Below are 57,671 nucleotides of genomic sequence, written 5' to 3' on the forward strand. Positions count from 1 at the left end.
CTCGACGCCCTCGCGCAAGCGCTCGGCCACGCGGATGCGCAGGCGCTGAAAAAGGTGGTGGCGCAAATCCTGAAGGATGCCGATATCGGCACCTATTTCAGCAAATACGTCAAAAACCCCACCGACATCCTCAAGCATGTCTCGGAAATGATCACGCCGAACCGCTCCGGCAACAATATGCGCAATGTCGATTTTCCGGATATCGACCTGATCGTCCGCAATACGCTTGAAAACTATATGACGGTCTGAAATGGGGTGGGGCGTCTCGACGCCCTCGCGCAAGCGCTCGGCCACGCGGATGCGCAGGCGCTGAAAAAGGTGGTGGCGCAAATCCTGAAGGATGCCGATATCGGCACCTATTTCAGCAAATACGTCAAAAACCCCACCGACATCCTCAAGCATGTCTCGGAAATGATCACGCCGAACCGCTCCGGCAACAATATGCGCAATGTCGATTTTCCGGATATCGACCTGATCGTCCGCAATACGCTTGAAAACTATATGACGGTCTGAAATGGGGTGGGGGCCGCGTCAAGCCGGCCTCGCTTCCTGCGACTCACCAGCCGGGATGGCGCGACCACTCGGTGCGATCCGGAAAATTTCCGGATTTCGGCCGGCGCGTTTCGGTGAGCCGCCAGGCTGATTTCCCACGTGCTGCGCTTGCCGACATCATAAAGCGATGAAAACACGATATTTTTTATCAAGTTTGGAATCGCTCTAAATTCCGCCCGGATTCCTGGCTCGAATTTTTTGTTGACAGCAATTGTCCGCTTTTGCTTTATGATGAAATTCAGTGCGTTGCGTATCACGGGCAGGCGAGATGCTGGTTTGTAGCTGCAATTTCATCACCGACAAAGACATCCAGGAAACCATCATCGGACTTCTGGATGAGGATTGCTGGCAGCTGATCGTGCCTGCGAAAGTCTATCACGCCATGGAAAAGCGCGGCCGTTGCTGCGGCTGTTTTCCCAATGTCGTCGACATCATCATCCGCACCACCGAGCAATATCATGCCGCCCGGCACTCGACGGATGACCAGATATTTGATTTCATGACCCGCCTCAAACACTTCCATGAAGAAAACAGGAGAGCGGACCTTGAAAGGCGACACAAAAGTCATCGAGCAGCTTAACGAAGCGCTCCATCTCGAACTTGGCGCAGTCAACCAGTACTGGGTCCATTACCGCCTTCTCGACGATTGGGGCTACACGCTTCTTGCCAAGAAGGAGCGTGCCGAATCGATCGAAGAGATGCACCATGCCGACAAGCTGATCGCGCGTATCATCTTCCTCGAAGGCCATCCCAACCTCCAGACGGTGGCGCCGCTCCGGATCGGCCAGAATGTCAAGGAAGTGCTGGAAGCCGATCTTGCCGGCGAACACGATGCCCGCGCGGCCTACAAGAGGTCCCGTGACATCTGTCACGACGCCGGCGATTATGTCTCCATGAAGCTGTTCGAAGAACTGCTGATCGACGAGGAAGGCCATATCGACTTCCTCGAGACTCAGCTTGATCTCTTCAACACGATCGGCGCGGAAAAATACGGCCAGCTCAACGCCGCCCCGGCAAACGAAGCCGAATAGCTCTGTGTGGCGCCCGTTCAGCGGGCGCCCCTCCTCGCCGCCGGCATGTCGATCTTTCTGCCGCCGGACAAAGCCGCCCGGGCGTGGTTGCGCCGACGGCCCGGCTATGTCTCCCGGTGCCGTAGCACCGAATGGTAATTTCTCTCCCCGACCTTCCTCTTCGATCAGCCATCTGGCCCGGCCAGTAGGGACCCAAAGCGTGTTCCCGCGGGAACACGAGAACGCTTGCGCCTGCCGATATATCCTTCGCATGCAGGGATCGGACAACGGTCCTGCTCGTAGAAACAGACCTCGCAAGAGCGGTCGATCGGGAGGAGCCGACGAGGCAATCCAGCGCCCAGGCTGACACACTTCCCCACCTATCCCGCCCATAGGGCGAAGACCTCAATCCGGAAAACGACAGGCTTCGACACGACCGCCGCGGCGGCGATCGGACAATTGCGTGTTTTCCACCGATCATCAGGAGATGAGAATGGCATATATTACAGGAACAGCGGGCAATGACATATTGCGGGGCAATGATCTCGAAGGGGATTTCATCATGGGCCTTGCCGGCCTGGACTCGATCGTCGGCGGCATGGGCTCGGACTTCATCCAGGCCGGAGAAGGCAATGATACGGTCTCGGGATCCTTCCAGAACGATTTTATGTTCGGCGAGGATGGCAACGACACGCTGAAGGGAAACAGCGGCAATGACCAGATCGACGGCGGCGCCGGCAAGGACATAATGAGCGGCGGCAGCGGCCGCGACACGATCGCGGTCGGGGATTCCACCATTGCATCCGGCGATACGGTCGACGGCGGCTCCGGCACCGACCAGCTGTCCGTCGATTATTCGGCGGCGACTGCCAAGCTCAATTTCACCGTCAAGGACTGGATCGCGCCGCAGACGCTGACGGGCGGAATCAAGGTCACCAATGTCGAATCCTTCGCCATTACAGGCACCGATTTCAGCGATACGATCACCGGCGGCAATTATGACGATTTCTTCCAGGGCGGCGCCGGCAATGACATCCTGTCCGGCGGGCGCGGCTATGACGTGCTCATCGGCGGCGCCGGCACGGATACGCTAAGGGGCGGCTATGGTACCGACACGCTGCTCGGCGATATCGGCAACGACACGCTCTATGGAGACCAGGGCCTGGATCTGCTGTTCGGCGGCGATGGCAATGACAAGCTCTACGGCGGCGAAGGCGGCGACATCCTCAACGGTGACGATGGCGACGACTATCTCTCGGGCAGCCATGGCGACGACATGATGTCAGGCGGTGCTGGCAATGACACGTTGAATGGCCATGCCGATGGTGACTGGATCGATGGTGGCACTGGCAACGACATCATCGACGGTGGCTCCGGCAATGATACCATCTCTTATACATTTGGAGAGGGGAAGGACACGATCACCGACACGAGCGGCAGCGATCGCCTGGTGCTGCGCAACTTCACCGGCAACTTCACCGCCAAGGCGGCGACCGAGGTCAACACGCTTTCGGGCGGCACCACCTTTCAGGGCATGGATCACTATACGATCTACGCGACCGGCAGCGGTGCCAACAAGATCACCACCGGCACCGGCGATGACATCGTCCATGCCGAGGGTGGCGATGACTGGATCTCCGCCGGCGCGGGCAACGATTTGATCGAGACCGGGCTGGGCAAGGACAAGGCCTATGGCGGCAGCGGCAATGATTATATCGGCCTCGGCGACGGTGGCGCCGACTATGCCGATGGTGGCAGCGGCACGGACACCGTCATGGTCGATCGCCGCTCGCTGACGGCCGCCCAGACCTTCTCCGTGAGCAGCACCACGGCAACGCTGACGGATGGCACGAGCCTCAAGAATTTCGAGCATTACGTCGCCATGTTCGGCAAGGGCAACGATGTCGTCAAATCCGTCGGCTCGGCGCAAAGCGTCGAATTCTACGGTTATGACGGCAACGACACCCTCATCGGCACCGCCGGATCCGATGTCCTCGACGGCGGCAAGGGCAACGACGTGTTGAGCGCGGGCGCCGGTTCAGACTGGATCTACGACAATGATGGCGGCACCAACAAGATCACTGCCGGCGACGGCAACGATGTCGTCAAGGTCGGGGATGGCTATTCCGGCGGCGTCCTCATCGGCCATAATACGGTCGATCTGGGAACCGGCAATGACAGCTTCTACCGCAGCGCCTCGACCGGCAAGCTTAATCTCCAGGGCGGCACCGGCACCGATTTCGCCTCGATCGATTTCAGCAAATATACTGATGGTATCACCTTCAAGCTTTCCTCCAGCGTGACCACCACCAATGCGCCGGTCGTGGTCAACAATGTCGAGCGGATCGCGCTTACTGGCGGCAGCGGCAACGACGTCTTCACGGGCGGCAGTCTCAATGATGATCTGCGCGGCGGCAAGGGCAATGACACGCTCACCGGCGGCGGCGGCAATGATTTCATCTCCGGCGATCTCGGCAGCGATCTGTTGAAGGGCGGCGCCGGCGACGACATCATCTATGGCGACGGCTATGGCCTGACAGGCGGCAAGGATCGGATCTACGGCGAGGACGGCAACGATATAGCCTATCTCGGCATTGGCGACCGCGCCGATGGCGGCACCGGCACCGACCGGGTGAGCCTTGATGTCTCCGAACAGAGCAAGGATATCGGCTTCACCTTTTCCACCGGCACCGTCAACGTCGACTCGGTAACCTGGTTCAAAGCCTTCGAAGCGCTCGACTATTCCGGCAGCAAGGGCAAGGATACCGTCACCGGCGGCAGCCTTAACGACAATCTCGAGGGCAATGCCGGCAATGATATCCTGCGCGGCGCCGACGGCAATGACAGCCTGTGGGACGGCGCGGGAAGCGACCAGTTGTTCGGCGATGCCGGCAATGACAGGCTTACCCGCACCGACGCGACCGGCAAGGATGTCTTCGACGGCGGCACTGGTACGGACACGCTTGCCTTCAGCGAAGGTTCGACCTCCGTCGTGCTCGACCTGATGACCCAGAGCAAGAACAAGGGGCTGGCGCTGGGGCTGACGGTGAAGAACTTCGAGATCATCGAAGGCAGCGCCAATGATGACGACATCCGCGGCGATGCCAAGGCCAATATGCTGAAGGGTGGCGATGCCGACGACATTCTCGATGGGCGCGACGGCAACGACACGCTCGTCGGCGGTGCCGGCGACGACTGGCTGACCGGCGGCAAGGGCAATGACAAGTTCGTCTTCGACCTGGACGGGCGGGGCGACGACGGCGACGTCATCACCGACTTCACCCGCGGCCAGGACAAGCTTGTCATCGACCGCAGCGACTACGGCATCAGTGCCGGGGATTCGACCGTGACCCTGGTCGTGGGCGCCGATCCGGTGGCAACGAGCAGCAAGGGCACCTTCCTGTTCGAAAGCGACAATGGCCGCTTGTGGTTCGACGCCGATGGCAAGGGAACCGATGCAGATCTCGAACTCGTCGCCATCCTGCAGAACGTGACGACGCTCTCGACCAGCGATTTCGCCTTTGCCTAGAAGCGTTTCACTGACATGAAAGGCATCCGCTCCGGGGACGGGGCGGATGCCGCATGGTGAGGGCTGGGGTGTGGGCGGAGATTTGTGCTGCTCTACTCCGCCAGATGGGCGAAGGTTGTGATGACTTTTTCGTAGGCGTCGCGCTTGAAGGTGACGATCAGGCCGGGCAGGTCGTGCATGGGCTTCCAGGCCCATTGGTCGAATTCCGGTTCATGGCCGCCGGGGGGCGGGTTGATGGCGATTTCGGACTCGTCGCCATCGAAGCGGAAGGCGAACCAGCGCTGGGTCTGGCCGCGATACCGGCCCTTGAGGCCGATGCCGAGAAGATGGGCCGGCAGGTCATAGTTGATCCAGTCGGGCGCCTCTGCCAGCAGCGAAACCGAGGTCATGCCGGTTTCCTCGTAAAGCTCGCGATAGGCGGCCTTCAGCGGGTCCTCGCCCTTGTCGATGCCACCCTGCGGCATCTGCCAGAGCTGGGCGGACCCGTCATATTCGGAATTGCCGAGCGGGATGCGGCGACCGGCCCAGACGAGGCCCTTACGGTTGAGAACCATGATGCCGACGCAGGGACGATAGGGCAGGTCCTCCGCCTTCACAGGTTCGCGTTTGTCCTTGCTCATTTCATCCCCTTCCAGCGGTTCGTCCATAGGAATGCCCGCGATGTTCGCACCGCATCCCAGCGGTCATAGGCTATTGTTGTTGCGGATCCTTGACGAGCGCCGAGACGCCGACGAATTCGATGCCGCGGGCGCCGGCTTCGTCCATCCAGCGGGCAATCGCCTCGACGCTTTCATCGAAGGCCGAGGCGACGCCGATCGCCGCGCCGTTTCGCCGGGCAACGCGTTCGAGATCGTCGAGCTTCTTGAGGATCGCGGTCCTGTCGATTTCAGTGTCGATGACCATGTCGGCAAAGCCATGGGGAACGCCGATCGTATCGGCGAGCGTGCCGGTCAGGGATTGCGCCGAGGTGCCGTCGTCGAGGAACAGGAGGCCGCGCCGGCCAAGATCGCGCATCACCGGCTCCAGCGCATCGGCATCGGAGAGGAAGCGGCCGCCGAGAAAATTCATGATGCCGGTATAATTGGTAATGCTGGCAAGCGAGGAATGCAGCTCCGACAGGTTCTTTTCGGCGCTCACGTCGACGCGCAGCGTGTGCGGGCCGGGATCATTATCCGGATAATCGAACGGCTCGAACGGTACCTGAAGCAGGATTTCATGGCCGGAGCGCCGGGCTTCCTGCATCCAGCGCTGCAGGCTGTTGCCGCTGGCGGCAAACGCCATCGTGACCTCCGGCGACAATTGGCGCAGCGCATTCTGCGTGCCGGTCTGGCTAAGGCCGAGCCCGCCCACAACGAGCGCGATCCGGGTGCCGCGCGTGCCCGACCAGGGCCGCGCATACTGGTCCATCGGCCGCAATCCGTCAGGCCCGACGATCGGCAGCCGCCCTTCGGGGCTGTCCTCCAGCAGGGCGTCGTTGGGAAAGGCGGCGACCCGCAGGTCCTGCCCCTTGGTGCGGCCGACCTCGATAAAGGCCGGGCCGTCGCCGGAGCGCCGGCGGGGCGAGAATTTGGTGACGACCGAGCCGTCATTGGTCAGCGTTTCCTCGACATGGGCGCCGGAAAGCCCGCCGCTTGTCGGCGGCTTGCGTAGGGTGCCGGCGTCCGCCGCCGTGGTTTCTGCTTTTTGCGGGGTATCGGCCGCAATTTCGGTTTCCGGCGTCGTCTCGATCAGGCCTGTTGGCCTGAGCGCGATCCAGGCAGACCCGCCGACAAGCGCGATCACGGCAAGGCCAATGGCGGCCCGGCCGAGCGACAAGCCCGGTTTGTCTGTTTTCGAGGAGCGCGCCTTGCGGTTCTGACCAAGAGGAGCGTTGAGATCTGTTCCCAAGGGGGCCTCTGCCGACCGGTGTTGTGGGGAAGGGGTCCCCGGCAACGTGCCGGGGAAGATAACCGCCGCCCGGGTGGAACCGGGCGGCGTTAACAGGATCGCGCCAAAGCGATGATGCCTACTGTTTCAGCTCGGCCTTTTCCGGATTGGCCGGGAAGGCCGGATCGGTCTTCTTGCCGCGCAGAAGGTCGAGCGCATAGTTCAACTGCAGGTCGTCCTTGGCTTCCGGCGGGACATAGGCGATCGAGCCGGAGCCCTCTTCCGTCTCGCTCTGGCCCTGGATATGGCCGCGCAGGCTGGATTCGCTGGTGGCTTCGACCTTGCCGAGCAATTCCGGCGGCAGCGGCTGCTCGACCTTGATATCCGGCGAGATACCGGTGCCCTGGATCGATTTGCCCGACGGCGTGTAGTAGAGCGCGGTTGTCAGGCGCAGTGCCCCTGCTTCGCCGAGCGGGATGATGGTCTGCACCGAGCCCTTGCCGAAGGACCGCGTGCCGAGAACCGTGGCGCGCTTCAGATCCTGCAGGGCGCCGGCGACGATTTCGGAGGCCGAGGCCGAGCCGCCATTGACGAGCACGACAACCGGCTTGCCATCCGTGAGGTCGCCTGCCGTGGCATTGAAGCGGCGCGTCTCGTCGGCATTGCGGCCGCGCGTCGAAACCACCTCGCCGCGCTCCAGGAAAGCGTCGGAAACGTTGATCGCCTGATCGAGAAGGCCGCCCGGGTTGAGGCGCAGGTCGAGGACATAGCCCTTCAGCTTGTCGGCGGGAACCTCGGCCTTGATCTTCTCGATGCCGGCCTTCAGGTCGTCATAGGTCTTTTCGGTGAAGGAAATCACCCTCAGATAGCCGACATCGTCTTCCGTGCGGAACTTGACGGCGCGGACGGCGATGATGTCGCGGACGATCGTTATCTCGATCGGCTTCTCGGCGCCCTTGCGCAGGATGGTCAGCTTGATCGACTTGCCGACCGGGCCGCGCATCTTGTCGACGGCTTCCTCGAGCTTGAGGCCGCGCACGTCCTGGCCGTCGATCTTGGAAATGAAGTCGCCGGCGAGCACGCCGGCCTTGGCGGCGGGCGTATCGTCGATCGGGCTCGTCACCTTGACCAGCTCGTCTTCCATGGTGACCTCGATGCCGAGACCGCCGAATTCGCCCTTCGTCTGGGTGCGCATGTCTTCCGCATCGGTGGAATTCATGTAGCTGGAATGGGGATCGAGCGAGGAGAGCATGCCGTTGATGGCATTCTCGATCAGCTTGTCATCCTGCGGCGGCGTCACATATTGCGCGCGCACCCGCTCGAACACATCGCCGAAGATCGACAATTCGCGATAGGTCGACGCATTGGCCGCAACGGCCGGGACCGAGGCGGAATAAACAACGCCCATGGCGGTGGCACCCATCAGCGCCCCGACCAGAACAAGTGAAGCCCTACGAATCATTTCGTGCCTTTCCGGTGTCTGCTGCGGTCCACCATGGCTGGGAATCAACCGGTTTACCGTCTTTCCTGAATTCAATGTAAAGCGTTGGTCGTTCTGTTTCCAGCGCCAATGCGGTTGCGCTCGCCACTCTTTTGGCGCCCATGGCGCCAAGCGGTTCGCCGGCGACGACGAACTGTCCCTGCTGCACCGAAACCTCCTCCAGCCCCGACAGGACCACATGGTAGCCGTCGCCGGGATTGAGGATGATCATCTGGCCGTAGCTGCGAAACTTGCCGGCAAAGACGATCCAGCCATCCGATGGCGCCGTCACCACGGCGCCGACGGCGGTTTCGAGCATCATGCCCTGAAGCGAATGCCCCGTGCCGTCCGAATCGCCGAAGCGACGCAGGATCGATCCGGCAACCGGAAGCGCAAGCTTTTTCCGCAGGTCCGAAAAGGCATATGCAGGTGCAATGCGGTTTTTGTCGGGCGCCGTATTCCTTGCCAGTTCGCGAGCTCTTTCGCGCTCGGCCAGCGACATGCGGCGGCGAGCTTCTTCCTCTGCCCGCGCCGCGGCGGCCGCGTCGCGAACCGAGGCGATCTCGGTTTCGATGGAGCCGATCAGGCCTTCGAGGCTGGTCGATTGGGCGGCAAGCTGTTCGGCCTTGCGGTGCTCGGCCAGAAGCTCGCCGGCGCTGCGCTGCTTGAGCTTCTGCGTTTCCATGATCAGCAATTCCATGCGCCGCTCCTCTTCGAGCAGCCCCGCCATGTCCGTGCCCAGCGCCTGCTTCTGCGTGGTGATGTCCTTGCGCAGGCCGGCCAGGGCCTTGAGGTCGGCGGCGAGGTCTTCGGTCTCGCTACGAATGCCGGGCACCACGGCGCCCAGCAGGATGGCGCTTCTAACCGAGCCCAGCGCATCCTCGGGCGTGACGAGAAGGGCAGGCGGAGGATTGCGCCCCATGCGCTGCAGGGCGGCCAGCACTTCTGCAAGCACGCTGCGCCTTGCACGCAAGGAGGCGTGGACGGCATCCTCCTTGGTTCTGAGCGCCGCAAGGCCGGCTTCGCCGTCGAGAATCTGCTGTTCGAGCGCCTTGCGCTTGCCGGCCGAATCGACGATCGCCGTCCTCAGGGTCTCGGTGGTCTTTTCCAGCTCGGCAATGCCGGCCTGCAATTCGGCGGCGCGATCGTTCGAAAGAGTGATCGTCTCGGAAAGCGCTTCCAGCTCACGGCGGGTGCTGTCGCGCCTGAGAGCAAGGGTGGCAACGGGATCGGCCTGTTGCGGCGTCTCGCCGGCCGTCGCCTGCGGATCGGTGGCCGGTGCCGCCTGTTCCTGAACGGGCGCTTGGGATTGGGCCTGAGCCTGAGATTGAAAAGCGACAAAAAGCCCGGCGGCCAGAAGGCCGGCGCCACGGCGCAAGGGTGCGGCTCGGATCGGCACCTTCGGCTTTGCTGGATCTCTGTTCATTCCGCCATTTTCTGTGAACTGGTCGTCATTGCAGAATCTATGCTGATTTGCCCCGCGCCGCCAACAGCCATTCCCGCAAAATGCGGCAGCGGGATGGCAAAGCATGCGCTGCGCAGCCAGCCTTCAGCCGAAGGCGCGTTGGCCGTCGATCGGCTGATCGTTAGGATTTGACTCGGTGTCGAGCTGTTCCACGGCCAGTGCGGCGAAACCGGACAGCAGTTTCCGCTGGTCCTCGTCAAAGACGGTGCGTGGCACCGGATCCGCAATGCATATCATGCCGATGGACGCGCCGGTTTCGCGATCGAGCAGCGGCGCTCCGGCGTAAAAGCGGATCGCCGGCTGCCCGGCCAGACTTGCACCGGCAAAGCGGATATCAAGTGCTGCGTCCAGCACGACGAAACTATCCGGATCTTCCAGAATTCTGGCGTAGAAAGAAAGGTCCGGACCGGCTGCATCCGCGAAAATACCGGCCTTTCCAGACAGGCGCTGCAGGGTCGCGTCACCAAGCGTGATGAAGGCCATGGTCGTGCCGAATGCCAGCGCCGCCATATGGCTGACGCGGTCGAGGCTGACATTCACCTCCGGCGCGGGGCGGAGGACGTCGTCGTCGCCTGCGGCCCGGGCCGCTTCGTTGGCGGCGGCAAGCGCGGGCAGGCCGCCCGGCTGATGCGTGACGACGCGGTTTCGGCCGCTGCGTTTGGCGCCGTAGAGCGCTTCGTCGGCCGCGGCAACCAATTCTGCCGGTGTCGCGGGAGAGAAGGCGGCCGATGACTGGCCGGTGGCGGTGCCGAAGCTGGCGGTGACATGGCCGGTATGGCTGCGGCTATGGGCAATCGCCCGGCTTTCGATCGCCGCGCGGATCGACTCGGCCACGAAGCGGGCGCTCGTCTCGTCCGTATTGGGCAAAATGACCGCGATCTCCTCGCCGCCATAGCGCGCGGCGATATCGGTCGCGCGCGTCATATGGGTTCTTATCGTCTGCGCGATCATCCTCAGGCAATCGTCGCCCGCCTGGTGACCATAGATATCGTTGAAGAACTTGAAGCGATCGACATCGATCATGATGACGGAGATCGGTTCGCCACGCCGCCATGCAGCTGCGAATTCCTCTTCGAGCATGGCGTCGAAATGGCGGCGGTTGTGCAGGCCGGTCAAGCCATCGACCTGGGAAAGCGTGCGATAGCGCAGTTCGTTGGATCGTCGCCGGCGCAATTCCCGCCCGAGCATGATGGAAAGCCCGACGACGCAGACGGCGAGCAGGGCGAAGGCCAGGCATGTCGTGACCGCGAGTTTCTTCCAGCCGACATAGATTTCCTCGGTCGATAAGCCGACGGAGACGATAAGGGGCAGGGTGTCGACCTGGCTGGCACTGAACAGGCGTTCGCCGCCATCGACGGCGGAGACGGCTGTAAACGGTTCCCGAGCGGCGGCGAGCTGCCAGAACATCGGGGACGTGATGAAATTCCTGCCGACCGAGTTTTCGGGATCGGGTGCCCGCAAAAGCAAGGTTCCGTCGGTCGCGAAAAGGGAGACCGCGCCCTTCTCGCCCAGATCCAGGGAGTGAAGCAAGGGCGAAAAGCGCGACAGGCGCAACATGAAGGCGGCGACGCCGGCAAAGCGGCCGTTCCGGTCCATCAGCCGGCGGCTGAGCACGACGACATCCTGCTTGAGTGGCGATAGGGTGACCATCTTTGCGGTGAAGAGCGCGTCGCCGCGGCTGCGTTCATGGGTGTAGAAGAAGGCCTCGTTGGCGTAATCCGTGCGGGTACGCGGACTGGTTTCCGAACTGAGGACCAGGCTTCCGCTCGAATCGAGAACATAGATTTCGCCGAGCCCGGCATCGTTCGAGGAACTGCCGAGAAGTGCCCGGCGCTTCTGCTGGTCGAAGCGGAAATCGGCATTGGTGCGGATCATTTCGCGCACCGACAGGAGCGCCTGGTCTGCACTGCTGAAGGCTTGGACGATATCACGCCGGATGGTGGCATCGAGATTGCGCGCGGCGATTTCGGCCTGGCGCCAGTCCTGCTGGCGCTGATCCACGAGCAGGACGGCGAAAAGCGCTGCAAAACCCGCCAGAATGATGAACAGCACGAAAGCCCAGAGGAAGCGGAAGGCCTCGCGCCAGCCCGCTGCGGCGCGCCTGTGGGGCAGCAATTCCGATAGGCTTTTCAAGTCCACCTGCTCCCCGGCAGTTGCGTCAGGAATGGCCTGTCGACTGACATCCTGTCGCGACACGGCGCATCCCGTCAGGAAGCATAGCGGGAGGCGATTAACGGCTCATTACAGAGAACGGCTTTCGAAGATATCTCCAAATGGCAATTTTCCCGCGCGGCCCGGATTTTCGGGCGTGCATGACCTCATGCATCCCTGCCGGGCCAACCCAAGGAGCCCTAGACGCGATGATAGGGATGGCCCGAGAGGATCGTGACGGCGCGATAGAGCTGCTCGGCGATGAGGATGCGCACGAGCTGGTGTGGCCAGGTCATCCTGCCCAGGCAGATGACCGCATCCGCCTTGCCGTGAAGCGAGGGGTCAAGGCCGTCGGCGCCGCCGATCGCCAGCATGAGATCACGCTTGCCGCTATCGCGGAACGTTCCGAGAAGGGCCGCGAAGCCGGCGGAGTCCAGCTGTTTGCCGCGTTCGTCGAGCAGGATGAGGAGGCTTGATTCGGGGAGGGATTTTTCGAGCAGCGCCGCTTCCTCGCGCTTGCGGGTATCGGCATTGGAGGCGCGGCTTTCGACCGTTTCGGTCACGCGCGACAATTCAAGCCCGATGGCCGGGCCGGCCTTGGAGAACCGGTCGAGATAGCGGGCCGCAAGGTCCTTCTCCGGCCCCGGCTTCAGCCGCCCGACGGCAAAAAGCCCGATCCGCATTCGCTACCCCATTGTTGAGCTGTCAAGGCCGCGATTACCTTGCCGCCGACAGGCTTCAAACCTGAGGCAGTCAAGTGATCGCGCAAACAGCCTAGCCTTGAAGGCCGCAACCGGGCAAGGGCCCGCGTCTTGGCCGCCGGAGCTTGTCGGTCGTTGCTGTGCACCGCGTCCCTCAAGACACCCGCAGCTTAGTGCCCACGGCTTAGTGCAATGTGCCGTCTTCCATATCCGGAGCCGCCCACATCTTCTCGATGTTGTAGAACTCGCGGATTTCCGGGCGGAACACATGGATGATGATGTCGCCATTGTCGATCAGCACCCAGTCGCCGGTTTCCAGGCCTTCGACGCGGGCATTTCCGAGACCTGCGTCCTTGAGATCGGAGATAAGGTGATCGGCGATCGCCATGACATGCCTGCTCGACCGCCCGGAGACGACGACCATGTAGTCTCCCAGCGCCGATTTTCCGGCAATGTTGATGGTGACGATATCTTCTGCCTTCGAGTCCTCGAGGCTTTCGAGGACCAGCTTGAGAGCACGGGCGGCGGCTTCGTCGCTGCGTTCCGGGCTTTGGGGGAAGATGCGCGTGACATTTCCCTTGGCGTGTACTGTTGTCAGGTGTTTTTCCTTTCCAAATGAACAGAACAGGCACGGCATGATTCGAATATTCATCGAACCACACCCTAAATGTAGGCACTGATACCTTAAGGTTTCAAGACATGAGAACTGAATGATGGTTATTCATTCAGGTGGGCGATGCCTGCTGCTCGGATTTTCCGCGCAGCGCGGTCGAGCTGAGCGGCGAGCGCGGCCCGTGGATGAAGGTCCAGGCGGGCGCCTTGCGGAAGGCCAGCGCCCGGGCGTGATCCTCGTCGATACGGGCATGGGAGAATGTCTGGGCCATTTTCGAGGAGAGATAGGAGAGGGTGGCGCCGGGGCGATCGATGACGGCGATCGGAAAGGTGCAGGCGATCTTTCGCCAATCCTGCCAATGGTGGAAGCTTTTGAGATTGTCGGCGCCCATGATCCAGACGAAGCGGATCGCCCGGTTCTTCTCGCGAATCTTCTCGAGCGTGCGCGCCGTATAGCTCTGTCCGAACCTCTGCTCGAAAGCGGTGACCTTGATGCGCGGATCATCGGCGATCGCTTCGCTGAGCGCGATCCGCTCGGCAAGCGGTGCAAGCTGGTTGCGGCTCTTCAGGGGATTGCCCGGCGTCACCATCCACCAGAGCTGATCAAGGCCAAGCCTGCGCAGCGCAATGTCGGCGACCAGGACATGGCCGTCATGCGGAGGATTGAACGAGCCTCCGAACAGGCCGACCACCATGCCGCTCTCGACATGGGGCATTTTCAGATAGAACGGATCGACGTCGCCAGAATGCACCTTATGGCCGGACCTGACCGGTGCCGCGCACCCTGTATTTGAACGAGGTCAGCTGCTCGACGCCGACCGGTCCGCGCGCATGCATCTTGCCGGTGGCGATGCCGATCTCGCCGCCCATGCCGAACTCGCCGCCATCGGCAAACTGGGTCGAGGCATTGTGCAGCAGGATGGCCGAATCGACCTCCGCGAAGAAACGCTCGACGACGGCTTGGTCTTCGGCAATGATGGCTTCGGTATGCGACGAGGACCATTCGGCAATGTGCTCGATCGCGCCGACGATACCATCGACCAGCGTCACCGAAATGATCGCGTCGAGATATTCCGTCGCCCAGTCCTCTTCCGTCGCCGCGATCAGCCCCGGCACGAGTGCCCGGACCTCATCGCTGGCACGGACTTCGCAGCCGGCTTCGCGCAGGCCCGAGACCAGCGGCGCCACGAGCCTGCCGGCGTTGTTGCGGTCGATCAGCAGGGTTTCGGCCGCGCCGCAGATGCCGGTGCGGCGCATCTTGGCATTGACGACGATGTTTTTGGCCATGTCGAGATCGGCGGACGCATCGACATAGACGTGGCAGAGACCTTCGAGATGGGCAAAGACCGGCACCCGCGCCTCGTTCTGGACGCGGGCGACGAGGCTCTTGCCGCCCCGCGGGACGATCACGTCGATCGAGCCACCAAGGCCGGTCAGCATGGCGCCGACCGCGAGACGATCGGCGACTGGAACCATCTGAATCGCATGTTCCGGAAGGCCGGCATCCTGCAGGCCCTCGACAAGGCAGGAATGGATCGCCTGCGATGAATGAAGGCTGTCGGAGCCGCCGCGCAGGATAACTGCATTGCCGGCCTTGAGGCAGAGCGCGCCCGCATCCGCCGTCACGTTCGGCCGGCTCTCATAGATGACGCCGATGACGCCGAGCGGCGTGCGCACGCGCTCGATATGCAGGCCGTTCGGGCGATCCCATTCGGAAATGATATCGCCGACCGGATCCGGCAGTTCGGCAATGGCGCGGATGGCATTGGCCATATCGAGGACGCGGGCTTCAGACAGGGTCAGGCGATCGAGGAAAGAGGCGGCGACGCCGGTTTCGCGGGCATTGACGAGATCGAGCGCATTGGCGGCGAGGATATCGTCCTTGCGCGCCACGATGGCGGCGGCCATGCTGACGAGCGCGGCATGCTTGCGTTCGGCCGATGCGGTGGCAAGCGGGCGGCTGGCGGCGCGGGCCTGCCGGCCGATGACCGCCATGATCTCCTGGATTTCCTTCTTCCTCACATCGTCAAGCATGGACATCGCTCCTTGCCATGTCGGTGTCGTGCCGGGCGGAAGAGGTCATCACCATGTCGTCGCGGTGCACCATGGCGGCACGCCCGGCATAGCCGAGGATGAGGGCGATGTCCGCCGATTTCCGGCCGGCGATCTGGCGCGCTTCATCGGCATCGTAGCCGGCAAGCCCACGGGCAATCTCGCGGCCTTCGCCCCCGATAATGGCGATCGTATCACCGCGGCTGAAGGTGCCGGTGACCTCGCGCACGCCGGCGGGGAGAAGGCTCTTTCCCGAGCGCAACGCGGTCTCCGCGCCGGCATCGACGGCAAGGCTGCCGGCGGGCAATAATTGTCCCGCAATCCAGGTCTTTCGTGCCGTCACCGGCGAGCCGGAGGGCGCGAACCAGGAGGAGCGGGCGCCCTGATCGACCGCTTTCAGAGGGTGATCGACCTTGCCGGAGGCAATGATCATGGCGCAGCCGGCGCCGGTGGCGATCTTGCCGGCATCGATCTTGGTGCGCATGCCGCCGCGCGACAATTCAGAGGCAGCACCGCCCGCCATCGCCTCGATCTGCGGGGTGATTTCGGTGATCGTCTCGAGAAAGCGGGCGTCGGGATCAAGATGCGGCGGCGCGGTATAGAGCCCGTCTATATCGGAGAGCAGCACCAAAAGGTCGGCGCCCGTCATGGTCGCGACCCTTGCCGCCAGCCGGTCATTGTCGCCGTAGCGGATTTCCGAGGTGGCGACCGTGTCGTTCTCGTTGATGATCGGCACGGCGCCCATCTTCAGGAGCTGGCTGATCGTGGCGCGGGCATTGAGATAGCGGCGGCGTTCCTCGGTGTCGCCGAGCGTCAGGAGAATCTGGCCGGCGACGATCTGGTCCGCCGACAGGCTTTCCGACCAGGCCCGGGCAAGGGCGATCTGGCCGACGGCCGCCGCCGCCTGGCTTTCCTCGAGCTTCAGGAGGCCCGGCGCAAGATCGAGCACCGAGCGGCCGAGCGCGATGGCGCCGGAGGAGACGACGAGCACCTCGACGCCCTTTGCCCGCAAGGCTGCGATATCCGCGCAGAGCGCGTTCAGCCATTCCCTCTTCAGGCCGGTCTTGCGATCCACCAGCAGGGCCGAGCCGATCTTGATCACAATCCGGCGGTATTTTTCCAGCGGTTTGCGCGTGGCGGCCATGTCAGTCTTCTTCGCCAGTATAGGTCTGGGCTGCGACGATGATGTCACGCAGGGCCCGGAGGGTCTCGGTCATGCCGGTTCCGGCGATGGCCGACAGGAGAAGCGGTGTCTGGCCACAGGCCTTGGCGAGCGCCTTCTGCTTGGCCTTCATCTCATCCGGATCCAGGATGTCGATCTGCGACAATGCGACGATTTCCGGCTTGTCCAGCAATTCGCCGCCATAGGCTTCCAGCTCGTGCTTCACGGTCCTGTAGGCCTTGGCGACATCCTCTTCCTGGGCGGAAACGAGATGCAGCAGGACGCGGGTGCGCTCGACATGGCCAAGGAAACGGTCGCCGAGCCCGATACCGTCATGGGCGCCTTCGATCAGGCCGGGAATATCGGCCAGGATGAATTCGCGGCCATCGATCGTCGCCACGCCGAGATTGGGGTGCAGCGTCGTGAAGGGATAATTGGCGATCTTCGGCCGGGCCCGCGTCGTGGTGGCAAGGAAGGTCGACTTTCCGGCATTGGGAAGCCCGACCAGACCGGCATCGGCGATCAGCTTCAGCCGCAGCCAGATGGTCTTTTCCTCGCCTTCAAGGCCGGGATTGGCCCAGTTCGGCGCCTGGTTGGTCGAGGATTTGAAATGGGTGTTGCCGAAACCGCCATTGCCGCCGGCGGCCAGCCGGAAACGCTGGCCTTCCGCGATCATGTCGATGATCATCGTCTCGGAATCTTCCTCGAAAATCTGGGTGCCGACGGGCACTTTCAAGGTGACATCGGCGCCGCCGGCGCCGGTGCGGTTGCGACCCATGCCGTGAATGCCGGTGCCGCCCTTGAAATGCTGCTGGAAGCGGAAGTCGATCAGCGTGTTGAGGCCATTGACGGCCTCAACCCAGACATCGCCGCCGCGGCCGCCGTCGCCGCCGTCCGGACCGCCGAACTCGATGAATTTCTCGCGCCGGAACGACACCGCACCGGCGCCGCCATCGCCGGAGCGGATATAGACTTTTGCTTCATCGAGAAATTTCATCGTACTGCCATCTGTTGGGTGTCTTGCCTGCCCTCTGTGCCGCCATCGATATAGGCGCCTGCCTGTCAGGTCAAAGATTATCGTGAAGTCCAGAGCCGCGACACCCCGGGGTGTCGGGCCTTTGCTGCGTCGTCCGCCGGCATGTCGCTGTCAAAAAGAAACGGCCGGCGAGAGCGCGCCGGCCGGTCATCGTTCAAGGCCTGCGCAAATCGGCCACTGTCAGGCGGGTTTCGATGTGGCTGACCATTCCATTGCGGGCGAGCGCATAAATCTGCGCGCAGCCGGTGATTTCGAAACCGAGCTTCTTCTGCAGTTTCAGCGATCCCGCATTGTCGGCAAAGACACCGGAATGAAGATCGGTGCCGGGCATGCGCCGGAAGAAACGCTCGATCGCCGCATGCACCGCCTCGCCGGCATAGCCGCGGTTCCAGTAGAAGCGGTTCAGCCAATAGCCGATATGCCATTGGCCATGCCGCAGCTCAATGCCGACGCAGCCGATATGGACATCGTCGCCTTCAGTGATCGCCAGCGTCCAGCCGGGAACGAGCCCGGCGCCCTGGCGGACGAGCCAATCGAGCGCATCGGCCCGGTGATAGGGCGCCGACACCCGCGCCAGCATGCGCGAGACCTGGTAGTCGCCGAGCGTCTGCGCGATCGCGTCCGCATCGGAAAGCCGGTGCGGCCGCAGCCGCAGCCGCGCCGTTTCGATGACCGGGCAGGGGCCGGGATCGAGGCGTGCCGCATCTTTCGGCCGTTCGCGAAGATGGGTGGTCATCGCAGACCTCCCCAGCTTCTGAGCGACATCCAGGTCTTGCGATCAAGCCGATACCATTCGACCGCCATCATGCCGCCCAGTGCCAAGCTGTCGACCATGCCGGAGCCCTGGAACTGGAAGCCGCATTTCTGGATCACCCGCCGCGAGGCGACGTTCATGACCCGGCAGCGCGCATCGATCTGGTCGATATCGCGGGTGCGGAAGGCCATGTCGGTGAGCGCCTGCGCGGCTTCCGTGGCATAGCCGTCATTCCAGTGCGGTTCGCCCAGCCAATAGCCGAGTTCCGCCGTCCTGCCGTCCGGATGCGGTTCGATACCGCAGCAGCCGAGGAATGCGCCATTATCCGCTTTGGTAATCGCATAGACGCACTTACCAATCGTGCCTGTCTTCGTGCGTCGCACGAAATCCGCGGCATCGGCCACCGTATAGGGATGCGGCATGCGCGAAACCATGGTGGCGATATTGGCATTGTTGGCAAGATGGGCAAGGGCGTCGATATCGTCTTCATGGGGCGCGCGCAGAACGAGCCTTGGCGATAACAATATCGGGCAATCGGTCCTTGACCGCTGAGGCCTCAGCCTCTCCTGGGGAGACAGCGACTGGCCCTCCCTCAACAATTCGCTTTGCATGTTCAGTCCTCCAAGACGTGAAAAAGGGGAGATCGGGCATTGCCCCATCTCCCCTTTTGATCTTGGCCTGAACGGTAAGCGTCAGCCGGGTCGATGAGACGCCGGCTGTTTTAGAGCGCTACCGGCTTATTCCGCTGCTTCGGCTTTCGGCATTACAGACACGTAGACGCGGCCATTGGCCTTGGTACGGTAGTTCACATTGCCGGCCGTAAGCGCAAAAATCGTGTGGTCCTTGCCGAGGCCGACATTGCTGCCCGGATGCCACTGCGTTCCGCGCTGGCGCAGAATGATGTTGCCCGGAATGACGACTTCGCCACCGAACTTCTTCACGCCGAGGCGCTTGGACTGTGAATCGCGACCGTTGCGCGAGGAACCGCCAGCTTTTTTATGTGCCATGGGTGTTCTCCTTTAAACCTTTTGATCCGTTGCTCAGTTTGCAGCTTCAGCGGCAGCGTCGTCAGACTTCTTGGAAGCCTTCTTCGCCTTCGCGCCGGCAACAGCAGCGATGTCCAGGATGCGGACGGTCGTCTGATGCTGGCGATGGCCGCGGGTGCGCTTGGAGTTCTGGCGGCGGCGCTTCTTGAAGGCGATGACCTTCTTGGCGCGGCCGTGTTCCACAACTTCGGCGCTGACAACGGCACCTTCGACAAACGGAGCACCGATGGTCGCGTCGGCGCCGACGCCAACCATCAGGATCTCGGTGAATTCAATCTTGTCGCCTGCAGCGCCTTCCAATTTTTCAATCGTCAGGACGTCGTTGGCTGCCACGCGGTACTGCTTACCGCCGGTCTTGATGACTGCGAACATTTTTTATCCTTTCATGTTCGTTCCGGCTCTCTACCATCGGGCAGGGCCGTCTTTTTCTTCAGTCGGACATGACAAGGCCTGAACCTTGCCGGTGAACGGGCGCAAAAGACACCCGGCGCGGTGAGGACATGCCACACCACTTCGATTGCGCGAATTACGTGAAGCCGATAAAACTGTCAAGGCGAAAGGCGCGCATCGACCTGATATTCCGCGATCACCCCTCTTGTCATCCCGGCAAACTGCCGCTATGAACCGCCTCGCGCAAAAGCGCCGACCAAATCATCCGGAGAGGTGGCAGAGTGGTCGAATGCACCGCACTCGAAATGCGGCATACCTGCAAGGGTATCGTGGGTTCAAATCCCACCCTCTCCGCCAAAATATGCAATATATTCAATTATTTAAGATGAAAGTGGCGTGCGGTGCTACCGCGTCTGCTACTTTGCCAGTGCCCGTTCTTGCCGCGCGCGGCAGGTCAGCCCCCTCCGCACGACTCTTAAATCGTAGTAAGAACATGTCGGGTCAGTTTTGGAATGAAAATCTAAAATCATTTCAAATTCTGCTGTTTCAAATGAAAAAAATCGATTATTGTAGAATTTTTTTGTTGACGACGCGGTGGCAGTCCTGTTACACGGTTGATGACGAGACAGCACCGGGAGCCGGTGCAAACGCCTCGCCACATCCCTCAAATCAAAATTACATCCGATGCTGAGCTGCCAAAACGCGCAGTCAGCCGCCGGAAACCTATGGAAACGCAAATGGAAGCAAATGAGATGAAACTTAAATACGTTGTTAAACGGGGTGAAACATACTCCTTTAAGATTGCTGTTCCGACCAACCAGCGCACTCGCTTCGGCAGAGCGCAAATTTGGGAGGCACTTGGTACCGCTGACATTCTTGAGGCAACAGCACGCTCAGTTGAACGCGCTCGCTATTATCGCAAGCTTTTCGGCGGTGCGCCAACCGCTGGAGAGATGACGCCAGAAACTGTCGCTGCAACCGCAGTGGCACTCGGCATGAAGGCATACACACCAGCAGAGTCGGTCTTGAATGCTGAAGTTCGTGAATCGCTGCGCATGCTTTCTGACGGTCTAATGAGCCTACGACTACTGAAGGCGCCCAAGATAGTTGAGGTGGCGGCGGTAGGTGGCGTAACTTCAGTTCCCCCTCTACCGATGACTATAGCCTTGGAGCGGTTTAAAGAACTCTCTGATGATAAATGGATGCGCCTTAGGGCTAGAGAACGTACTAAGAAGCTTCGCCCGTATGAAGAAGCGGTTGAACGCTTCGTTAGTGAAATGGGCGATCTCGATATTCTCAGCCTGAGGAAGCGCGATGCTTTCGCGTTCAGCAAGAAATTGACAGCGAAGGTTGCTGCGAAGGAGCTGCTCGCATCTTCTGCGAATAAAAAGTTGATGTGGCTAAAGTTAATTGTCGGAAAAGTCTATCTCGCTGAGGAGCAGCACGACAAACCGAATCCGTTCGAAAAGGTGAAAATAGAACACAAAGAGGGCAAGCGAGCGAGACCGCCGTTTACCGAAGGAGAAATAAAGCTGGTCGCGGATCAAATCGCCAAAAGCAATGCCAATGGCGAGCTAAAGGCTATCAACGCGGTGATGCAAAATACGGGCGCGACATCTAAGGAAATCTGCCTGCTCATGCCCTCCGATATTTTCTTAAACGCGCCCGTACCGTACATCCGAATTGCCGACAACGAAATGCGCCAACAAGTCAAATCTGGCGGCGACCGGCACAGAGACATACCTTTGGTGGGGCGGGCGTTGGACGCGATGAGGCGATTTTCCGGTGGTTTCCCGAAATATCGCAGGGACAATGGCAGCGAGGTGCTTTCCGCGTCATCAAACAAGATCGTGCGGCAGGTCGTGGATAAAACGACCTATAGTTACCGGCACCGTATGGCAGACCGACTTCGCCAGTCAGGTTGTGAAGATACTTTAAAAAACGCGATTCTTGGTCACGAATCGAAAGGCTTTAGCATGCACTACGGTTTGGGTTTCACCCTTGAGAACAAGCGAGACGCACTTGTCAAAGCGTTGGGCGAGACCGTTTAAATAATTTTTTGAACTCATCAAATAACACCCTCAAACTTAAACACGCAAGATGACCACAATGAATTCGATATATTATGTACCGGTCATGTTCCGCAATTGGAATATGCTATGCTCAAATTTGAATACGAAAATCTCATTATAGATAATAATGCCCGTACGGAATTCTTCAGCATTTATGATCACCTTATCAAACTTTTAAAGCGGAATAATTTCTTCGATGCCGCCATTATTCATACGAAGAACCGTAAGAGGATCGATGAAGAATTAGCGCTGCTTGATTAACACTGGCGGCGGAATGTGCAATTTATTCTGGCTATTCGATAGGTCACTGTTGTTTAGCAGACGGTCTGGAACAAAGCCCCTTGCTTGAAGGATAGCGGATACATGCAACTTCTAACGGAACAGACCTCACCGCTGCTGATCGCGGATATCATCCGGAAATCAGCAGCGGTGAAAATTGCAGTGGCCTTCTGGGGAAAGGGGGCGGTTGAGATGCTCGGTCTGGATCGACCCGGGCTCAGAGCAAGCATAGTGTGTAATCTGGAATCTGGCGCTTGCAATCCCACTGAAATCAAAAAGCTCCTATCACTGTCGCGCAATGTCGAGGTACGAACAAACGCTCGCTTGCATGCTAAGGTTTATTGGTCAGCCGACAAGGCAGTCATCGGTTCGTCGAACGCCTCGTCCAACGGATTGGCGGTGGAAGGCAGTGAGCTGCAAGGTTGGGCAGAAGCTAACGTGCTTCTTACCGATCCTCGCATATTGGTTGAGACGGACGCGTGGTTCAATGTACTGTTTTCGGAATCGGTGGCAGTGGATGATACGGCTTTGCAGCGCGCGGAAGAAAACTGGCGAAAGCGATCGAAAATTCGACCGCCCGTTGCGGAAAAAGTTAAGCCGGAAACAACGCCCTCATTGTCACTTTCCAGTGTAGATCGCGAGCGACTTATTCGGCAATTCGGTCGGGCGATGCGAGGAATTTATGTGGAGGCGCAAAAGGCGGGCTACACGCCTCATGCTTTCGGCGACATGTTGAGCAGACTCGGTGCCATGGAGACGGCGCGAAGGCTTGTACTTGCGAATTCGCAGTCCGACGGTTTCACGCGGCTATTTTTGATGGGTAAGAAAGATCTCACTGTTGAAGCACTTGTTTTGAAGGAGCCATGGCGGCAACTCTTCGACGCAGACTTTTTGTCAGCCGCAGAGACGAGGCTGAAGATTCAAACTCGACTTTGACTTCCAAGACCTTTCCTTCCACTTATTCCAAATTGTCTACAAGACGGCACGAGAAATTTGTCGACCGCCTTGCGTGTTAACTTAAATCGGACGCTGTCCTCGCTACTGCCTTTCGCCGAAAAACCGCAAACTTGGATCAGTTTTATCTTGAGCAGGACATCCAAAGACCCTCGCAGCATTTCCAACACAAAAGAGTCTACGTGACCGAAGGAAAGAATTATTGATCATCAGGCCTTTCCTCAGCAACAGGGTCTTCGAGGTCCGGTAGCTCCTCGTCCCCCCGTCCATCGATAAGATCGCTGAATTTTAGCAACTCCTCCGCCAGTTTGCCCGTTGCTCCTCTATGGGCGTTTCGAGCGACCATGATTTCCTCGATCAACTCCCTCTGTTCAATTCGGTTTGGAGGATAAGCAATTTCAAGATTTTCAAAATCTTCAGATTGCGTTCGACGCCTGTTGCTGTGCCCAGTCGTGATCGCGCGAAAAGCTCGCTGATAATACCTGCTTCGTAACAGGATCGAGAGGAAGTCGGGGTCCAAGTTTTCGTCCGTGACTTCGTAGATAGGAAACTCCTTGGTAACTAGCGCATGGTCCATCGCTTCAGGCACGACAGCGACACAGCCCTTCCAAAGGTCGATAGACGAATATACGACGTCTCCCTGTCTGGCTTGGTACCAAGTCGAGGGGCTCTCCTCGAAATACATCCCAAGCCATTCGGGAGGGTTCCTGCCTTTCCCAGCTGCCCGGCGACGAATCTCGCCCGTTTGTGAAATAGTCATGACTTGCACTTCTTGATCCGGCGCATTCTCCGGATGAACAACTTCTTCCCGGCGGCGCATGACTGCACCTATCCGCTCTTGCCGCCATCCGTCGGGAATAGCTTCTAGTTCCTCATGCTTAAAAAGGTGATATTTTGGATCCAGTCGATGACTGGGATGGGCGTCCCAGACTGCGCGTGAGTCTAACGCTATGCAGTCAGGTAACCTTCGACCCCCATAGTTGTCGGGTTGTTCTTGAAATTTACGATATTCGCCAAGAATCGAACCTTCCTGCTCCCTATTTAAGAAACCACCCTCCGCTCCATTATAAAGATCATTCAAATCACTAGACGCGCCAGTAGTCGTATAGCCAACGTGGCCTGCTTCAGCTAAGAATATCTTGTAGGGCATTTGCTGAAGCATATTGCCTATCGCGTTGTCCAAGGTGGCGCCAGCGTCAAGACTTTCGGATATAATCCTGTCTGCCCGGATTTTCTCCACTGTAGTGAACTTGCGGAAGAACAGTATCGATGTCTTGTTCTGTGCCCCCGATTTCCTGAACGCATGATCAGGCAGTGAAACGATCGCTTCGATGCGGCCTCGCATTGCGAGCATTCATTTAGGTTGTGCCCTAAGTTCACCGCCCGATTAGCCACCCAAATCCACTAATTGACTATTCATACTATACCGTATATCACTTAACCATCCTAAATTAACCGGTGAGGGTTTTGTGTTAGTAAGGGTCTATCTAAGAGCATCGACGAACGAACAAGACGCAAACCGCGCGCGCACCGAGCTTCAAGCCTTTGCGGATGAGCGGGGATTGAAGATCGCCAAATTCTACACCGAGAATGAAAGCGGCGCGAAACTAGACCGACCGAAACTGTTCGAGCTGCTGAACGATTGCCAACCAAACGACATTTTGTTGACCGAGCAAGTTGACCGCATCAGCCGCCTGACTGAATCAGACTGGAGAAAGCTTTGCGTCGAGATCGATAGACGAGGAATTCGGATCGTATCGCTAGACTTGCCTACCTCGTGGACAATGGCTTCGGAAAAGACAGACGAATTCACAAAACGGATGTTCGAAGCCATCAATAAGATGATGTTGGATGTGCTCGCAGCTGTGGCACGGAAAGACTACGAGGATCGCCGTAGACGTGTTGAACAAGGGCAAGCGAAAGCCAAAGCAGAAGGACGTTACACCGGGCGCAAGGAAGACGTAGCACGCAATGAAGGCATTGGTGCTATGCTGAAGGCGGGACGTAGCTACACCTTTATCATGAACTCCATGAAGGTCAGTCGCCCCACTGTTGCCAAGATTGCAAAGCGTCATCGTGAAAATGCTCATTCGTAAAAATTCGAATGACTAATCATTCCCAAGTAATTCGTAATAATTCTAAATTTTCGCGGTACTAATTTTGGTGTCGGTCAATTTAATATCGGTATATTTTGAGAAAATAGAATATATCTATTTACATCAAACCAAATCTATTATATAATAGCAACTGAAGACTCGCTTAAAGCGAATCCAAAACTCCCTTGCGACCTAAATATCGACAGCGGCATCTTGTCAGGATGCCCTTGATCTGTCAGCTCATTCTGTGGGCTTTGGGTGTTCAGGTCCATAGTGAAGAGATATTGCCGCCCCCGAGCCGATCAAGATCGATCGTGGGTTTCTCCCACCCCCAATAGGAATAGCATTGTCCATCTCTTACGAGATGCACAATTGTTTATCATACCAAAAACAAACATCATGAAAGATAAGAATCAGAAGATACTAACAAACTGGATATTAGATACATTCAAAAAGAAGGTTATATTCGATATACGCAACCAACTCGACACATCAGTCGGTGCACAAGATAATTACCTATCGAGACATACGTTCTCCACCACAGTTATATTGAGAAAGTCTTCGCGCTATAAAACAATCAACCAAGCGCAAGATGATCTGAAAAAGCATTTTAGTAGTTACTACAATGACGTTCTCGGTCACCAGTGTATGGACAATCGGAAGCTGACGTCTAGGAACATGAAGTTTCTGCCAATGTCATTTCTAGGCTTCGATATCGAGGGAACAAGGCACGGCTCCTACGATGTCGTGACAAGCGATCCACATGGTCACGGCGGCATCTTGTTCCACGAAACGACACTGGCAAACTTTGCGATCGCCAATGCTCGTTTCTTACAACTGGACGGCTCGTACGAGATCACCAATCCCACGAGAGAGATAGCACTCATCACGCTTGAGCCCTTCGATTGCGAAAGCGGCATGACGAGATTTCTTCATTATGCGCTGAAGTTCGGTGTGAAGCTGGACAACAATAATACGAACTACTCCCCTTACAATTTCTATCCGCCATCTTCACCGAATTACCCATTCTGGCAGACATTGCAAACAGACATGTACCCTCTGACAAGATCGGACGATTGGAAGGAAAGAGAGAATGCTACGATCGAATGGCTACGGAACATGGCTCCCCCGGATCGTCGTTTCCGTCGCAATCTCGGACATGGAGGAGGCGCAACGACTTCTCGGAACCCCGTCATTTGAAATTGTCGGCGAACCGCCGCGTGCTCATTTCGAAGTGAGCACGTCGGCGCGCCGAAAGGGGGACGACGAGCGTGTTGTGTGGGAGATATCTGAAATGCTCGACAGCCCTCGATCCGTGATCGACTGGAGCATCGATTGGGAGAGAAGTATATATTAGTAAATATATAAAGGGGTGGATGTCGCTGGCTGCGGTGAGCAATATTGTGCGCGGCGGTAAGCTAATGGTCGCGAAAACGAAGTTGACCCACGCCCGCTTCGTTAAACAGCAAGCCATTACCCTACATTTGGCGCTGCCAGATTGGTCGCTCGCTTACCAAGGAGGCGCGTAAGCGGGGAGTGATGATCTGGAGGACGACACCTAAGCCGCTTTGACGTCGGGTGAAGCATGCAGCCGCATGTTTTCGGTTAAGGAAGGTATTTCCTTGAAGACGACCTTCACAGACTTGAACGCTGTCTTGCCAAGGAAACCCGAACAACGAAGAGACGCTTCTGCCCATCTCTTCCTCGATATGACCTCTAAGCATTTCCGTGCAACCCGGATCAGGTACTTTCCTCGAATCCAGTCTCTGTAGTTCTCGTCTAAAAGAGTCGCTTCCCAAGCTAGCGACGCCTCTAATAAATCTGGCTGCTCGACGCCCCAGCGTGCCAGTATCGCTTCATAATCAATTTCTTTGCAATCTATGGCGCCTTGAGTGAGTTCAAAGAAGTCCGTGATCGAACATTGATCGAAGTCTGGATGAAGATTTCGATGGCGGATTTCGATCATCAAACACGAGATACGTTTTAGGTGCAGCGCGCATCGTTGCAATTCGACTTCGAATTCCGATACTACTTTCGCCACCACCTTCGATGACGGACGCGGATTGACCTCTCGGCGGATCGCATAGCCAGCCATCTCACCTTTACAGACTTCTGACTCAATACTGTAATGGTCAGTGTAATAAACCCCGTCCACTATTTTTCCTATGTACCCATCATAGTCTCTATCGCAGATGTAGATAAATTTTGGCTTGATAACCCAATCATAAGATGTGCAGGCTTCCTTCATGTTAAGGACGCCGTGCTTGTTCTCACAACTGAATGGAAGGAAATTGGCACCAAGCTCTGCTTCCAAAAAGTCTGAGTAAAATTCGATATCGTCTTTTCCCTCTACGGCGACTATGTACTCGTAATCCACATAATCTAACTGCAGAAGTTCGGTAAGTTTAGCGTACGGAGCGTCCTGCTCCCTAAGTAATTCTTGTGCCCAGCTCATGTCAGTCAGCACTCATGCTTTCCGTATCAATCAGGCATTCGCGAAGATTGTTCGCAAATATGAATGGACTGTGAGTAACAGCGAAAACGTGGGCGCATTTATCAGTAGCAAGAATGTCAGGAAGAAGCGTTTTTTGCCACGGCACTGAAAGTGACAACTCCGGCTCATCAACAACTAACACACAGTTTGAATCAACGGATAGTATGAGATAAGCAAACATCGCGATAACCTGCTTCTCCCCAGACGAAAGTCCATCTAACTCAACTTCTTCTTGATCTCTGTGCACCGAAGTGAATCTAGACGATGCAATAAAATTGAATTTCTTATCTACACCGATATACTTATTAGCCAAAACCGATAAGCGCTTCAAGGGCTCCTCTAGGGCACTAATCCTCTCCTGCGCTTGAACTAGTTTCTCGACATAAAGCCCTAGGTAGCGGTCTTCCGCCTTTGGCTGACCTTTAGTTCTGTTCCGCAAGCTCAGAATCTTGTTTTTTAGTTGCTTTCTTTCGTTCTGGCTGAAGACTGAGTTGTCCAAGGAGTCGATGAACGATATCAGCGACTGTTCATCGATGTCCTTCAACCGGTTGAGTGAAAACGTCGAGATAGAGCCGCGAACAAGATCAAGAATGTACTCCTGAGCTGCGCGCTCGGTTGTGCGCTGCTTCGCAATTGCAATCGATTGTATTTTTAGGTCGATCAGTTTTTTTACATCACCCATCCCAGCTCCGATCACCTCGATCCAAGAGCCCGAGCGAGGCGACTTCTCGACAGGAGGTCGGCGGGGAATCGTATCAGTGTCCGGGATGAACGCTCTGAGGTCTTTCTCGATTCGTCGATAGGTCGGCATATAGATCACCAGCCCGAGGTTCAGGCTTTCGATGAAGCTCTCAAGTGCAAGAAGGCCCTTGGCGTCTTTCAACTCAGCCTTGAGGCTCGCGTGAAATGTTTTCACGCTGCCCGTCGGTATCCGAAACATGTCCGAGTATTGCTTCTGATCAGCGTAGGACACTACGTCTGATGCGATAAAGCTTCCGATCTTATTGGTCTCAACAAGGTGCAAATAAAAACTTCGGAAACGAGGGGAGTCGCCCACGAATGACATTACTTCGAGTATGTCATCTTTGCTGACCCGAATATCCGAGTCGTTAGCCCTCAAGTAAATGCTGTCGAATTTGAAATCGGCGAGTTTTGCCCACTGCCTAGACAAAACCAAATACAATATACTAAGAAAATTACTTTTTCCGGCGCCATTCGGTCCTACAATTATACTTGCACCACCCCCAACGTTCAGCGTGTAATTCTTATCCCCCAGCAAAGAAAAAACGGAGAACTGCGTTATTGGGAAGGCTGTCATTGGGTTCTCTGATTGCATTAAAGCAAGTCCTAAAAAGCGGTTTAGTACCGTGGCGTCCGAACATGAGCCGAACCAAAGGTTATGCCACTTCTAAGGGTGGTGCCGATCGAAGGCAACAGCCTGCATTGGCGTCTCAAGATGATCCGGCGTCGGGTCTAACAGAAGAAAGGCTTCACGTAGTCCATCTCCAACTCCACACGACATGGATGGTATTCAAGGCGCGTCTATAAATTGCTACCTTTGCTGCTACTTGACCGCAGCCTCGTCCCCATTTAAATTAATGATATTATAGAGAATTTTTGATATACCTCTTCCCACCCTCTCCGCCATTCGTTGGACTGTCCGACCCGGAGACATAGGTAACACCTCGTACCTAAGACATCGGTGACAACCTCGTGCCGAACGGGTTGTCGATGGTTTGCAAAGTCCTCTGCTCCTCGCTACGGACTGCGTCCACTACCAAGAATTTCCTTGTCCGACCCGGAGACATAGGTAACACCTCGTACCTAAGACATCGGTGACAACCTCGTGCCGAACGGGTTGTCGATGGTTTGCAAAGTCCTCTGCTCCAGGTCGATATATCCCAGATCATAGTGCATGAAGCTGACGAGCCAAATGCCGTCGTCGACTTCCTTGATTCCGAGTTTCTGTCCGGCCAGCACAGTCGAGATGTTGATCTTCTTGCGGTAGATGCAGATGCGTCCGCAATGGGTCACCAGTGCGTCCCGGTCGTGGAAAGGATAGTCGATCTCCGGCAGCCCGTTATATCGGCGCGCCGATGGCGCGTAGAAATCGACCGACGTCTTCATCGCCAGGGCTTCATGCGGCCGCTTGGTATTGAATTCGCTGACGAACGCATCGAAGCGGGCCTGTTGCTGCAGGATATTTCTGCCAGGTGGCCTGGTCGCCTCTTTCTTCAGCGTCAGGTGCATGCGCTCATGCCGGCCATTCTCTTGCGGATGGCCCGGCCTGATGCGCTCGAGCGCGATGCCGAGCCGTCTGGTCGCCTCTTTCTTCAGCGTCAGGTGCATGCGCTCATGCCGGCCATTCTCTTGCGGATGGCCCGGCCTGATGCGCTCGAGCGCGATGCCGAGCCGCTTTCACGAGGATGAGCCGCGCTTCAATGCGACCCTTCTTCAATTCCTGGAGCGAGATTTCGACCTGACCCTTCCCCAGTTCGGCGGCGATTTGCCGATCGACGACAATGGGGTGGATGTGCCGCGTGTTCTCGCCATGATGAGGCAGGCGATTCGCGACGTTCCAGGCATGGAAGTTGTGGACGAGACGGCATTATCGACTTTCTCCTTTGCGAAATTCCTCATGTGGAAGGATCTGGTCGAACGCACCGAGGCGCTTCGCGAGAACAGGGTGGTCCGCCATCTGATCGATACGCCGGAGGACGCTTTCCGCGAAGGCGGCGGACAATCGAGGTTCTGCGACGAGCGTGACCTCGACCGTGCCTATGCACCAGCAGACATCATTTGCCTTCTTCCTTCAGATTCATCGCAGACAGCGGCAAGCCTCGCGGCTGCCGAAGGGCGAGACTTCGTCATTGTCGGTCCGCCCGGTACGGGCAAGAGCCAGACCATCGCCAACATGATCGCCAACTGTCTCGCGGTGGGGAAGACGGTTCTGTTCGTCGCTGAAAAGACGGCCGCGCTCGACGTTGTCTATCGCCGGTTGCGCACGCATGGCCTCGGAGATCACTGCATCGAATTGCATTCAAACAAGGCTGATCGCCGACATTTCCTCGGACAGCTCAAGGCAGCCTGGGATCATGGCGGTCGAACCGACGCGTCCGAGTGGGTTGCGATCAACAAGCGTCTTCGACTGCGCCGTGACGAGCTCAATGCCTATGTCGAAGCCTTGCATAATTCTTATTCGAACGGATGGATGCCTTATCTGGCATTGGGAGTAGCGCTCAAGGCCATGGAGGCCCCGGCACCAACCCTGTCATGGCCGGAACGGGACGCTCACGACGCTCACACTCTCCGCGAGCTTGAAGATCTTGCCGGCGAACTTGGTCTCGTGTTCGCATCGGTCGAGCGGCAGCCGGCACTGGACCTCGTCAATGTCAACGAATGGAGTTCCAGCTGGCAGGATGGATTGTTCGCGGCCGCACAATCGTTGCAGAATTCGATCGATTTGCTGGCCAGCTCAGTCCATGGATATCTCGCGAGTCTCGGCCTCAAACCGCAGGAACAGTCGTCAGAAACAGAACTCCAGGCCCTGGCAGTTCTTGCAGAGGCACTGCGGAAATGCCGCGGTCGCGACATTACGATCGTTTACGATCGGGATTTCGCGCGATGCGCCGAGGCGCTGGAGGGCCTTGGGCACTCCATTAGGGCCTACCGCGAAGCGGAGCGGGGACTTGCGGCATCTTATGCTGCCTCCGCCGTCCGCGACCTCGATGCGGATATGCTGGACCGCCAGTGGCGAGAGGCGAACGCCTCGTTCTGGCCCAACGCGCTGCTCGGCAAACGCAAGGTCCAGAAGCTCCTGCAAAGCTATGCCGCTCAAGGTACCGCGCAACCTGAACTGGATCTCCCGCTTTTGCGCCGCATGAAGGATTGCCTATCGGCGATCGACCAGAATCTCTTGAACGGAAAACCTTTGCCGGTAGACGGCCTCGATACGGATGTCGGAGCCGTCGCGGAAATTCTCGAGCTTGCACGGGAGTTTCGCGCCACCATGCCCCTTCCGGGACGTGATCAGGAGGAGATACGATCGGTGCTCCGCAGCATTGCGCCGTCTCTCCGCGCAGTGGTTGAAAGCGATCGGGTCCGGCAGGCGGGAGACAGGCTTCTTGCTGCAGCTGAAGGCTTGAAAGAATCAAGTCAGCGCTTTGGCACGATCGCAGGGCAGGGCAGCTTCGCTGAAAAAGGCACGGGCGATCTTGCGACGCTCAGGGAGAAACTTGACGCTCTCGTCAGAGCAAGACATCTGCTTCGCGATTGGTCAGCCTGGTGCCGGATCAGAAGCCGGGCAATGCAAGCGAACCTGTCCTCCCTGGTGGAGAAAATTGAGAGCGGGGTGATCCGGCCCGATGAAGCGCGCGCTGCGTTTCGCCTCGGTTATGCCCGGTGGTGGCTTCCCAAGGTGCTCGATGCCGACCCTGTTCTGCGGGATTTTCGGCGTTTCCAGCATGAAAACGCAATCAGTGAATTTCGTGAAATCGACGATCTCGTACGATCGCATGCCACCGCGCGCGTCATCAGTGTGATCGCCCACGGATTACCGCCCGTGCAGACCGTTCCACGAAATTCGGAGCTCGGGCTGCTGCGCTACCAGATGGAGTTGCAGCGTCCGAGCCAGTCGATACGAGACATGATTGGCAAGATGCCGCAGAGCTTTGCCAAGCTCGCACCCTGCATGCTTATGTCGCCGCTCTCCATCGCCCAGTATCTCCCGACCAACCAGGCGCTGTTTGACGTTGTGATCTTCGATGAAGCGTCGCAGATCACAACGTGGGATGTTGTCGGTGCCATCGCGCGGGCGCGCCAGACCATCATTGTCGGTGACCCGAAGCAGTTGCCGCCGACGAACTTCTTCGGACGCAACGAGGAAGAGGAGGAAGTCGCCGATCACGAAAAGGATCTGGAGAGCATTCTCGACGAGGCGAAAGCGGCCGGCATTCCGATCCGCGATCTGCGATGGCATTACCGCAGCCGAAGCGAGTCCCTGATCGCCTTCTCCAATCATCACTACTACCAGAATCGTCTGGTGACGTTTCCATCGCCGGCCGTAGAAGATCGCGCCGTACATCTGCGGAAGATACCTCTTGGCATCTACGACCGTGGGAAAAGCCGAACCAATCGAATAGAGGCGGAAGCCGTCACGAAAGAAGCCGTTGCGCGAATGAAGGGGTGGTTGAAACTGCCTGAAAAAGACCGCCCGACGCTGGGAGTGATCACCTTCAACGCACAGCAGCAGTCGCTGATCCTCGATCTCCTCGATGCAGCGCGCCGAGACGATCCCGAACTCGAGTGGTTCTTTGCCGAGGAACGGGTCGAACCCACGATCATCAAGAACCTGGAAAACGTGCAGGGCGACGAGCGGGACGTCATCCTTTTTTCGATCACGTTCTGGAAGGACGCCGCCGGCAAGCTGACAATGGATTTCGGCGCGCTCAACGGCGACGGTGGCGAGCGACGCCTCAATGTTGCTGTGACGCGTGCGCGGCAGGAGCTCATCGTCTTCTCGGGTTTCACCGCTGACCAGATCGACCCGACCCGCACCAAGGCGCTTGCCGTACACCATCTGAAGACGTTCCTCGATTACGCCGAGCGTGGCGCAATTGCCCTGCCGACCCAGGATATCGGGTCTGTCGGCGGTTTCGAGTCCCCTTTCGAGGAGGCCGTCGCTGCGCAATTGGAGCGGCGCGGCTGGAGAGTGGTGCCGCAGGTGGGCATTTCCGGATTCCGGATCGATTTCGGTATCCGCCATCCGGATCTGGCTGGTACCTATCTGGCGGGCGTGGAATGCGACGGCGCCACCTATCATGGATCGGCCACTGCAAGAGACCGTGACAAAGTTCGAGAACAGGTGCTGAGGGGGCTTGGCTGGAATATATTGCGCGTGTGGTCGACCGATTGGTGGTTCGATGCAGCCGGTTGCGCCGAGCGGCTTCATGCCGGCCTGGAAGCTCTGTTGGAGGAAAGCAGGGCGCATCGCACGACTGAGTCGGAGGACACCGCGACCCATTGGGATATGGGGCACGAGGTGGAGGGGATCGACGAAATCCGTGACGAGGCAGCCGCCGCTTCTGTCGAGCAGCTTGCGTTGTTTCCAGCAGTCGTCGAAACCGACCTCGTCTCCGTGGAGACGCAGCCATTGCCCAGCACGTCTGGAACGGCGGAAGCGCAACCACCTGCCTCTTCGTTTGGCGGCGAAGCTTCGGATGAGCGGCGATACCATGTCGCCGATCTCTCCAGCTTCCGAGCCGATCCCGATCAGTTCTTCGAATTCGGCTACAGGGACACTCTGCGGGGGATGATCGAAAGGGTCATTGAAACCGAAAGCCCGCTGCGCACGGACATACTTGCACAGCGGCTATCGCGCGCGCATGGCTGGTTGCGCACCGGCGGTCGAATCCGAGAGAGGATCGACCTCCATCTCCGTGGTTTCGACACGACCAGAGAATCGAGCGGCGAATTCGTCTGGAAAGCGGGAGCCGTTTCGGAGATTACTTCCTACCGGCAGCCAGCCAGCGAGGAAGCACGCAGGTCGATCGCCGATATTCCGCTTGCGGAACTTGCCTTCGTGGTGCTGGACAATCCCGGCCTCATGGAGCAGCCAGATCCGCCGCGAGATCTGGCCCGGCTGCTTGGCGTCGAGCGACTCGCGGCTGTTTCCCGCGCGCGACTGGACGAAGCGATTGCGCGGGCGAGGCAGCATATTTCAACCGATCATTCGCTCGAGTAGTCATGTTCGATTTTATCCATTCAAGGCGTAGTCGCGCTTCTGTGCAGGCAACGGAGCTTCGGACAACCAGATTGACCGCGGAGACGCACTTGGTGAGGCCGGGCACGCGCTGCCTGCGATGTGCCGTCTATTCACGCGATGATCGTACCGAAGAGGCTTGACGCACTGCACAGGCGTCAAGGACGATCAGACAGGTTCCGCGCCGATGGCCTCCAGGGCAGCCCGCGCCACCGCGAAATCCTGGTCGCCGGTTCCGGACCCGACGCCGATTGCACCGACGAGATGGCCGTTGAAGCGAATGGGCAAGCCGCCGGGAAGGTGGGTCACGCCGCCCTGGGAAGCGATTCCTGCTGCAACGCCGAACTCGACGTTCATGGCACCGGTCGGCGCATTGATCGACGCGGCGGTGCGTGCCTTGCTCCGCGCCGTGTGCATGCTCAGATATTTCGCGCCATCCATCCTGAACGTTGCCAGAGTCTCGCCGCTTGGATCGACGAGTACGATACATTGCGGGACATGGATTTCCTCTGCATGGGCGATGGCGGCCTGCAAGGCAATCATCGCGCCGGCATGCGTCAATGCCAGCGTTTCCTTGGTTATCGACATTAGGATACTCCAAATTCTGTATCGGACGGCCAGGCTCCGGCCGTCATTCATCAATGGTGGTTGACTTTGAAAATCATCCGGCAGACGTCAGCAGCGATGCACCGATCCGGCCGATATCGCCGTCATCCTCATCGCTTGCGCCGCTGACCCCGATGGCGCCGATGATTTCCTCGCCGTGTTTCAGCAGGACGCCGCCATCAAGCGGAATGCCGTTGGGAATGCAAAGGAGCGCGTAACGTCCTTCGCCTTCCACGACATCCTGGAACGTTTTCGTGTTCCGGCGGAACAGAACGGCAGTCCGCGCCTTGAGCGTCGCGATCTCGACGCTGCCGACCTGTGAACCGTCGTCGCGATGCAGAAGCATAAGATGCCCTCCATCATCGACGATCGCGATCACCACACGAAGCCCCTTGGCCTTCGCTTCGGCTTCGCAGGCCCCCGCAATCGCCTTGGCGGCCTCTATGGTCAGTACTGTTTTGGTGGCAAGCATATGGTCTCTCCCGCTCGATTTCGTCATCCGGTCATCGTCTGAAGCGAAATCCCCAGAGCGTTGATCCACCCCAGCCCCTCATCCGTTCCTGCCCGAGGCCTGTATTCGCAGCCGACCCAGCCCTCATAGCCAAGCCGGTCCAGTTCGGTGAACACTGCCGGATAGGCAATCTCGCCTTCGTCCGGTTCCGCCCGGCTCGGGACGGCGGCGATCTGCACATGGCCGATGACCGGCAGATATTTTTCCAGCTTTTTCAGGATGTCGCCTTCGCTGACGCCGACATGGTAGACGTCGAACATCACCTTGATATTGGGCGCGCCGATTTCCTCGATCAACGATACGGCCTCGCCGATCGTCGAGTAGAAGTAGCCCGGTTTGTCACGCTGGTTGATGGGTTCCAGCAATAGCGTGACGTCGGGCGCCCTTTCGCTTGCCAGAGCCAGATTCTTCGCAAGCACGCGCCGGGCTTCGGCCTTGTCGTTCGCCGCCACCACGCCCGCCATCACGTGGATGGACGACGCGCCGGACGCGCGCGCATAGGTTATGGCCTGATCGAGAGAGGTTTCGAAATCGGCGCGCCGACCGGGCAGGGCGGCAAGGCCGAATTCGCCCTTGCCGGTGTCACCGATCGCGGTGTTCAGTCCAAGCAGGACAAGATCGTGGTCAGCGCAGGCATTGCGTACGGCATCCGGCGGGACATCGTACGGCCAATGCAATTCGACGGCTTTGAAACCCGCCCTTGCGGCCGCGTCAATGCGTTCCAGGAGAGGGCGGTCTGGCCAGAGGAAGCCGAGATTTGCGGAAAATTTTGGCATTGGCTCACTTCAGCTGGAAATGTTGATCGAGATCGGAGATCGCGTCCGGGCTCAGCATCCGCACGGCCATGCCGCGTGTCAGGACAACCAATTTGGCAGCTTCCTCCAACTCCTCGATGGCAAAGACCGCCGCATCCAGCGCGTTACCGGCGACGATCGGACCATGGTTCTGCAGCAGTGCCGCCGCATGTGCGCCGGCGATCCTCCCGATCAGCGGCCTGATGTCGGCCGAACCCGGTCGCGTATAGGCAACCACCGGCACCCGGCCGACGCGCATGACCACATAGGGCGTGACCGGCGGTATGGCATCGGCCGGATCGACGTCCGAAAGGCATGAAAGGATGGTGGCATAGGTGGAATGCAGATGCACGACGGCCCGCGCCTGCGGCCTCTTCTCGTAGAAGGCGAAATGTAAAGGCAGTTCCTTGGTCGGCGCATCGCCCGAGAGAAGGCGCCCCTCGCTGTCCAGCCGCGAGAGCCGGGCCGGGTCGAGAAATCCAAGGCAGGAATTGGTGGGCGTCGTCAGGTAGCCGTCTGCCAGTCGGACCGAGAGATTGCCGGAGGAGCCGGCTGTCAAGCCGCGCTCGAACAGCGACCGGCCCCATTTCACCATATCGTTTCGAAGGTCGCTCTCGTTCATGCGCGGCCTACCTTTTGCAATGCCTTCGTGAAGAAATCCTCAGATCCGAAATTGCCGCTCTTGAGGGCGAGGCCGATCGGGCCGTTGCGGTCCGAAACGAGTGCGGGAACGCCCGGATCGATTTCCGCACCGATCTGCAGGCTCTGTACGCAAAGCGCTTCAATGACGGCGCCGGACGTCTCGCCGCCGCCCACCACAATGCGGCGTATGCCGCCGTCGGCAAGCGTACAGGCAAGCTCACCGAAGAACCGTTCGATGGCCGATGCCACCGCTTCACGGCCATAGGTCGCCTGCGCATCGGAAACCGCTTTGGCATCGGCGGTCGAATAAACGATTGGCTCACGGCCTTCCTGTGCACCCACCCAGTCTGCAACCCGGGCAACCTCTGTCCGGCCATCCATCAACTCGCCGGGATGAACGGCAAGGCCGGGATTGTCTCTGAGATGGTAGCTGACCTGTCTTTGGGATGCGGTCGAGCAGGAACCACAGAGCACAACGCCGGCTCCTCTGACGAAGGAGAGAAGCGGAGCACGATCGGATAAAAGACCGCGGTCGCGAAAATTCTGAGCCAATCCGATGGCAATGCCGGAGCCGCCGGTGATCAACTTGTGACGCGCCGCCGCCTTGCCGAGAATGCGCAGGTCGTCGTCGGTGACGGCGTCGGTTACCACCAGCCGCCTGGAGGCATGGCTTTCGGTGTTGAACGCTTCGGTCAAAAATGAAGCTCCGGCGCGAACACCGTCGAGCGAAACAAAGCCAATCTCGCCGCGGGTCTGGCGCCGTAGCCAACGCCGCAGATCCGGATCGGTCATCGGGGTGAGAGGATGGTTCTCCATTCCCGATTCGCTGAGCAGCCTGTCGCCGACAAAGAGATGCCCCATGAAAACCCGCCGCCCCGTTGCCGGAAAGGCGGGGCAGACGATCGCGACATCGGAGCCGAGAAGATCGATCAGTGCCTCGGCCACAGGCCCGATATTACCGGACGGTGTGGAATCGAAGGTCGAGCAATATTTGAACAGGATCTGCTCGCAGCCCTGCGCCAGCAGCCACCGTGCTGCATCCAGGGATCGCTCGACTGCCTCGCTTGCGGGAACGGATCGTGTCTTCAGTGCAACGACACCGGCTTCGCAGGCGCCGGCCGTTCCGGTTGGTCCGACGAACAGGGTCGTCGCCATGCCGCCCTTGGCAAGGGTGTTGGCGAGATCGCTTGCCCCGGTAAAATCGTCGGCTATCGCACCCAGCAGCATCAAACATGCTCCCGCGCGGGCAGCGCGTTTTCGAGTTCGTCCTCGATGTGAACGCGAATGATGTCGTCGAAGGATTTTTCGGCCTTGAAACCGAGTTCTTCGGCCCGCTGTGCGTCGAAGCTCCGTGGCCAGCCGGCGATGATATCGGCCACGGCCTTGTCGGCTTCGCGGCGGATCAAGCCCGTGGCGCCATCGCCGGCCACCCGCCGCAACGCCTCGATCTGGTCGCCGACCGTTGCCGAAAGCCCGGGCATGGTGATGGTACGGCGCGAGCCGAGCCGCGCGGTATCGAGCTCTGCTGCATGGATGATGAAATCCACGGCAGCCCGTGGGCTTGCAAACCAGTGCCGGACACTCTCGCTTACCGGAAGGACTGCTTCCTCGCCGATCAACGGTTCGCGCAGAATGCTGGAAAAGAAGCCGGAGGCAGCCTTGTTCGGTTTGCCGGGGCGGATCGAGATCGTCGGCAGCCGGATTCCTATGCCGTCGAGGAAGCCCCGTCGGGAATAGTCAGCCAGGAGCAGTTCGCCGATAGCCTTCTGCGTGCCGTAGCTGGTCAACGGGGTCAGGCAATGATTGTCGTCGATGATATCGGGCAAGGGTTCGCCGAAGACGACGATGGACGAGGTGAAGACCACCTTGGGGCAATAGGGGCGGTCCTTGCCGGCGAGGCGGATCGCCTCGAACAATGAGCGCGTGCCATCGAGATTGACGCTGTAGCCCTTTTCGAAATCGGCCTCCGCTTCACCCGACACGACGGCCGCCAGGTGGCAGATAAGGTCCGGGCGAGACTGAATCAGCCGCTCGGCGGTGCCCGGAAGCGAGAGATCGGCGGCGACGGTTTCGATCTCGCCGTCGAATGCAGGCTGTTCCGGCGCGACGATATCGGCCAGGACAAGGCGGCGGATCGGCCGACCCTGCAGGTTTGTTTTGGCGACGAGCGATTGGACGAGCTTGCGGCCAAGCATGCCGGCGGCGCCGATAATCAGTATGTTCATGTCAAGCGGGCTCCTTGTCGCCATCCGTGACGGTGAAGGGGGCCGCCGCTTGGGCATTTTTCCCTTCATCGACCGCAAGGCTGGTATCGTGGATGCGCAGAATATGCTCGGAGAAGGCCGCAGCCACGGCGTCCGGATTGCGCATTTTAAGTGCGCGAACGATGAACCGGTGGTCCTCCAGGCTCTTTTCGATGGCGCCGGGCTGGGCCATGGCAATACGGCGATGGTCGAGCATATAGGTGTAGAGATCGACCACGAAATCGGCGAGCAGCCGGTTTGGCGACGCATAATAGATCGTCAGATGGAATTCCCGGTCGCAGATGAGAAAGCGGACCGGATCGTTGCACGCCATCTGCTGGGCAGCGATCGAATCCTCCAGCCGCCTTATATCGTCGTCGCTCAGATGCTTGGCCGCATCGGCGACGACGGCGGTTTCCACGAGAAGGCGGGCGGCGTGGACGGCGTCGAGGCTGTATCCATTGATCGATGTGGGGTTGGTGACGCCGATCCTCTGGGCGCCGACTTCGACGTCGACCCTTGCCACCCGCGTACGGGCGCCCTGGGAGACCTGAACGATACCTTCGGATGCCAGGCGCTGAACCGCGCCGCGCACGGTCTCGCGGCTGACCATCAGCATGGTCGCCAATTCTCGCTCGCTCGGCAGTTCGTCTCCGACCTGCAGGATGCCTGAAGCGATCAGGGAAACGATCTTGTCCCGGATCATTTCCTTGGCCGTCTGTTTGTGGATCGTTTCGTGTAGAGGGGAAAGCGGAGTTGCCATTTGCTCACCGACGCTGGACTAGTTAATGGACCAGTTAAACGATTGTTCTGACGCTGTCACCTGAAAAAATAAAAATCGCGGCAGTAGGATGGGCTGTTCAGGAGGGCGCTCCCCGAAGGCGGCGTCCCGATCACCGCCCGAAATCCCGGCTGATGACGGGTGAGGTGTTTTGTAAAGTCATTTATTTTCTTATAGTTAGAGATGTTATTGGCGAATGAAAAATCTGAATGTCAATTTGTCGGAGGCGTCGGTCATCCGTGCTCGAAATATTCAGTCCCCATGAGGGTGGTTTTATCTATGGAGGAGAAAAATTTACTGGTCTGCTATAAGTACCAGTTGACAAGCGAATACCGGACCAATAGCGTGCCGTAATCGCAGCGAAAGGGCATGCTCTTTCAGTCTGTGGCTGGTTCTTGGAGGAGCCGCAAAACAATTGGGGGACCGTTCATGCGCCTGTTCGCAAGAAGCCTGGCTGCCGTGCGCCTTGGAGCGTTGTCGTGAGCATTGCCGATCATATCGCGCCGCCGGCCGACAAAAGTGTCCCTCGCGCCGTTCTTGTGGCCCGCGGCGTCACCAAGTCCTTTCCCGGCGTGCTGGCGCTCGACAATGTCGATTTCGATGTACGGGCGGGAGAGGTGACGGCCCTTCTCGGTGAAAACGGTGCGGGAAAGTCCACCCTCATCAAGATGATGGCCGGCTTCTATGCGCCGGATGACGGCGAGATCACGGTCGATGGCGCGCCTTTGCATGCAGACCCGTCCTCGGCCCACCATATCGGTATCGCGACCATTCACCAGGATGCGCATCTGGTGCCGGCCATGTCGGTGGCGGAAAACATCATGCTCGGCCGATGGCCGACCCACTATGGTTGGGTGCAGATGAAGCGCCAGCGCGCGAAGGCGGCCGCCGCTCTTCTGCGGGTCGCCCCGCATCTCAATCCCTCCACCCCTGCCGGTCGCCTGTCGTCGGCTGACCAGCAATTGGTCGAGATCGCCCGGGCGATCTCCGAGGATTCCAAGGTCCTCATCATGGATGAGCCGACGACCTCGCTCTCGCCACCGGAAATCGACCGCCTGTTTGCAGTCGTCGATGATCTGAAAAGCAAAGGCATGAGCATCGTCTTCGTGTCGCATTGGCTGGACGAAGTCTTCCGGATCGCCGACCGCGTCACGGTTCTGCGCGACGGCCGACTGGTCGGCAGCCGTCCGATCTGCGAGCTCGACCACGACAAGGTCATTCGCATGATGGTCGGTCGTGAGGTTCGCGATACGATTCTCAGCAAACGCCCCATTGGCGACGTGGTGCTACGGGTCAGCAATCTTTCGCGCCAGAACGTGCTCAGCGATATCTCCTTCGACGTCCGTGCCGGCGAAATCGTCGGCATGTCCGGCCTTGTCGGGGCAGGGCGCAGCGAAGTTGCCTCGTGCATCTTCGGCATCGATCCCTATGACAGCGGTTCCGTCGAGATTGCCGGGGAACCGATCCGGCCGAATGATCCGAAGGCCGCCATCGAGGCTGGAATCGGCCTTGTTCCGGAAGACCGCCGCCGGCAGGCCCTGGTCGGGCTGATGAGCGTCAAGAGTAATGTAACGCTCAGCCTGCTCGATCGCATCTCCTGTTTAGGGTTTCTCAGCATGGCCCGGGAGCAGGAGATCGCCGATCGCGAGATTCGGGCTCTGTCCGTCAAGACACCGTCATCGAGCACGCGTGTTTCAACGCTCTCGGGCGGCAATCAGCAAAAAGTGGTGCTGGCCCGATGGCTGGCGCGCAAGCCGAAACTGTTGATCCTCGACGAGCCGACAAAGGGCATCGATGTCGGGGCGAAATCGGAAATCAGCGAGCTGATCCTGCGATTGGCCGAAAGCGGCATGGCCATTCTGCTCATCAGTTCGGAATTGCCGGAAATATTGACGCTCACCGATCGCGTGCTGGTGATGCGCTCCGGCCGGATTTCCGCATCGCTGACACGGGAAGAGGCGACCAGCGAAACGATCATGAGCTTTGCCACGACAGGCTAAGCGCGTCATCCGGGCGAGCGCCTGGATGAAAGAATATTCTAATATTGGCGCCTGCATGTCTGCATCCGGAGGATGCGCGCGGCACCAAGGCGAGGAGAACGACGAATGGCAGTGGAGAACGCACCTATGACCGATCTTGTGCCCCGGCGATCCGGAGGGCTTTCGTCGCTGCGGGGTAAATTGTCCTTCATCGACCTGATGCAAAGCCTCGGCCTGATGGCGGTTATTCTTTTGGGTAGCGCGGTGATGAGCACGCTCAGCCCGGTCTTTGCAACCATCCGCAATATCGAGAACGTGCTGCAGTCGGCAACCATCATCGCGGTTGTCGCCATCGGTCAGACTTTCGTAATTCTGGTATCCGGCATCGATCTCTCGGTGGCCTCCGTGCTGGTTCTGTCATCGGTCCTTGCCGTCGGCCTTGTCCAGTTCCAGGGCTTTTCGCCTGAGATTGCCATCCTGGCCGCACTCGTTGCTGGTCTGGGTGTCGGCCTGATCAACGGTCTTGCGGTGACGAAGCTGCGCATTCCGGCGCTGATCGCAACCTTGGCTACGATGACGATCGCCCGCGGCCTTGCCTATATCTATTCCGGCGGCACCAACATCGCGCCAGTGCCACGCATTTTCATCGAGCTTCAGGCAAGTCGCGTTTTCGGCATTCCGGGCGTGATCGTGCTGACCCTGGTTCTGGCCGCCCTTGCCCAGATCGTATTGTCGCGCACCCGCTTCGGCCGGTCCGTCTATGCAACCGGCGGCAATCCGCTCGCGGCAAGGCTCGCCGGTATCAAGACCGAGCGTGTGATTATCGCCGCCTTCATGATTTCGGGCCTGATGTCTGCCGTCGCAGGTCTCTTGATCACCGCACGCTTCGAGGCGGGCGCGGCAACCGCTGCGCAGGGACTGGAGCTTGCCGTCATCGCCGCGGTCGTCATCGGCGGCGTCAGCCTGTTCGGCGGCGAAGGCAATATAGGCAGCATGCTGCTCGGGGTCCTGCTGCTCGGACTGGTGCAAAACGCCGTCAACCTGTTGAACGTACCGCCGAACTGGGACTCGGTGGTGAGCGGCCTGGTGATTGCAGCGGCCGCCGCACTCGATGTCTACCGGAGAAGCTATCTGGAGGCTGGAATGCGCAAGAAGGTTATCGCGACCAAGGCTGGCAAACAACAAAAGCCGTCCTAGCAGAACAGCATCGGCAAGTCCGTCCAGTCGCGTTCCACAGCACCGCGCGGCTTGCCTTTGAACGTGCCTTTTCGTGACAGCATCGGCAACAGGACGCATCACCGCAAGCGGTTATGCTCGGGTTCTCCTTGTCTGTCGTTCGGGAGAAGTGGTCCAATTGGGAGGAGAAAAACCATGGATATCAACAGAACAATGACGACGACCAGACGGATGTTTCTGAGCCTTGCTGCAGGTGCCGCAGCACTGACGATGGGAAGCGCGGGTTTCGGCACGGCTGCCCTTGCGCAGGAGAGCGCGCTGAAAGGCAAAAGCCTTGCCTATATCGCCTTCGGCCTGCAATACGAATACCAGGTCACGCTGGTCGAGCACGTCAAGAAGCTCGCCGCTGAAAAGGGCATGACCATTTCCGTCTATGACGGCAAGGGCGACGCCAGCACCCAGACGACGCAGCTGCTCGACGTCGTCAGCAAGCAGCCCGATATCATCCTTCTGAACCCGGTGGATGCGACCCTCCTGCAGGGTGGCGTGCGCAAGGCGAATGAATCGAAAATCCCGCTGTTCATGCTGGAGAACCTGCCGCCCGAAGGCGAATGGGTTGCCTATAATACATTCGACGACGTTGCCGGCGGCGCTGCCGCTGCCGATGCCGTGGCAAAGCTGACCGGCGGCAAGGGTCTCGTTCTCGAAGTGCGTGGCGCCATCGGTTCCGGCCAGTCGGAAAAGCGCTACAAGGGCTTCCATGACCAGATGGACGCAAAATATCCGGATATCAAGATCGAAACGTTGAAGGCCGAATGGACGGCCGACAATGCGCAGACGCTGACCGTCGATGCGTTTACCCGCGATCCGAACGTGGCAGCCATCTGGGCACACAACGACGAGATGATCCGCGGCGTCGTCTCGGCGCTGCGCCAGATCGATCGCCTGAAGAAGCCCGGCGAGGAAGGCCATATTCCGGTCATCGGCTTCGACGGAACGCCGCTCGGCTTGCAGCGTATCCGTGAAGGGACGCAGGATGCCGATGTTGGCCAGAACCCCTTCTCGATGGGGACTTCGATTGTCGGGGAAATGGAAAACCATTTTGCCGGAAAGCCGGTCGCCAAGGAAACGCTGATCCAGCCGGTGATGATCTGGAAGGAAAACGTCGACAGCACGGACAACTGGGGCAACATGGTCAAGTAATCATTCCGCCCGAATGACAAGCCGGGGCGCGGATCAAGGCGCGCCCCGGCCCTCTACCGAATGAATGACGTTCAGGAGCTTGTAGTGAACACGACAGATATCATGAAGCCGGACCACGCCCGCAACATGCGCCTTATCGGACACTCGGATCAGGGCGGCCGGGCCGATGGCATTCAGGTGATGGTGGAAAATGGTTTTGCCTATATCGGCCATCTGTTCAGCCAGGGCTTTTCGATCGTCGATGTACGCGACCCTAAAAATCCGAAGCCTGCGGGATATGTCGCGGCACCTGCGAACACCTGGAACGTCCATCTCCAGGTGGCCGACAACCTGCTTCTGGTAATCCACGGCAAGGATGTCTTCGCTGATGCCGCCTTTGCCGACGAGGCAAGTTATTACAAGGCCGCCGCCGGAACCGCGCTCGGTACCACCAGGCCAACGGGGGCGCGCAATTGGGATGCCGGGCTGGCAGTCTATGACATTTCGACGCCTGGCCAGCCGAAACGGATCGGTTTCATGCCGGTGTCAGGCGGCATTCACCGCATCTGGTACACGGGTGGCCGATGGGCCTATGTGTCGGCGCTGCTCGACGGTTATACCGATTTCATTTTCATGACCATCGACATGTCCGACCCGGCGCAACCGCGCGAAGCGGGACGCTATGCGCTGCCGGGCATGAACCAGGCTGCCGGCGAGATCCCGTCATGGGAAGCCAACAGGAAATTCGGACTGCACCATGCGCTCGTCGACGGCGATATCGCCTGGGGCGCCTGGCGCGATGCCGGTCTCGTGGTGATGGATGTCGCCGACCGTGCCAATCCGAAGCTGATCAAGCATGTCAACTGGTCGCCGCCATTCCAGGGCGGCACGCATAATTGCCTGCCGCTTGCCGATCGCGACCTGCTGGTCGTGCTGGACGAGGCGGTGCTGGACGATTTCGAGGATGGCTTGAAGAACATCTGGCTGTTCGATGTCAAGGACCCGGCCAATCCCGTGCCGGTCTCGACCATGCCGCCGCCGACCGATGCCGATTATCCGCACAAGGGTGCGCACTACGGCCCTCACAATATCCATGAGAACCGGCCGGGAACCTTCCAGAGTTCGACCCTGATCTTTTCGACCTGGCAGAATGCAGGCGTACGGGTTTTCGATATCGCCAATGCCCGCCAGCCGAGGGAAGTCGGTGCGTTGGTGCCGCCGCCGCCACGCTCGATGATGGACCAGCGCCCGGGCAAGAAACCGATTATTCAGACCTGCGATATCTTCGTCGATAAAGCGGGCCTCATCTACGTGACCGACTACAATGCCGGTCTCTACGTGATGGAATTCAACGGGTAAGGCGGGCCGAAGCTTCCGTCGCCATCGCATTTGAAAGGACTATCTCCATGAATCTCTTCGGCTCTTATGACGTCGTCGTCACCGGCGCGGGCTCCTCCGGCATCGTCGCAGCCATCCGCGCGGCGCGCGAAGGCGCAAAGGTGCTGCTGCTTGAGGGAACCGGATTTCTCGGCGGGTTGATTACCGGTGGCCGTCTGACGAAGCCGACCGGGTTGATCAATTCGCCGATCTTCCACGAAATGCTTGACCGTTGTGTCGGGTACAAGGGTGCCGACGGTCGCGTGCGCGAATCCTATTGGGGCAAGTATACCGGAACCTTCGATGCCGAGGTGATGCAGCGCGTCATCATCGAGATGGTCGAAGAGGCGGGCGTCGAGGTGCTGCTTCGGGCCATGGTCGTCCAGACAGTGATGAAGGACAGCGCCGTCCACGGGCTGATCATCCGCACCAAGTCCGGTGAAAGCCTGGTGCTTGCCAAGGCCTTCGTCGATGCCTCCGGTGATGGCGACGTGGCAGCTCTTGCCGGAGCGGATTTCATGCTGGGGCGCGACGGCGACGGGCTGACGCAGCCGATCACCTCCTATTTCCGCGTCTTGAATGTCAACGTTCCCCGGCTGATTGCCGATTGCGAAGCCAACCGTGCCGATATGTGGGAAGTCGTCTATCCAAAGGAGGCCGGCGAGCGCAACGAGGACTATGCGATGGCCGTTTTGCTGACCGGGTTTCAACAGCGCATCAAGGATAAGGTGGCCGAGGGATTCGACTGGATCATCCCCAAAGACCATATTACCATGAAGACCGGGCTGATCCCCGGCGAGATCAGTGTCAACGTCACCCGTTTCCAAGGCAACGGGCTGGACGACCGCGATCTCAGCAAGGCGGAGATCGAGATCCGCAAGCAGGCTTATTGCGCTTTCGATTTCCTGCAGCGCTACGTCAAGGGTTTCGAGGATGCCATCTTCCTCGAAGTTGCGCCGAAGCTCGGCATCCGCGAAACGCGGCGCATCACCGGGCAGTACACCATCACCGAAGCCGATGTTCGCGGCCATGGACGGTTCGAGGATGCGATCGGGCTCTGCAATTCACCGGTCGACGTCCATGAGCCGGGCGGTAGCCGCGCGATCATGGATCATGTCGGCATCGGCTATGGCATTCCCTATCGCACCATGGTGCCGCTCAAGGTCGATAACATCATCATCGCCGGTCGCTGCATTTCGGCCGATGCCATCGCCTTCGGTTCCACCCGCAACGTGCCGGCCTGCACCATGACCGGCGAAGCTGCCGCGATCGCCGCGGCACTTGCCGCCAGCCGTGGCGTGCCGACCTCCTCTATCGATGTCGGTGATATCCAGGCGCGATTGCGCGAACTCAAGGTCTGGCTCGGCACGCCGGGAGAAGAGGTGCCGGACGTGCTGAAACAGGCAAGCTGAGACATTCGCAGGGGCTAAGGCGGGGCGGCCAATGACGCATGCATTGAACCGCCCCGCCGTGCCTGTCCATGTCTACGCCCTGGCCTGGCTCTCCGGCGTGTAGGCCATGACGCAGTTGCGGCCGGACTTCTTCGCCACGTAAAGCGCGGCATCCGCCTGGCGCTGGAGAAGCTCGGCCGGGACGCGTTCACCGGCGCGCGTCAATGTCGCCAGTCCGATGCTCACGGTGACAAAGGCCATGACGCGGGATGTGGGGTTCGGAAGAGAGGCAGCTTCCACCCGGCTGCGTATTTTCTCTGCGACCATTCTCGCCTGCTCTTCATCGCAGCCTGGGAGAAAGACGAGAAACTCTTCACCTCCGAAACGGGCAACCTGGTCCGTTTCGTCTTTCATGCAGCTCTGGATGATGCCGGCGATCTTGACCAGGCATCGATCGCCCTCGGCATGCCCGAGATTGTCGTTGAGGTTCTTGAAGTCGTCGACGTCGCACATGAGCATCGCCGCATCGCCGGTGCGTTCGATGTCCTCGTTCCAAAAACGATTGAGTGTCTCCATCATCGAGCGCCGGTTGGCGACGCCCGTCAGCGGATCGGTGCGGGCAAGCAATTCCAGCCGCGCATTGATCTCGGTCAGGTCGGAAAGGCGGCTTCGGTCCCGCAATTCAAGCAGGAAGGTCTTGTGCGCCAGGATCGTCGCGGTCCGTCGCGCTTCCACGGTAGCCACCACGCCGCTCGCAAAGAACAGCGTCCCGGCAAGCGCGCTTCCCACTTCGATGCCCGGATTGCGCAGTTGAAACGTCAGATAGATGCCGAGAGCGGATCCACCGATCGTGATGGCCCAACCGAGTGGCACGGGAAAGATGACGATGGCTGTAACCGCCACGAAAAGCATGATGGTCAAATGGCGCTCATAAAACTCGCCGCCCGTGTTCACGCCCACCAGGGCCACCGACAGCAGGATCAGAAACACGCCGGAAAGCACCAGTAATCCACGCAGCCAGAAAGCGTGCGGCTTGCGAAATCCGATTGCCGTGAAAAGAGCCGCGGGCGGGAGGATGGAGGCCGGCAGAAGCATCGACGCCACGGTTTCGGTCGGAAGCAGGATCGCATTGAGGCCCAAGGTCAGGATATCGAGTACAATCACCCAGAACATCCAGGCCCGAATGATCTTGGCAGCCTGCGGCCAGGAGCGCTCCCGAAAAAGGCGCGCCAACTCACCGTCGAGGCGGATATCGCGCGTGCGTCCCCCCAGAAGCCGTTCGACTTCGCCGACCACGGCCGGGCTCAATTTCGGCAGGGGCTTGTGCGAAGACGGCCCGATCGATTTCAAGGTGCCTGTGGTACGCTCATTATCCATGAGGCTTGATCTAGGGTGGAGGCAATTCAGGGGCAAGTCGGGCTGCTGCGGGCGTTGGAAAGGCTGCGATATTTGCTCCAATGAGCTTTACGGGCGCCAGCAAAAGCTGATCGCCTGTGCCAAAGTGAGTCAGCATGGATCGAGATTGCGACACGCGCCGGTGGACGCCCAGTTCAATGCTCCGGTTCAATCGACGAGTTTGACTCACGGCTTTCATGAAATATATTTCTATGAATGAATTATATTGACAGCGTTGTGGCGTTCGCGTTTATTGCGCCTACCGCACTTCGAGGAGGAAGTTCGGTTTCAACGCGATCAGCGGCGTCTCAACGGCGCCCTCGGGCTATTGGGAGGGGCTTCGGCCTCGAGGAGGAATCTTGCGCAAATTTATCAGCTCGACCGCGATGGCGGTCCTTGCAACAACGCTTCTTGCCGGTACTGCATCCGCGGAGACGGAAAATCCGTTCCGCTGCAAGCCGGGCGAGAAATACGTCATGAACGTCATGGTCTCTGGCGTGGAATACTGGTTCCCGGTCTACGAGATGTTCAAGCAGGCCGGCCAGCAGTTCGGCTGCGAGACGGAATATACCGGCACGCCGGAATATGACGTCAACAAGCAGATCGCCACTTTCGACCAGGCGCTGGCACAGAACCCGGCCGGCATCCTCGTTCATCCAATGAACTCCGATCCGTTCATCGAGCCGATCAACCGGGCGATCGACCAGGGCACGGCGGTCGTGACCTTCGCGGCCGATTCACCGCTCTCCAAGCGCGTGTCCTTCATCACCTCGGACAACAACCGCGAAGGCGTCTATGCCGCCGATGCGATTGCCGAGAAGATGGGCGGCAAGGGCGAATATGCGGTCCTTGAAAATCCGGGCCAGGACAATCACGACAAGCGCATCACCGCTTTCATCGGTCGCATGGAAGAGAAGTGGCCGGACATGAAGCTTGTCGGCCGCGCCGCATCCAACCAGGATCCGACAAAAGCCTATCAGGGGCTTTCGAGCCTTATCCAGGCCAATCCGAACCTCGGCGCCGTCTTCATGCCGGAAGCCAATTCGGCGATCGGCGCATCGCAGGCCGCCAAGGAAAACGGCGGCAAGGTTCTCGTCATGTGCGCCGACGTCAACGCCAATATCCTCGACATGATCAAGGCCGGCGAAGTCTTCGGCTCGATCAATCCGAACCAGGGCATGCAGGGTTACATGGGCTTCATGCTTCTGTGGCTTGCCAAGCATCCCGAACTAATCGATCCGATGAACGACGCCAAGCGCTCCGGCTTCAACGCCATGAGCATCCCGGTCGTCGATAACGGCCTGTCCATCGTTACCGCGGAAAATGCCGATGACTTCTACTGGGACAAGTACCTGAAGCGCCGTGGCACCAAGGGCATCGAAGAGTAAGGGCGTCGGCTTCTTCCCTTCTCCCCAGCGGGGAGAAGGTGGCCCGAAGGGTCGGATGAGGGGGATGACTTGCCTGGAGCAAGCGGAGATACCCCCTCATCGCCTCGCTTTGCTCGGCACTTCTCCCCGGTGGGGAGAAGAGGAAGGCTGTCGCAGCCGCTTTCATTTTGTGTACGATGGCGTGAATAAGGGACAATGACGATGGCGGAGCCGGTGCTCACCATTCATGGCGTGACCAAGCATTTCGGTGCGGTAAGGGCGTTGACCGATGTCGATTTCACGCTCGAACGCGGGGAGGTCCATGCGCTGTGCGGCGAAAATGGTGCCGGCAAGTCGACGCTTATGAACATCATTGCCGGGGTACTGCAGCCGACCGAAGGCGAAATCCGCGTCGATGGCAAGGCGGTGCGCATATCTTCGCCTGCCGCCGCCCAGACGCTGGGCATCGGGCTCGTGCACCAGGAAATCGCCCTCTGCCCGGATGCGACGGTGGCTGAAAACATGTTCATGGCGGCAACCAACCGCCGCCGCGCGCCCTTCATGAATTACCGGGCCCTGGAGCGCGACGCGCAGGCGGTGATGAACCGGCTGGCCGCCATCGACGTCCGCGGCAAGGTCGCCGATCTGCCGATTTCCAGCCAACAGCTCGTCGAGATCGCCAAGGCGCTGACGCTCGACTGCCGGGTGCTGATCCTGGACGAGCCGACGGCCGCCTTGACCGAAACCGAGGCGCAGCAGCTCTTCTCGATCATCCGCACCCTCAAGGCCAACGGTATCTCGATCATCTATATCAGCCACCGGATGGCCGAGATCTTCAGCCTCTGCGACCGGGTCACCGTGTTTCGCGACGGCCGCTATGTCTGCACCGACCACATCGCCGACGTGACCCCGGACGAGGTGGTGCGCCGCATGGTCGGCCGCGAGATCACCCAGCTCTATCCAGACAAGCTCAAGTCCGGGGAAGCCTCCGCCGAGACGATCCTTGAGATCGATCGCATCAGCGACGGCGCGCGTTTCCAGGATGTCAGCTTCGACCTGCGCAAGGGCGAGATTCTCGGCATCGGCGGTCTCATCGGCTCCGGTCGCACGGAGATTGCCGAGGGCATCTGCGGGCTTCGGCCGCGAATAGCGGGTACGGTGCGCCTGCATGGCGACGCGCAGAAGATCACGGCCTATGCGGATGCCGTGAAGGCCGGCATCGTCTATCTTTCCGAGGACCGCAAGGGTTCCGGGATCTTTCTCGAACTGTCTATCGCGCAAAATATTTCCGTGCTGGATCTGAAGGCGCTGACCAACCCGGCCGGGCTGCTCAAGCGTCGTGCGGAGACCGCGCTGGCGGAGAATTTTGCCCGGCGGCTTGCCGTGCGCATGGCTGGCGTCGAGGCGCCGGTCAAATCGCTTTCCGGCGGCAACCAGCAGAAGGTGGCGATCGCCAAGCAGCTTGCCGTCGAGCCCAAGGTGATCCTGATGGACGAGCCGACCCGTGGCATCGACGTGGGCGCCAAGGCCGAAATTCATCGCCTGCTGCGCGATCTCGCGCGCTCGGGCATCGGCATCGTCGTCATTTCCTCGGAAATGCCGGAACTCCTTGGGCTTTGCGACCGCGTGCTTGTGGTGCGGGAGGGGCGGATTGCCGGCGAGCTGGGCGCGGACGAGATGTCGGAGGAGGCCGTGATCCGCCTTGCCTCGGGAATGGGCACGGCAAAGGCGGCAAGCCATGCCGCGTGAGAAGAACCTGGGAGAGACCGGAATGGCAATCGATACGATGGCGGCAGGGACGCCCGGAACATCCTCCTTCAAGCGCATCGGCACGATGCGCGAAGCGGGTCTGATCGCGATCATCCTTGCCCTCTGCATCGCCATGACTTTCGCCTCGCCGCACTTCCTGACGCTCGGAAATTTCCGTGCCATGCTGATGAGCTTTTCGGTAGAGGGCATCGTCGTGGTCGGCATGACGATCCTGCTGATCGTCGGCGGTATCGATCTGGCCGTCGGTTCGGTCGTCTGCTTTGCGATGGTGCTGTCCGGTTCACTGTTTCTTGCCGGGCTCGATCCCTGGACGGCTTCGCTGATCGGCATCCTGGCCAGCGGTGTCATCGGCGCGATCATGGGCTTCTTCGTGACGGTGGTGGGTTTGAACCATTTCATCACCTCGCTTGCGGCCATGGTGATCGTGCGCGGCCTCTGCCTTGTCATCACCAAGGGCACGCCGCTGTCGCTCTTCACGCTGCCGGCCGGCTTCAAGGCTGTCGGGCAGGGCACGTTCCACGGCGTGCCCTATGTCATCCTGATCTTCGTCGCCGTCGTCGTGCTGTTCGATTTCCTGCTGCGCCGGGCAACCGCCTTTCGCAAGGTCTTCTATACCGGCAGCAACGAGAAGGCGGCGCTCTATTCCGGCATTCGGACCAACCAGGTCAAATTCTGGGTGACGGTGCTCTGCTCGACGCTCGCCGGTGTCGCTGGCGTGATCTACATGTCCCGTTTCGGCGCCGCCACCCCCACCTTCGGCGTCGGCATGGAGCTCAACATCATCGCCGCGGCGGTGATCGGCGGCGCCTCGCTCAATGGTGGCTCCGGCACGATCCTCGGTGCCATCCTCGGTATCGCGCTGCTCTCGGTCGTCACCTCGTCGCTGATCCTGCTCGATGTCTCGGTCTATTGGCAGGACATGATCAAGGGGTGCATTTTGCTCGCCGCTGTTTCCATCGACCATTTCCTGCACAAGCGGAAGGCCGCCTGACATGCCGATCGCTAAGCTGAAACCCAAGACGACCAGCGCGCCGCGCGAGGAAATCGTCATCGCCCGCCAGATGCACCAGGCGCTCGTCCTGCATTTCCTGGAGGGCCTGACGCAGGCGCAGATCGCCGACCGGCTCGGTCTCTCGCATGCCACCGTCAATCGGCTGATCAAGCGCGGCCGCCAGCTCGGCCTCGTCGAGATCAAGATCAAGTCGCCGGTCGAGCCGCTGGTGGACATGGAGGAGCGGCTGCTGGCACTCGGCGGCATCACACGTGCTGTCGTGGTGCCGACGGTTTCCGACAATCCGCAGACGGCACTCCAGGCAGTCGGCGAGGCCGCGGCCCGGCTGCTGATCGAGGAGATCGCTGATGGCGACACGATCTGCATCACCGGCGGCAAGGGCGTCAGCGCCGTGGTTGCCGGGCTCGAGACGCAGCGCCGTTTCGATGTCGAGGTGATCCCGGCGACCGGCTGCGTTCAGGGCAAGCACTATACCGACGTCAACCACGTCTCGACTCTGATGGCGGACAGGCTTGGCGGGCGATCCTACCAGATCCACGCGCCGCTTTTTGCCGACAATGCCGAGCAGCGGGGCATGCTGATCAACATGCGTTCCGTCGCCGACGTCTTCAAGCGGGCGCGGGAGGCAAAGATCGCCATCGTCGGCATCGGCTCGATCCTGACGGACGATTCGAGCTATTACGACCTGCACCCGTCCTCCAGCACCGACCGGGCGGCCATCCAGCGCTCGGGCGCCAGCTGCGAACTGCTCGCCCATCTGCTCGATGACCACGGCCGGGTCTGCGACTACAGCCTCAACCGTTCGCTGGTCTCGCTCACTTTGCCGGAATTCGCCTCGATCCCGACGAAGATCGGCGTCGCCAGCGGCCTGAACAAGGCGGGCCCGATCCTGAGCGTGCTGCGCGGCAACCATCTCGACACGCTTGTCACCGACGAGGCGACCGGCGCGCGTATTCTTGAAATTGCATCCGAGGAAGGGTTTTCGGCATGAGCGGCGAACAGTTGATCTGCGAGATCGGACGCTCCGGCGTCAAGGCGTCGGCCGTCGGGCTCGGCACCTGGGCGATCGGCGGCTGGATGTGGGGCGGGACAGACGAGGCAGAATCCGTTGCCGCGATCCAGGCCTCGCTCGATGCGGGCGTGACGCTGATCGACACGGCGCCGGCCTATGGCCTTGGCCGCTCGGAGGAGATCGTCGGCAAGGCGCTTGCCGGCCGTCGCGACAAGGCGGTGATTGCGACGAAATGCGGGCTCGTCTGGCACACTCAAAAGGGCAGTCATTTCTTCGACCAGGACGGCAAGCCGGTCCATCGCTATCTTGGCCGCGACTCGATCATCCATGAGGTCGAGGAAAGCCTGCGCCGGCTCGGCACCGATTATATCGACCTCTATATCACCCATTGGCAGGACGCGACGACGCCCATCGAGGAGACTGTCGCGGCGTTGGAGGAACTGAAACGGGCCGGCAAGATCCGCGCCATCGGCGCCAGCAATGTCAGCGGTTCCGAGCTTCGGCAGTATATAGAGACCGGCGCGCTCGATGCGATCCAGGAACGGTTCAGCATGATCGATCGCGGGATCGAGGCGGAGTTGCTGCCTCTTACTCTTGCAAACGGCGTCTCGACGCTCAGCTATTCCTCGCTGGCGCTCGGCCTGCTTTCGGGCACCATCGGGCCGGACCGGGTCTTCTCGGGCGATGACCAGCGCAAAGACAATCCGCGCTTCTCCGTCGCCAACCGGCAGAAGGCCCGCGATTTTTCGGACGCGATCCGGCCCGTTGCCGAGCGGCATGGTGCCAGCATCGCTCAGGTGGTGATCGCCTGGACGCTGGCGCAACCGGGCGTGACCTTTGCGCTGTGCGGTGCCCGCAATCCGGAACAGGCGCTCGACAATGCCCGGGCCGGCACGCTTCGGCTCCCTGCGGAAGATCTCGGCGCCATCAATGCTGCGCTTGCGGCGAAGCTGACCGATATGGACGGATAACGGACTGCCATCATGAACCGTGAAGAAATATTGGACGGGCTTCGCGAAAGCCCGAAAGTGGACGTGTGCGTCCTCGGCGGCGGCATCAACGGGCTCAGCGTCTTTCGCGAGCTTGCGCTGCAGGGCGTCAGCGTGCTCCTCGTCGAAAAGGGCGATTATTGCTCCGGCGCAAGTGCCGCCCTGTCGCGCATGGTGCATGGCGGGCTGCGCTACCTGGAAAACGGCGAGTTCAGCCTGGTGCAGGAATCGCTCGTCGAGCGCGACCGACTGCTGCGCAACGCGCCGCACTATGTCGCACCCCTGCCGACCACGGTTCCGATCTTCGATATATTCTCGGGGCTCGGCAACGGCATCGTCCGTTTCCTCGGCCTCACCCGCCGCCCCAGCCGCCGTGGCGCCTTGGCCATCAAGGCGGGGCTCGGCATCTATGATTTCCTGACGCGCAAGCGGGCGCTGATGCCGAAACATCAGTTCCGCGGACGCAGGTCGACGCTTGCCAAATGGCCCGCCCTCAATCCGGCGATCCGCAGCTCCGCCACCTATTTCGATGCCTGGGTCAGCCATCCGGAGCGTATCGGTATCGAACTTCTGCGCGATGGGCTCTCGGCCGGCCGCAATGCCGGCGCCCTGAACTATGCGACGATCGAACAGGCGCCGACCGCAGGTTTTCTGCTGCGCGACGGTATTTCGGGCGAGACGACGGCAATCCAGCCGTCGCTGATCATCAACGCCACCGGCGGCTGGATCGACATCGCCAATGGCACGCTCTTTCCCGAGGAGGCCCGTCCCGCCCCCCTGATGGGCGGCACCAAGGGCTCGCATCTCATCATCGACAATGCCGGCCTGCGCGACATGCTCGATGGGCACATGATCTATTACGAGAACGAGGACGGGCGCATCTGCATCCTCTTTCCCTATCTCGGCAAGGTGCTGGTCGGCTCGACGGATATCAGGGTGGACGATCCCGGCACGGTGCGCTGCGAGGCGGACGAGAGGGATTATATCCTGCAATCGCTCGCCTTCGTGCTGCCGGGCATCGCCATCCGCCCGGACGAAATCGTCTTCCAGTTTTCAGGCGTGCGGCCGCTGCCGGCCAGCAAGGATAGCTTTACCGGCCGCATCCCGCGCGATCATTTCTGCACCATGCTCGAAGGCGAAGGCGGCGGGCCGCCGGTGCTGTGCATGATCGGCGGCAAATGGACGACCTTCCGGTCCTTCGGCGAACTTGCCGCCGACATGGCCCTTGCGCGGCTTGGCCTTCCGCGTCACATGGACACCGCCGAGCGGAGCTTCGGGGGAGGACGTGCCTTTCCCGAAAGTCCGGAGATCTGGATCAGCCAGCTTGTCGTGGCGACGGGCATCACTGTCGAGCGTGCCGCCACGCTCTTTGCCCGCTATGGCACCGATGCACAGGATATCGCCGGCTTCATCGCCCTGGAGCCCGATCAGGCCTTGCCGCATGCCGGGTACAGCATGCGTGAAATCCTCCACCTTATCCGCCACGAGGCGGTCGAGCGTCTGGACGATCTCCTGCTGCGACGCACGGCGCTTGCCATTGCCGGCGAACTTTCGCTTGCCATGACCGATGCCGTTCTCGGCATCCTCGCCACTGAGAAAGGCTGGTCGCCTACACGCATGGCCAAGGAGCGCGCATTTTTTCTCACCCTCCTGAACGACCGTCACGGCGTCACGGAGGCAATTCTTTCCGCAAGGAACCAACACAGGAGTGAACCATGCGAGACAACCGCAAAGTCCGGATGAACCGGCTGTTCGGCAACGGCCGTTGCCTGGACGTGGCGATCGATCACGGCGTGTGCAACGAGCCGTCCTTCCTCGACGGGCTGGAAAACATGCCTGCCGTCGTCAAGGCGCTGGTCGATGCGAAGCCCGATGCGATCCAGATGAACTACGGCCAGGCAGACCTGCTGCAGGACCTGCCCGGCAAGGACAAGCCGGCGCTCGTCATGCGCATCGACATGGGAAACCCCTATAACCGCATCCGCCATCGCGACATGTGGGCCGTGCTGCAGAACGACGCCGAGCCGCTGATCGGCGCGCTGCAGATGGATGCGGCCTGCGTCGTCGTCAACCTCTTCATGCTGCCGGACGAGCCGGACCTCTTCCGCCAATGCGTGCAGAACATCTCGCGCGTGCGTGCGGACTGCGAAAAATACGGCATGCCGCTGATGATCGAGCCGCTGGTGATGCAGCCGGTGACCGAGCGCGGCGGCTATATGGTAGACGGCGATGCCGACAAGATAGTCACCCTGACGCGGCTTGCCCGCGAGATGGGTGCCGATATCGTCAAGGCCGATCCGACGACGAATCCGGAGGATTTCCACCGCGTGGTGGAGGCGGCGCGCTGCCCGGTGCTGGTGCGCGGCGGTGGAAAGGAAGACCTGTCGGCCGTCTTCGCCAAGTCCGCCGCCTTGATGCGGCAGGGCGCAATGGGCATGGTCTACGGGCGCAACATCTACCAGCACGCCAATCCAAGCGCCGTCGTGCGCGGGCTCATGGCGATCATTCACGAGGATGCGAGCGGCGAGGAGGCCATCGCGGTCTATCAGCGGGGATAAGGGAAGGGCGCGTTCCCTCTTCTCCCCGGCGGGGAGAAGTGCCGAGCATATGCGAGGCGATGAGGGGGTGGTGCGGCAAACTTTGAGTGGGCGGCTAGGCCCCCTCATCCGGCCCTTCGGGCCACCTTCTCCCCGCTGGAGAGAAGAGGGATCGGCGCCGCGCAAAAAGTCTGACGGAGCCTTGGGAGGGTTCGAAATGGAAAAATATCTTTTGGGGCTCGATGCCGGCAACACCGTCATCAAGGCGGTGATATTCGATCTCGCGGGCAGGGAAGTCGCCTATGCCGGGGAGGAGGGCCATAGCCGCATGCCATCTCCCGGTCATGTGGAGCGCGATCTCGGTGAGCTTTGGGCCAATGCCCGGCGCGTCATCCGCACCTGCCTCGACAAGGCGGGTATCGCGGCAACGGATATTGCCGCGATCG

47 protein-coding genes, 1 tRNA gene and 3 pseudogenes (1 of these 51 only partly in view) are annotated in these 57,671 nt (G+C 59.7%); 24 read left to right on the forward strand and 27 right to left on the reverse strand.

The window, feature by feature from the left end; genetic code table 11:
* The 5 genes from ASD31_RS26240 to ASD31_RS16155 form a co-directional block, all read left to right on the forward strand.
* A partial coding sequence (locus ASD31_RS26240; RefSeq protein ID WP_162251164.1) for a phosphonoacetaldehyde reductase occupies positions 1-249 on the forward strand: 249 nt, incomplete at its 5' end.
* Between the two features lie 6 nt (positions 250-255).
* Positions 256-513: a hypothetical protein gene (locus tag ASD31_RS16140; RefSeq protein WP_056335882.1), complete on the forward strand. Its 258-nt coding sequence runs from the start codon at positions 256-258 to the stop codon at positions 511-513.
* 307 nt (positions 514-820) lie between these two features.
* Positions 821-1,132, forward strand: coding sequence for a (2Fe-2S)-binding protein (locus tag ASD31_RS16145; protein ID WP_056335883.1), 312 nt, complete (start codon positions 821-823; stop codon positions 1,130-1,132).
* On the forward strand, positions 1,098-1,583 hold the full coding sequence (gene bfr / locus ASD31_RS16150; RefSeq protein WP_056335887.1) for a bacterioferritin: 486 nt from the start codon (positions 1,098-1,100) through the stop codon (positions 1,581-1,583). Before ASD31_RS16145 ends, bfr begins: the two co-directional genes overlap by 35 nt.
* A gap of 472 nt (positions 1,584-2,055) precedes the next feature.
* Complete coding sequence (locus ASD31_RS16155; protein WP_056335889.1) at positions 2,056-5,091, forward strand: calcium-binding protein; 3,036 nt, start codon at positions 2,056-2,058, stop codon at positions 5,089-5,091.
* Between the two features lie 92 nt (positions 5,092-5,183).
* Here ASD31_RS16155 and ASD31_RS16160 read toward each other — a convergent pair whose 3' ends face one another.
* From ASD31_RS16160 to rplU, 15 genes and pseudogenes are all read right to left on the reverse strand, one after another.
* On the reverse strand, positions 5,184-5,711 hold the full coding sequence (locus ASD31_RS16160) for an RNA pyrophosphohydrolase (RefSeq protein WP_056337146.1): 528 nt from the start codon (positions 5,709-5,711) through the stop codon (positions 5,184-5,186).
* A 70-nt stretch (positions 5,712-5,781) separates the two neighbouring features.
* Positions 5,782-6,978 carry a divergent polysaccharide deacetylase family protein gene (locus tag ASD31_RS16165; RefSeq protein WP_056335892.1) on the reverse strand — a complete coding sequence of 399 codons (1,197 nt, stop codon included), beginning with the start codon at positions 6,976-6,978 and terminating at the stop codon, positions 5,782-5,784.
* A gap of 118 nt (positions 6,979-7,096) precedes the next feature.
* Complete coding sequence (locus ASD31_RS16170; protein WP_056335894.1) at positions 7,097-8,419, reverse strand: S41 family peptidase; 1,323 nt, start codon at positions 8,417-8,419, stop codon at positions 7,097-7,099.
* Positions 8,409-9,863 (reverse strand): murein hydrolase activator EnvC family protein, encoded by a 1,455-nt coding sequence (locus ASD31_RS16175; protein WP_056335897.1) that lies wholly within the window; start codon positions 9,861-9,863, stop codon positions 8,409-8,411. The genes ASD31_RS16170 and ASD31_RS16175 overlap by 11 nt, the downstream gene beginning before the upstream one ends.
* Before the next feature lie 123 nt (positions 9,864-9,986).
* The gene (locus ASD31_RS16180) at positions 9,987-12,035 is read right to left on the reverse strand and encodes a diguanylate cyclase (protein WP_156392687.1); all 2,049 of its coding nucleotides are present in this window, start codon (positions 12,033-12,035) and stop codon (positions 9,987-9,989) included.
* 218 nt (positions 12,036-12,253) lie between these two features.
* Positions 12,254-12,736, reverse strand: coding sequence for a 23S rRNA (pseudouridine(1915)-N(3))-methyltransferase RlmH (gene rlmH / locus ASD31_RS16185; protein WP_056335902.1), 483 nt, complete (start codon positions 12,734-12,736; stop codon positions 12,254-12,256).
* A gap of 202 nt (positions 12,737-12,938) precedes the next feature.
* Complete coding sequence (gene rsfS / locus ASD31_RS16190) at positions 12,939-13,406, reverse strand: ribosome silencing factor (RefSeq protein ID WP_244483870.1); 468 nt, start codon at positions 13,404-13,406, stop codon at positions 12,939-12,941.
* Between the two features lie 73 nt (positions 13,407-13,479).
* Complete coding sequence (locus ASD31_RS16195) at positions 13,480-14,082, reverse strand: nicotinate-nucleotide adenylyltransferase (RefSeq protein ID WP_056337153.1); 603 nt, start codon at positions 14,080-14,082, stop codon at positions 13,480-13,482.
* A 37-nt stretch (positions 14,083-14,119) separates the two neighbouring features.
* Entirely contained in the window at positions 14,120-15,400 is a 1,281-nt protein-coding gene (locus tag ASD31_RS16200) for a glutamate-5-semialdehyde dehydrogenase (protein WP_056335906.1), read from the reverse strand.
* Entirely contained in the window at positions 15,393-16,562 is a 1,170-nt protein-coding gene (gene proB, locus ASD31_RS16205) for a glutamate 5-kinase (RefSeq protein ID WP_056335909.1), read from the reverse strand. Before proB ends, ASD31_RS16200 begins: the two co-directional genes overlap by 8 nt.
* 1 nt (position 16,563) lies before the next feature.
* Positions 16,564-17,577, reverse strand: coding sequence for a GTPase ObgE (gene obgE, locus ASD31_RS16210; RefSeq protein ID WP_056335913.1), 1,014 nt, complete (start codon positions 17,575-17,577; stop codon positions 16,564-16,566).
* Positions 17,578-17,770: 193 nt separating this feature from the next.
* The gene (locus tag ASD31_RS16215) at positions 17,771-18,352 is read right to left on the reverse strand and encodes a GNAT family N-acetyltransferase (protein WP_056335916.1); all 582 of its coding nucleotides are present in this window, start codon (positions 18,350-18,352) and stop codon (positions 17,771-17,773) included.
* On the reverse strand, positions 18,349-18,981 hold the full coding sequence (locus tag ASD31_RS16220; RefSeq protein WP_056335919.1) for a GNAT family N-acetyltransferase: 633 nt from the start codon (positions 18,979-18,981) through the stop codon (positions 18,349-18,351). Before ASD31_RS16220 ends, ASD31_RS16215 begins: the two co-directional genes overlap by 4 nt.
* 126 nt (positions 18,982-19,107) lie before the next feature.
* Positions 19,108-19,377, reverse strand: coding sequence for a 50S ribosomal protein L27 (rpmA, locus tag ASD31_RS16225; protein WP_056335922.1), 270 nt, complete (start codon positions 19,375-19,377; stop codon positions 19,108-19,110).
* Between the two features lie 102 nt (positions 19,378-19,479).
* Positions 19,480-19,788 (reverse strand): annotated as a pseudogene (gene rplU / locus ASD31_RS16230) (50S ribosomal protein L21); the annotation flags it as partial.
* A 285-nt stretch (positions 19,789-20,073) separates the two neighbouring features.
* Here rplU and ASD31_RS16235 point away from each other — a divergent pair.
* The 3 genes from ASD31_RS16235 to ASD31_RS16245 all read left to right on the forward strand — a co-directional run bounded on the left by ASD31_RS16235 (position 20,074) and on the right by ASD31_RS16245 (position 23,093).
* Positions 20,074-20,163 (forward strand) — tRNA-Ser (locus tag ASD31_RS16235).
* A gap of 380 nt (positions 20,164-20,543) precedes the next feature.
* On the forward strand, positions 20,544-21,857 hold the full coding sequence (locus ASD31_RS16240; protein WP_056335927.1) for a site-specific integrase: 1,314 nt from the start codon (positions 20,544-20,546) through the stop codon (positions 21,855-21,857).
* A gap of 384 nt (positions 21,858-22,241) precedes the next feature.
* On the forward strand, positions 22,242-23,093 hold the full coding sequence (locus ASD31_RS16245) for a phospholipase D family protein (RefSeq protein ID WP_056335929.1): 852 nt from the start codon (positions 22,242-22,244) through the stop codon (positions 23,091-23,093).
* A 217-nt stretch (positions 23,094-23,310) separates the two neighbouring features.
* On the opposite strand, the gene ASD31_RS16250 is transcribed toward ASD31_RS16245, so the two are convergent.
* Positions 23,311-24,456, reverse strand: a complete 1,146-nt coding sequence (locus tag ASD31_RS16250; RefSeq protein WP_056335932.1) for a hypothetical protein — start codon at positions 24,454-24,456, stop codon at positions 23,311-23,313.
* Between the two features lie 124 nt (positions 24,457-24,580).
* Here ASD31_RS16250 and ASD31_RS16255 point away from each other — a divergent pair, with 124 nt between their 5' ends.
* Positions 24,581-25,207, forward strand: a complete 627-nt coding sequence (locus ASD31_RS16255; protein WP_056335936.1) for a recombinase family protein — start codon at positions 24,581-24,583, stop codon at positions 25,205-25,207.
* A gap of 399 nt (positions 25,208-25,606) precedes the next feature.
* On the forward strand, positions 25,607-26,407 hold the full coding sequence (locus ASD31_RS16260) for a hypothetical protein (RefSeq protein WP_156392688.1): 801 nt from the start codon (positions 25,607-25,609) through the stop codon (positions 26,405-26,407).
* 358 nt (positions 26,408-26,765) lie between these two features.
* Here the strand turns inward: ASD31_RS16260 and ASD31_RS16265 are convergent, their stop codons facing one another.
* From ASD31_RS16265 to ASD31_RS16275, 3 genes and pseudogenes are all read right to left on the reverse strand, one after another.
* Positions 26,766-27,674, reverse strand: coding sequence for a DUF4435 domain-containing protein (locus ASD31_RS16265; RefSeq protein WP_156392689.1), 909 nt, complete (start codon positions 27,672-27,674; stop codon positions 26,766-26,768).
* Complete coding sequence (locus tag ASD31_RS16270; RefSeq protein ID WP_162251165.1) at positions 27,664-29,019, reverse strand: AAA family ATPase; 1,356 nt, start codon at positions 29,017-29,019, stop codon at positions 27,664-27,666. Before ASD31_RS16270 ends, ASD31_RS16265 begins: the two co-directional genes overlap by 11 nt.
* Positions 29,020-29,525: 506 nt before the next feature.
* Positions 29,526-30,017 (reverse strand): annotated as a pseudogene (locus tag ASD31_RS16275) (integrase core domain-containing protein); the annotation flags it as partial.
* Between the two features lie 79 nt (positions 30,018-30,096).
* Here ASD31_RS16275 and ASD31_RS16280 point away from each other — a divergent pair.
* Positions 30,097-34,443, forward strand: a pseudogene (locus tag ASD31_RS16280) (DUF3320 domain-containing protein); the annotation flags it as partial.
* A gap of 186 nt (positions 34,444-34,629) precedes the next feature.
* Here ASD31_RS16280 and ASD31_RS16285 read toward each other — a convergent pair.
* The 7 genes from ASD31_RS16285 to ASD31_RS16315 all read right to left on the reverse strand — a co-directional run bounded on the left by ASD31_RS16285 (position 34,630) and on the right by ASD31_RS16315 (position 40,020).
* Positions 34,630-35,049 carry a GlcG/HbpS family heme-binding protein gene (locus ASD31_RS16285; RefSeq protein ID WP_056335947.1) on the reverse strand — a complete coding sequence of 140 codons (420 nt, stop codon included), beginning with the start codon at positions 35,047-35,049 and terminating at the stop codon, positions 34,630-34,632.
* 73 nt (positions 35,050-35,122) lie between these two features.
* Complete coding sequence (locus tag ASD31_RS16290) at positions 35,123-35,539, reverse strand: GlcG/HbpS family heme-binding protein (protein WP_056335950.1); 417 nt, start codon at positions 35,537-35,539, stop codon at positions 35,123-35,125.
* Between the two features lie 23 nt (positions 35,540-35,562).
* Positions 35,563-36,354: a hydroxypyruvate isomerase family protein gene (locus tag ASD31_RS16295; RefSeq protein WP_056335952.1), complete on the reverse strand. Its 792-nt coding sequence runs from the start codon at positions 36,352-36,354 to the stop codon at positions 35,563-35,565.
* Between the two features lie 4 nt (positions 36,355-36,358).
* Entirely contained in the window at positions 36,359-36,994 is a 636-nt protein-coding gene (locus ASD31_RS16300; RefSeq protein ID WP_056335954.1) for an aldolase, read from the reverse strand.
* Positions 36,991-38,241: a 3-oxo-tetronate kinase gene (otnK, locus tag ASD31_RS16305; RefSeq protein WP_056335958.1), complete on the reverse strand. Its 1,251-nt coding sequence runs from the start codon at positions 38,239-38,241 to the stop codon at positions 36,991-36,993. Before otnK ends, ASD31_RS16300 begins: the two co-directional genes overlap by 4 nt.
* Positions 38,241-39,239, reverse strand: a complete 999-nt coding sequence (gene denD / locus ASD31_RS16310; protein ID WP_056335960.1) for a D-erythronate dehydrogenase — start codon at positions 39,237-39,239, stop codon at positions 38,241-38,243. The genes otnK and denD overlap by 1 nt, the downstream gene beginning before the upstream one ends.
* A 1-nt stretch (position 39,240) precedes the next feature.
* Positions 39,241-40,020, reverse strand: a complete 780-nt coding sequence (locus tag ASD31_RS16315; RefSeq protein WP_056335963.1) for a FadR/GntR family transcriptional regulator — start codon at positions 40,018-40,020, stop codon at positions 39,241-39,243.
* 497 nt (positions 40,021-40,517) lie between these two features.
* Here ASD31_RS16315 and ASD31_RS16320 point away from each other — a divergent pair, with 497 nt between their 5' ends.
* From ASD31_RS16320 to ASD31_RS16340, 5 genes are all read left to right on the forward strand, one after another.
* Positions 40,518-42,038, forward strand: coding sequence for a sugar ABC transporter ATP-binding protein (locus ASD31_RS16320; protein WP_244483872.1), 1,521 nt, complete (start codon positions 40,518-40,520; stop codon positions 42,036-42,038).
* A gap of 126 nt (positions 42,039-42,164) precedes the next feature.
* Entirely contained in the window at positions 42,165-43,214 is a 1,050-nt protein-coding gene (locus ASD31_RS16325; RefSeq protein WP_056335966.1) for an ABC transporter permease, read from the forward strand.
* Between the two features lie 174 nt (positions 43,215-43,388).
* Entirely contained in the window at positions 43,389-44,396 is a 1,008-nt protein-coding gene (locus ASD31_RS16330; RefSeq protein WP_056335968.1) for a sugar ABC transporter substrate-binding protein, read from the forward strand.
* Positions 44,397-44,498: 102 nt separating this feature from the next.
* Complete coding sequence (locus ASD31_RS16335; RefSeq protein WP_082520616.1) at positions 44,499-45,734, forward strand: LVIVD repeat-containing protein; 1,236 nt, start codon at positions 44,499-44,501, stop codon at positions 45,732-45,734.
* A 47-nt stretch (positions 45,735-45,781) separates the two neighbouring features.
* Positions 45,782-47,164: an FAD-dependent oxidoreductase gene (locus ASD31_RS16340; protein ID WP_056335974.1), complete on the forward strand. Its 1,383-nt coding sequence runs from the start codon at positions 45,782-45,784 to the stop codon at positions 47,162-47,164.
* Positions 47,165-47,236: 72 nt separating this feature from the next.
* Here ASD31_RS16340 and ASD31_RS16345 read toward each other — a convergent pair whose 3' ends face one another.
* Positions 47,237-48,520: a GGDEF domain-containing protein gene (locus ASD31_RS16345; RefSeq protein ID WP_082520598.1), complete on the reverse strand. Its 1,284-nt coding sequence runs from the start codon at positions 48,518-48,520 to the stop codon at positions 47,237-47,239.
* A 377-nt stretch (positions 48,521-48,897) separates the two neighbouring features.
* Between ASD31_RS16345 and ASD31_RS16350 the strand changes: the two genes are divergently transcribed.
* From ASD31_RS16350 to ASD31_RS16385, 8 genes are all read left to right on the forward strand, one after another.
* Entirely contained in the window at positions 48,898-49,926 is a 1,029-nt protein-coding gene (locus ASD31_RS16350; protein WP_056335977.1) for a substrate-binding domain-containing protein, read from the forward strand.
* A 201-nt stretch (positions 49,927-50,127) separates the two neighbouring features.
* Positions 50,128-51,654 (forward strand): sugar ABC transporter ATP-binding protein, encoded by a 1,527-nt coding sequence (locus ASD31_RS16355; protein ID WP_056337162.1) that lies wholly within the window; start codon positions 50,128-50,130, stop codon positions 51,652-51,654.
* Positions 51,655-51,676: 22 nt separating this feature from the next.
* Positions 51,677-52,666 carry an ABC transporter permease gene (locus tag ASD31_RS16360; protein ID WP_056335980.1) on the forward strand — a complete coding sequence of 330 codons (990 nt, stop codon included), beginning with the start codon at positions 51,677-51,679 and terminating at the stop codon, positions 52,664-52,666.
* Position 52,667: 1 nt separating this feature from the next.
* Positions 52,668-53,678 carry a sugar-binding transcriptional regulator gene (locus ASD31_RS16365; protein WP_056335982.1) on the forward strand — a complete coding sequence of 337 codons (1,011 nt, stop codon included), beginning with the start codon at positions 52,668-52,670 and terminating at the stop codon, positions 53,676-53,678.
* Positions 53,675-54,670, forward strand: coding sequence for an aldo/keto reductase (locus tag ASD31_RS16370; protein WP_056335984.1), 996 nt, complete (start codon positions 53,675-53,677; stop codon positions 54,668-54,670). Before ASD31_RS16365 ends, ASD31_RS16370 begins: the two co-directional genes overlap by 4 nt.
* 12 nt (positions 54,671-54,682) lie before the next feature.
* Positions 54,683-56,431 carry a glycerol-3-phosphate dehydrogenase/oxidase gene (locus tag ASD31_RS16375; protein WP_056335987.1) on the forward strand — a complete coding sequence of 583 codons (1,749 nt, stop codon included), beginning with the start codon at positions 54,683-54,685 and terminating at the stop codon, positions 56,429-56,431.
* Positions 56,404-57,246 (forward strand): class I fructose-bisphosphate aldolase, encoded by an 843-nt coding sequence (locus tag ASD31_RS16380; protein WP_056335990.1) that lies wholly within the window; start codon positions 56,404-56,406, stop codon positions 57,244-57,246. The genes ASD31_RS16375 and ASD31_RS16380 overlap by 28 nt, the downstream gene beginning before the upstream one ends.
* A gap of 196 nt (positions 57,247-57,442) precedes the next feature.
* On the forward strand, positions 57,443-57,671 hold the 5' end (the start) of the coding sequence (locus ASD31_RS16385; RefSeq protein ID WP_056335993.1) for an FGGY-family carbohydrate kinase. Its footprint extends 1,301 nt past the window's final position; only the first 229 of its 1,530 coding nucleotides appear in the window; its start codon is at positions 57,443-57,445; the stop codon falls past the right edge of the window.

It is taken from the genome of Rhizobium sp. Root482 (genome assembly GCF_001426565.1).
Lineage (GTDB): Bacteria > Pseudomonadota > Alphaproteobacteria > Rhizobiales > Rhizobiaceae > Pararhizobium.

Coding starts and splice junctions, on each gene's coding strand:
- ASD31_RS16145 (WP_056335883.1), top strand. CDS start 821: ATGCTGGTTTGTAGCTGCAATTTCATCACCGACAAAGACATCCAGGAA.
- ASD31_RS16155 (WP_056335889.1), top strand. CDS start 2,056: ATGGCATATATTACAGGAACAGCGGGCAATGACATATTGCGGGGCAAT.
- ASD31_RS16160 (WP_056337146.1), bottom strand. CDS start 5,711: ATGAGCAAGGACAAACGCGAACCTGTGAAGGCGGAGGACCTGCCCTAT.
- ASD31_RS16170 (WP_056335894.1), bottom strand. CDS start 8,419: ATGATTCGTAGGGCTTCACTTGTTCTGGTCGGGGCGCTGATGGGTGCC.
- ASD31_RS16175 (WP_056335897.1), bottom strand. CDS start 9,863: ATGAACAGAGATCCAGCAAAGCCGAAGGTGCCGATCCGAGCCGCACCC.
- rlmH (WP_056335902.1), bottom strand. CDS start 12,736: ATGCGGATCGGGCTTTTTGCCGTCGGGCGGCTGAAGCCGGGGCCGGAG.
- rsfS (WP_244483870.1), bottom strand. CDS start 13,406: ATGAATATTCGAATCATGCCGTGCCTGTTCTGTTCATTTGGAAAGGAA.
- ASD31_RS16195 (WP_056337153.1), bottom strand. CDS start 14,082: ATGCCCCATGTCGAGAGCGGCATGGTGGTCGGCCTGTTCGGAGGCTCG.
- ASD31_RS16200 (WP_056335906.1), bottom strand. CDS start 15,400: ATGCTTGACGATGTGAGGAAGAAGGAAATCCAGGAGATCATGGCGGTC.
- proB (WP_056335909.1), bottom strand. CDS start 16,562: ATGGCCGCCACGCGCAAACCGCTGGAAAAATACCGCCGGATTGTGATC.
- obgE (WP_056335913.1), bottom strand. CDS start 17,577: ATGAAATTTCTCGATGAAGCAAAAGTCTATATCCGCTCCGGCGATGGC.
- ASD31_RS16215 (WP_056335916.1), bottom strand. CDS start 18,352: ATGACCACCCATCTTCGCGAACGGCCGAAAGATGCGGCACGCCTCGAT.
- ASD31_RS16220 (WP_056335919.1), bottom strand. CDS start 18,981: ATGCAAAGCGAATTGTTGAGGGAGGGCCAGTCGCTGTCTCCCCAGGAG.
- rpmA (WP_056335922.1), bottom strand. CDS start 19,377: ATGGCACATAAAAAAGCTGGCGGTTCCTCGCGCAACGGTCGCGATTCA.
- ASD31_RS16240 (WP_056335927.1), top strand. CDS start 20,544: ATGGAAGCAAATGAGATGAAACTTAAATACGTTGTTAAACGGGGTGAA.
- ASD31_RS16245 (WP_056335929.1), top strand. CDS start 22,242: ATGCAACTTCTAACGGAACAGACCTCACCGCTGCTGATCGCGGATATC.
- ASD31_RS16250 (WP_056335932.1), bottom strand. CDS start 24,456: ATGCGAGGCCGCATCGAAGCGATCGTTTCACTGCCTGATCATGCGTTC.
- ASD31_RS16260 (WP_156392688.1), top strand. CDS start 25,607: ATGAAAGATAAGAATCAGAAGATACTAACAAACTGGATATTAGATACA.
- ASD31_RS16270 (WP_162251165.1), bottom strand. CDS start 29,019: ATGACAGCCTTCCCAATAACGCAGTTCTCCGTTTTTTCTTTGCTGGGG.
- ASD31_RS16285 (WP_056335947.1), bottom strand. CDS start 35,049: ATGTCGATAACCAAGGAAACGCTGGCATTGACGCATGCCGGCGCGATG.
- ASD31_RS16290 (WP_056335950.1), bottom strand. CDS start 35,539: ATGCTTGCCACCAAAACAGTACTGACCATAGAGGCCGCCAAGGCGATT.
- ASD31_RS16295 (WP_056335952.1), bottom strand. CDS start 36,354: ATGCCAAAATTTTCCGCAAATCTCGGCTTCCTCTGGCCAGACCGCCCT.
- ASD31_RS16300 (WP_056335954.1), bottom strand. CDS start 36,994: ATGAACGAGAGCGACCTTCGAAACGATATGGTGAAATGGGGCCGGTCG.
- otnK (WP_056335958.1), bottom strand. CDS start 38,241: ATGCTGCTGGGTGCGATAGCCGACGATTTTACCGGGGCAAGCGATCTC.
- denD (WP_056335960.1), bottom strand. CDS start 39,239: ATGAACATACTGATTATCGGCGCCGCCGGCATGCTTGGCCGCAAGCTC.
- ASD31_RS16315 (WP_056335963.1), bottom strand. CDS start 40,020: ATGGCAACTCCGCTTTCCCCTCTACACGAAACGATCCACAAACAGACG.
- ASD31_RS16325 (WP_056335966.1), top strand. CDS start 42,165: ATGACCGATCTTGTGCCCCGGCGATCCGGAGGGCTTTCGTCGCTGCGG.
- ASD31_RS16330 (WP_056335968.1), top strand. CDS start 43,389: ATGGATATCAACAGAACAATGACGACGACCAGACGGATGTTTCTGAGC.
- ASD31_RS16335 (WP_082520616.1), top strand. CDS start 44,499: ATGAAGCCGGACCACGCCCGCAACATGCGCCTTATCGGACACTCGGAT.
- ASD31_RS16340 (WP_056335974.1), top strand. CDS start 45,782: ATGAATCTCTTCGGCTCTTATGACGTCGTCGTCACCGGCGCGGGCTCC.
- ASD31_RS16345 (WP_082520598.1), bottom strand. CDS start 48,520: ATGGATAATGAGCGTACCACAGGCACCTTGAAATCGATCGGGCCGTCT.
- ASD31_RS16355 (WP_056337162.1), top strand. CDS start 50,128: ATGGCGGAGCCGGTGCTCACCATTCATGGCGTGACCAAGCATTTCGGT.
- ASD31_RS16360 (WP_056335980.1), top strand. CDS start 51,677: ATGGCAATCGATACGATGGCGGCAGGGACGCCCGGAACATCCTCCTTC.
- ASD31_RS16365 (WP_056335982.1), top strand. CDS start 52,668: ATGCCGATCGCTAAGCTGAAACCCAAGACGACCAGCGCGCCGCGCGAG.
- ASD31_RS16370 (WP_056335984.1), top strand. CDS start 53,675: ATGAGCGGCGAACAGTTGATCTGCGAGATCGGACGCTCCGGCGTCAAG.
- ASD31_RS16375 (WP_056335987.1), top strand. CDS start 54,683: ATGAACCGTGAAGAAATATTGGACGGGCTTCGCGAAAGCCCGAAAGTG.
- ASD31_RS16380 (WP_056335990.1), top strand. CDS start 56,404: ATGCGAGACAACCGCAAAGTCCGGATGAACCGGCTGTTCGGCAACGGC.